Here is a 56699-nt window from a genome sequence, read left to right on the forward strand (position 1 = left end):
CCCGGCGGAAGTCTGCACGGTCGCCGAAACCCCTTGGATGACCGGCCCGCCACAACTCCCCCCACCGATGGCATGCGTGAGCCTGCGCTCAACCATCCGCTGCCCTCCCCGGTCGCTGCGCTGAGCAGCTTAGGAGACCGGTGCGCGGAACGGGCGGGGACTGATGACAAGAGCCCGACGGCGGGAACTGCTGACAAAAACTCCCCACGAACCGACCAGGCCCCGCGCCGATGTGTCGTACATCACCAGCCCCACGCAGCGCAAAAGAAATCCGCCGCGAAGGCCTCCCCAGCATTTCCCCCGAAAAGACTCCAGAAACGCGTCAGGGCCACCGACTCTTGCGAGTCGGTGGCCCTTGACCTGCTACTTCTCAGTCGGGGTGGCGGGATTTGAACCCACGACCTCTTCGTCCCGAACGAAGCGCGCTGCCAAGCTGCGCCACACCCCGAAGCAACGAGCTCTACTTTAGCGGACCGATCCCCATAGGTGAAATCCGGTTCTCCGGGCGTCGCGGCTGGGGCCTGACCTGGTCGATCGCGACGAGGATCAGGGCCAGGGCGTAGAAGGCCGAACCGAAGATGAGGGTGTTCAGGGCGATGCCGGCGTAGCCGTGGAGGTCGACGTCGAGGAAGCCGTACGGGTAGCGGCCCTCGGTGCCGGGGTCGAGGAGGGCGCCGCGGATGAGGGCGAAGGGGAGGTAGAGGAAGGGGTAGACCAGCCACTGGGCGGCGTGGCGCCAGCGGAAGCCGCGGGGGGCGGTGAGCAGGAGCCAGTCCAGGGCGGCGCCGATGGGGGAGACCGTGTGCAGGAGGTGGGTGGAGACGGTGCGGACGGCGCCGTGCTCCTCGCCGGTCATGGAGAAGCCGCTGGAGTCGTTGGTGAGGATGAAGTGGTAGACGAGGCCGGTGATGGCTATGTAGAGGAGGACGGCGCCGCTGATCCGTGGGGAGATCGGGGGGCGGGCGGCCCAGGCGCGGTAGGCGGCCCAGGCGAAGAAGACGGTGACGGCGATGTTCGTCTGGACCGTGAAGTAGCTGAAGAGGCGGCCCAGGTCCGGGGTGATCGCGATGTCCAGGACGAGGCCGGTCAGTGCGGCCAGGGCGATCAGCAGGCGGAAGACGGCGGCCACCGGGCGGCGGACCGGGGGGACGACCGCGGAGGCCGGGGTCTGGGCCGAGGCGGCGGCCGCTCCCCGGGCGTACCGGGTGGAGGCGTGCGAGGTGGCCTGGGGCGGACGGGAGCTGGGGACGCGTGCGCTGGTGGGGTCGATCATCCCCCCACGCTAGACGGGAGTGGGGGGCGATGCGGAGAGTGTGTGCGAATTCGGGGGAGAGGGAGGGGAGGGAGGGAAGGAGGGGGAAGGGGCCTCGGGGCCCGGAGTTCCGAGCCCTTCCCGTTCTCAGTCCCGTGGTGTCAGCGTCAGCAGGGTCGCTTCCGGGGGGCAGGCGAAGCGGACGGGGGTGTAGCGGTTGGTGCCGCAGCCTGCGGAGACGTGGAGGAAGGAGGTGTGGCCGTCCGCGGTGTGGGTGGACAGCCCCTTGACCCGGTCCGTGTCGATGTCGCAGTTGGTGACCAGGGCCCCGTAGAACGGGACGCAGAGCTGGCCGCCGTGGGTGTGCCCGGCCAGGACCAGCGGGTAGCCGTCGGCGGTGAAGGCGTCCAGGCAGCGCAGGTAGGGGGCGTGGACGACGGCCAGGGAGAGATCGGCGTCGGGCTCCGGGCCGCCGGCGACGTGGGCGTAGCGGTCCCGCTTGATGTGCGGGTCGTCCAGGCCGGTCAGCGCGATCTCGAAGCCGCCGGCCGAGCCGTCGAGCTTGAGGCGGCCGCGGGTGTTGGTGAGGTTGACCCAGCCGGCCGTGTCGAAGGCGTCGCGCAGGTCTTCCCAGGGGTTGTGGATGACGCCGACGGCGGGCGGGTTGCCGTTCAGGCCGTGTCGCTTCTGGACCTTTTCGATCAGGTAGCGGCCGGGGTTGCGCAGCTTCGGACCGTAGTAATCGTTCGAGCCGAAGACGTACGCGCCCGGGAACTCCATGAGCGGACCGAGCGCGTCCAGCGTCTCCGGGACGCCGTCGGGGTCGGAGAGGTTGTCGCCCGTGTTGACGACGAAGTCGGGACGCAGCCCGGCCAGCGACTGGAGCCACCGCTGTTTCTTGCGCTGCCCGCTGACCATGTGGATGTCGGAGACCTGCAGGACGCGCAACGGCCGCATCCCGGGCGGCAGTACGGGCACGGTGACCCGGCGCAGTCTGAAGGAACGGACTTCGATTCCGGCGGCATAGGCCAGGCCCGCCGCACCGACCGCGGCGATGGACAGGGGGACTCCGTAACGGGCGCGCATGGTTCCCATCGTGGCAGAGGGAGCGGGGGAGGTGCGCAGAGGGAGCGGCGGGGTGGCCGGCAGGGGCGTCGGGGGCGGCGGGAGGCGGGCGCCGGTACGTCGTGCCCGCTCAGCCGTACGTAATGGTGGAGCGCCCGGCGCCGCGTACGGGCATACTCGACGTCATGACCACGCTCAAGTCGAAGCTGCAGGACGACCTCACCACGGCCATCAGGGCCCGTGACGAGCTGCGCTCTTCCACCCTCCGTCTCACGCTGACCGCCGTCCAGAAGGAGGAGGTCGCGGGCACCGAGGCGCGCGAGCTCTCGGACGCCGAGGTCGAGAAGATTATCGCGCGGGAGGCGAAGAAGCGCCGCGAGGCCGCCGAGGCGTTCGACAAGGGCGGCCGCGCCGAGCAGGCGGAGCGGGAGCGCGCGGAGGGCGAGGTGCTCGCCGGGTACCTGCCCCAGCCGCTGACGGACGAGGAGCTGGAGAGCCTGGTCGCCGAGGCCGTCGCGGAGGCGAAGGCGGGCGGCGCCGAGGGGCCGAGGGCGATGGGCGCCGTCATGAAGATCGTGAACCCGAAGATCGCGGGCCGGGCCGAGGGCGGCCGGGTGGCCGCGACGGTCAAGAAGCTGCTCGCGGGCTGAGCGTCCGCTCGCCGGCTGAGCGGGCGGGGAGCTGTCCGGGCGGCTGCCCGGCTGCCCGGCTGCCCGGCTGCCCGGTTGTCCGGGTGGACAGCTGGGCAGCGGCCCACCGCCGCAGCCGCCCAGACACCATGAAGGGGCGCCCCCGGCCGGGAGCGCCCCTTCATGGTGTCTGCCGCGTCAGTCCGTGCCCCCGAAGAGGCCCGGGAAGCCGGGGATGTCCCAGCCGCCGCCCGGCTTGTTGTCGCCGTGGCCTCCGCCGTGGCCGCCGCCGGGCCGGTTGTGACCGCCGCCGGGCCGGTCATGGCGGCCGCCGCCCTTTCCGTCGTCCTTGCCGGAGTCGCCGAGCGGGACGGTGGGCAGGGACGGCGCGGGCCTGCCGGACAGTGCGCCCGACATCGCCTCGCGCCAGATCGGGCCCGGGGTGTCCGCGCCGTAGACGTTGTCGTGGAAGGTGCCGCCGATGGTGATGTCGAACATCCGGCGCTTGTGAGCCGGGTCACCCACCCACACCGCGCCGGCCATGTTCGGGGTGTAGCCGGTGAACCAGGCCGCGTACCGGCTGTCGGTGGTGCCGGTCTTGCCCGCGCTGTCCCGGCCCTGGAGGCCGGCCTGCCTGCCGGTGCCGTCCTCGACCACGCCCTTGAGCAGCGCGTTGATGGTCTTGGCGGTCTGCTGGGACATCGCGCGGTGGCAGCTGGTCTTCGGTACGGTCAGCGCCTTGCCGTTCGCGTCGGTGATCGACTCGATGGCCACCGGCGAGCACTGGACGCCCTCGTTGGCGAAGGTCGCGTACGCGTTGGCCATGGTCAGCGGGGACACCTCGGGCGAGCCCAGCGCGATGGCGGGGCTCTGTTCCACCGGCTTGCCGTTGGCCCGCTTGATGCCCATCTTGTCGGCCATCTTGGTCACCGGGCAGATCCCGATGTCGCTGATCAGCTGTACGAAGTAGGTGTTGACCGACTTCGCGGTCGCTTCCCTCATGTCGTACGGGCCGACCTCGGAGGTGTTCTCGTTGGAGACCGGGTCGTGGCCCGTCCACTGCCCCGTGCAGGTGGAGACCGGGCTCGGGTACTGCATCTTGTACGGCGACGAGTACGACTGGCCCGGGCTCTTGCCCGCCTCCAGGGCCGCCGCCGCGATCACCGGCTTGAACGTCGAGCCGGGCTGGTAGCCCGCGCCGCCGCCCATCTTCTGGTCGACGGACAGATTCATCTGGGTCTGGTTCTGACCGAAGCCGTACGGGCGTGACTGGCCCATGCCCAGGATCTTTCCGGTGCCGGGCTGGACGATCGTCGCCGCGGTGGCGACCGGGTCATTGGCGTAGACCCGGCCGGTGACGGCCGACTGGATCGACTTCTGGGTCTGCGGGTCGAGCGTCGTCCGGATCGTCAGGCCGCCCTGGTTCCAGCGCTTGCTGCGTTCCTTGCGGGTCTTGCCGAAGGCCTGGTCGTTGAGCAGCACCTCGCGTACGTAGTCGCAGAAGAACCCGGCGCCCGAACCGGCCGTGATGCAGCCGTTCTTGGGGCGGCTGACGTCCAGCTTGATCGGTTTCTTGGCGGCGGCGTCGGCCTCGGCCTGCGTGACGGCCTTCGTGTCGGCCATCCGCTGCAGCACGGTGTTGCGGCGGCGCTGCGCCTCCTTCGGGTCGTTGACCGGGTCGTACCGGCTCGGCGACTGCACGATGCCCGCCAGCAGCGCGGACTCGTCCAGGGTCAGGTCCTTGGCGTGCTTGCTGAAATACCGCTGGGAGGCGGCCTCGACGCCGTACGCCTGCTGCCCGAAGAAGGTGATGTTCAGGTAGTTCTGCAGGATCTTCTGCTTGCCCAGCTCCTCCTCGACCTGGATCGCGTACTTCAGCTCCTTGACCTTGCGGCCGATGGTCTGCTGGGTGGCCTGGGCGACCTTGTCCGGGTCGTCACCGGCCTCCTCGACGAAGACGTTCTTCACGTACTGCTGCGTCAGCGTGGAGGCGCCTTCGGAGACGCCGCCGGACCGCGCGTTCTTGTTGAGCGCGCGCAGGATGCCCTTCAGGTCGATCGCGCCGTGCTGGTAGAAACGCGCGTCCTCGATGGCGACGATCGCCTTCTGGACGTAGGGCGACATGTCCTTCAGGTCGACCACGGTGCGGTCGCGCGAGTAGACCTTGGCGATCTCGCCGCCTTCCGCGTCGAGAATGGTGGTCCGCTGGCTCAGCGGTGGAGTCTTGAGGTTGGCCGGGATCTCGTCGAAGCCCTCGACCGATCCCTTGGCCGCGAGGCCCAGCGCGCCGGCGGCGGGGAGGGCCAGGCCCGCCAGCACCGCTCCGGCCAGCACGCTGACGCCCAGGAATTTAGCGGCCTGCTGGGTCTTGGTCAGACCCCCGCCGTCGCGCTTCTTACCCATGAGGGCAGCCTAAGCCCTCGTGTGCGGCGTCCCGAGGGAGCGGGGCTGGGTCGGGACGCCCGCGTATCGGGGCGTGGGGTTTCGGCTGGCCTGAAGGGGGCGGGGATGGCTTGAAGTGGTGTGGGGTGGGTGCGGGGCGAGCGTGGCCGAAGTGGCCTTTCGGCCGTGCTGTGACGGCAGTGGCGCCGACGGCGGCGATGCCGGTGGTGACCGGCCGGTACGACTTCCCGATGTAGCTACGTTCTCAATCGCCGGACAGGGGTGCATCTGTTCGTTTAACCTGATCCCGTCCGGCCCGGCGGAGGGATCACGCCGGTTCGTCAACCCCGCATTCGCGTGCGCAGGCCGCCCCGTACGTCCGCTTCTGTCGCCGAAAACCCGTTGTGGCAGTGGCGAACTGCCCCACGCTGCCGGGAACGTGGCGTATGCCACCGGCTCACTCCGTTGGGTGATCTGCCGCGTACGCATAGTCCGTTCGGGCCATTCAAGATTGGGCCCGAAGGGGGTGTTGCGCCCTGCTCGCCTTCCGTAACGTCCTCAACTGGCAACGGTGAATATGCCGCTTGCCGCCGTGGGGGAGCCTCGATTCGGGAGAGGACGGCGCCAGCATGAGCTGGGTAACCGACTGGAGTACACAGGCAGCCTGCCGCACCACCGATCCGGACGAGCTGTTCGTTCAGGGCGCGGCCCAGAACCGGGCCAAGGCGGTCTGCACCGGATGCCCGGTGCGGACGGAGTGCCTGGCCGACGCCCTGGACAACCGCGTGGAGTTCGGAGTCTGGGGCGGCATGACCGAGCGCGAGCGGAGGGCGCTGCTGCGCCGCCGCCCGACCGTCACCTCGTGGCGCCGGCTGCTGGAGACGGCGCGTACGGAATACGAGCGCAGCACCGGCATCCTGCCCGTGGACTGCGAGGACGACGAGACGTACGAGACCACCTACGACAACACGTACGGCAACCGCTACGACGGTACGTACGACGATTACGCCGCGGTCGGTTAGGCAGCGGCAGCCGTGGGCCGTGCGGTCCACGGGCGTATTCGGCGTGGGCCGGAGCGATCGGTGAGCGGTCCGGCCGGCTCCTCGGGCCGGTACCGGGAGGAGGGCTCTGAGACTGGGGCGCTCTGACACTCCGGCGTTCTGGAGCTTTGGCGTTCTGGGCTTTGGCGTTCTGAATTCTGGCGCTCTGCACTCTGGCGTTCTGAAGCTCCGGCGCTCTGCCCTCTGGTGCTCCGGGCTCTGATGTTGACGCTCTGAGGTCGGAGTCTTGGGGCGTTGTTCTCCGGGTCGCTGCTCGGCCTCTTCCCTTACGGCCTCGGCCTCTCCCCTACGGCCTTTCGGGCCCCTGACGGGACCTTGAGCCCATGGTGCGGTCAGGCGTCGGCGCGTACGGTGTTCCGCCCGTCCTGCCCGTCCCGCCCGCTCCCCACCCTGGTCGGCGCGCTTCCGGTCAGCTCCCGGCGGCCCGCTCGTCGTCCGCCGCCCGCCCCTGGCCGGCCAGGCGGTCGCCGATGGCGCGCAGCCCCGCCAGGTCGTGCACGTCTCCGGGCAGCGCGGCGATCTCCGCGACCGGGACCTCGGGGTGCAGCGCGGTGAAGCGGTCGCGCGTACGCCGTTCGCGGGCGAGTACGTGCATCCGCTCGGCGTGCAACCGCAGCAGCCCGGCGGCAAGCCGTGCCGCCGACGGGGCATCGTCTGTTGTCCGTGGGTCCGCCGCGGCGGGGGAGTGGCCGTCGGCGGTACGAGAATCAGCCTTCCCGCCCGCTAGATCCACAATGCCGCCGTCAGCAAGATTTTCGGACCGGTCGCCGGACGGCTCCGAGGCGCCGTCGTCCTCGGAGGCGGCCCGGTCGCGGTCGGTGAGCGCCTCCGCGGCGGCCAGCGCCCGTTCCGCGCTGAGCTGGGCGGCGCCGCTGCCGTGCACCCGGTTCAGGACGAGCCCGGCCAGCGGCATCTGCTCGGCCGCCAGCCGCTCGACGAAGTACGCGGCCTCACGCAGCGCGTCCCGCTCCGGGGCCGCCACGACGAGGAACGCGGTACCGGGCGCCTGGAGGAGCCGGTACGTGGCGTCCGCGCGCGTACGGAAGCCGCCGAACATGGTGTCCATCGCGGCGGCGAACGTCTGCACGTCCCGCAGCAGTTGCCCGCCCATGATCTTGCTGAGGGTGCCGGTCATCATCGACATGCCGACATTGAGGAACTTCATGCCGGCCCGCCCGCCGGCCTTCGCGGGCGCCATCAGCACCCGGATGAACTTGCCGTCCAGGAAGGACCCCAGCCGCTTGGGCGCGTCCAGGAAGTCGAGCGCGGAGCGGCTGGGCGGGGTGTCGACGATGATCAGGTCCCAGGCGTCCCGGGTCCGCAGCTGGCCCAGCTTCTCCATGGCCATGTACTCCTGCGTGCCCGCGAAACCGGCCGACAGGGACTGGTAGAAGGGGTTCTCCAGGATGGCGCGGGCCCGCTCGGCGTCCGCGTGCGCCTCGACGATCTCGTCGAAGGTGCGCTTCATGTCCAGCATCATGGCGTGCAGCTCGCCGCCCGCGCTCTCGTCGACGCCCTTGACCCGGCGGGGCACGTTGTCCAGCTCCGAGATGCCCATCGACTGCGCCAGCCGGCGGGCCGGGTCGATGGTCAGCACGACGGCCTTGCGGCCACGCTCGGCGGCGCGTACGCCGAGGGCCGCGGCGGTCGTGGTCTTGCCGACGCCGCCGGAGCCGCAGCACACGATGATGCGGGTGCGCGGGTCGTCGAGCAGCGGATCCACTTCGAGGAGCGCGGCGGGGGAGTTCAGCGCGCCGCGTCCGGCGTCGGAGCTGTCGACGGGGGCACCGACGGGTGTGCCGGCGGGGATGCCGACGGGTGCGCCGGCGGGGGTGCTGTCGTCCGGGAGGCTTGCGTCCGCGGTCATATGGGCCCCTGTTTCCGCAGGTCTCGCGCGAGCCGGTACAGCCCGGCGAGGTCCACTCCCTCGGGGAGCAGCTCCAACTCGTAGGTGGGCAGGTCGAGTCCGGCCAGCTCGGCGTGTTCGGCCCGCTCCAGGTCGACGCGCTGCGCGTGCTCGCGGGCCTCTTCGAGGAGCGGGTCGATCAGCCCGTCGGCCCACTTCACCCCGGCCGCGCCCCGGCGGCCGCCGCGCAGGCCCGCCTCGGCCAGCGCCTCGGCGATGCCCCGGCGCGCCCCGTTGGCGGCGATGTCGACCTCGCCGGTGTCCAGCACCTCGGGCCGGGTCATGTTGATCACGACGCCGCCCACGGGCAGCCCGGCGGCGCGCAGCTCGGCGATACCGTCGACGGTCTCCTGTACGGGCATCTCCTCCAGCAGCGTCACCAGGTGGACCGCCGTCTCGGGAGACTTCAGGACCCGCATCACGGCCTGCGCCTGGTTGTGGATCGGCCCTATCTTGGCCAGACCCGCGACCTCGTCGTTGACGTTCAGGAAGCGGGTGATGCGGCCGGTGGGCGGGGCGTCCATCACGACGGCGTCGTAGACGAACCGGCCGCGCTTGTCCTTGCGGCGCACCGCCTCGCACGCCTTGCCGGTCAGCAGGACGTCCCGCAGTCCGGGCGCGATGGTGGTGGCGAAGTCGATCGCGCCGAGCTTCTTCAGGGCCCGGCCCGCGCCGCCGAGTTTGTAGAACATCTGGAGGTAGTCCAGCAGCGCCCGCTCGGCGTCGATGGCCAGGGCGTACACACCCCCTCCGTCGGGCCCCGGCGCCACCGCGATCTTGCGCTCCTCGTACGGGAGCGCCTCGGTCTCGAACACCTGGGCAATGCCCTGCCGGCCCTCGACCTCGACCAGGAGGGTTCGGCGTCCCTCGGTGGCCAGGGCGAGGGCGAGGGCAGCGGCGACCGTGGTCTTGCCGGTACCGCCCTTGCCGCTGACGACATGGAGCCTGCTCACGCCAAGGAGCCTAACCAGTCCGGCGGCGGGCTACGCACGGGACCGGCGTCGGGTTGTGCGCCGGGGGCGCGTGGAGCGCACGGCATGCGGGCGGACCGCCCGGTACCGGTGCCCGCCCGCCGCTGCCGCGAGCCGTCCGTACAGGCATTACGCTCGGCCCCATGACCAAGTGGGAATACGTGACCGTGCCGCTGCTCGTGCATGCGACCAAGCAGATTCTGGACACCTGGGGCGAGGACGGCTGGGAGCTGGTCCAGGTCGTGCCGGGACCGAACAACCCCGAGCAGCTGGTGGCCTACCTGAAGCGGGAGAAGCAGGCATGAGCGCGGTGGAGGACAGGCTCGCCGAGCTGGGCCTGAAGCTGCCCCAGGTGGTGCCGCCGCTGGCGTCGTACCAGCCCGCGGTGCGCTCGGGCGCGTACGTCCACACCTCCGGCCAGCTGCCGATGGTGGACGGCGCGCTGCCGGCCACCGGCAAGGTGGGCGCCGAGGTCAGCCCCGAGCAGGCCAAGGAACTGGCCGCCACCTGCGCGCTGAACGCGCTGGCCGCCGTGAAGTCCGTCATCGGTGACCTCGACAAGATCGTGCGGGTCGTGAAGGTCGTCGGCTTCGTCGCCTCGGCCCCCGACTTCACCGGCCAGCCCGGTGTCATCAACGGCGCCAGCGAGCTGCTGGGCGAGGTCCTGGGCGACAAGGGCGTGCACGCCCGCTCCGCGGTGGGCGTGGCCGTGCTGCCGATCGACGCGCCGGTCGAGGTCGAGATGCAGGTCGAGGTCGCGGACTGAGGCAGGGCGGGCGCGTGGGGCCGCGTACGGAGGCGTAGGCCGCTGTACGGCACGGCCCCGTAGTACGTCGCGCTGCGCCGCGTACGGCCGCGTACGGCCGTGTGGAGCGCGTACGACCGTGTACGGATGAGCGGGGCGGGCGCCGGGAAACCGGGCCCGCCCCGCCCCGCTTCCGTACGTCTGGCCTGCTTCCGTCCGTCCGGCCCGCTTCGTACGCCCGTCCCGATCATCCGTACGTCCGCCCCGCTTCCCGCACGTCCGGCCTCGTGCCCGCCTCCCGGGCGGTGCCCTCTCGAACATCCGCGCGCAAACGCATAGCATCCGGCCATGTCGTCGACCCCCAATGGCCAGTGGTATCCGCCGGAATGGCCGGCCCGCATCCGGGCCCTCGCGCACGGCGAGCTGACTCCGGCGGCGCCCCGCCGGGCCGCGACCGTCCTGCTGCTGCGGGACACCGACGCGGGCGGCCCCGCCGTCCACATGCTGCGCAGACGGACCTCCATGGCCTTCGCCGGAGGCGCGTACGCCTACCCGGGCGGCTCCGTCGACCCGCGCGACGAGCGGCCGGTGGCCTGGGCCGGGCCGTCGCGTGCCGCGTGGGCGGGCCGGCTCGGGTTCGGGACGGGCGCGGAGGCGGAGGCCGCGGCGCAGGCCGTGGTCTGCGCGGCCGTCCGGGAGACCTTCGAGGAGGCGGGCGTGCTGCTCGCCGGGACCTCCGCCGGAACGGTGGTCGCCGACACCACCGGTGACGACTGGGAGGCGGACCGCGCGGCGCTGGTCGCCCACGAGCTGTCCTTCGCGGACTTCCTGGACCGCCGCGGTCTGGTGCTGCGCAGTGACCTCCTGGGGGCGTGGGCCCGCTGGATCACCCCGGAGTTCGAGCCCCGCCGCTACGACACCTGGTTCTTCGTGGCCGCGCTGCCCGAGGGCCAGCGCACCAGAAACGTTTCCACGGAGGCCGACCGCACGGTGTGGATCCGCCCCGCCGAGGCCGCCGCCGGTTACGACCGCGGCGAGCTGCTGATGATGCCGCCGACGATCTCGACGCTGCGGGGCCTGGAGGCGTACGGGACGGCCGCCGAGACCCTCGCGGCGGCCGGCGGCCGGGACCTGGCGCCGGTCCTCGCACAGGCCGAGCTGAAGGACGGGGAGATCGTCCTGAGCTGGCCGGGGCACGAGGAGTTCACCAAGCACCTCACCCCCACCGAGGGGCCCGCGCCCCGGAGCGCCGCCCCCGCCCCGCCCTCCACCACGGCCTCGACCACGGGAGACTCGCCCGCATGACGTACGCAGCCGCCCTGCCCGGCCAGCCCCGTGGCGGGGACATCGCCGGACCCGCCACCGATCGCGCCCGGTGCGTGCTCGCCCCGAACCCGTCCCCGATGACCCTGGACGGCACCAACACCTGGATCGTCGCCGAGCCGGACTCCGACGTCGCGGTCGTCATCGACCCGGGGCCGCTGGACGAGACCCACCTCAAGGCCGTCGTGGACGCCGCGGAGCAGGCCGGGAAGCGGATCGGCCTCACGCTGCTGACACACGGTCACCCGGACCACTCCGAGGGCGCGGAGCGCTTCGCCGAGCTGACGGGCGCCCCGGTACGGGCCCTGGACCCGGCACTGCGCCTGGGCGACGAGGGCCTGGCGGCCGGGGACGTGATCACCACCGGCGGGCTGGAGCTGCGGGTCGTACCGACCCCCGGCCACACCGCCGACTCGCTCTCCTTCCACCTCCCGGCCGACGCCGCCGTCCTGACCGGCGACACGATCCTGGGCCGCGGGACCACCGTCGTCGCGCACCCGGACGGCCGCCTGGGCGACTACCTCGACTCGCTGCGGCGGCTGCGGTCCCTGGCCGTCGACGACGGCGTCACGACCGTCCTCCCGGGCCACGGGCCCGTACTGAACGACGCGCAGGGCGCGATCGAGTTCTACCTCGCGCACCGCGCCAACCGGCTGGCCCAGGTCGAGACGGCGGTCGAGGCCGGGTACCGCACGCCCTCGGAGGTCGTCGCGAACGTGTACGCGGACGTGGACCGCACCCTGTGGCCGGCGGCCGAGCTGTCCGTACGGGCGCAGCTGGACTACCTCGGGGAGCACGGGCTGATCTGAGGGGTGGGCGGCCGGCCGCCCGGGGTCATGACACAGACCCTGGGGCTTCCCGCGCCGGGCCCAGCTCGCGCTCGATGCCGCCGCGCAGCAGTTCGCGGGCGCGCTCCAGGGGGACCGAGCCGCTGAGCCAGCGGGTGCTGAGCCCTTCGACGAGCGCGGTCAGCCGTTCGGCGGCGTCGGCCACCGGGGCGTTCGGGTCGGCCGTACCGGCGGCCTGTGCCTCCCGTACGAGGTCGGCCACGTCGTCCGTCCACTGCCGGGTCGCCTCGCGCAGCTGCTCCCGCAGCCCGGCGTCGAAGATGGCGCTGGACTGGAACTCGCCCCAGGCGGTGCTGTTCTCCACCAGCTCCGGGGTGTCCTGGAGCTCGCGCAGCAGCATCTCCTCCAGCTGGGCGCGCGGGCCGGCCGTCCGTACGGTCTCCGGGTCGGGTTCCGTGCAGCGTTCGGCGCGTTCGCCGATGAAGTCCAGGGTGCGGCGGAGCAGTTCCGCGCGGCCGCCGAAGTGGTAGTAGATCAGGCCGGTGGAGACGCCGGCCGCGGCCGCGATCTCCTCGACCCGCAGGCCGCGTACGCCGCTCCGCGCGATGGTGCGGGTCGCGGCTTCCAGGATCTGCTGTCGGCGGTCGGACACAGTTGCCCACGGTACTCGGTGCTTGCTCGGCGGTGATCAGTGACCGGCGGCCGGCGGTCGATGACCGGTCGCCATCCGTTCTCTCCGGTGCTACGTTCGACGTCAGTCCTGACTGAAATTTCAGTCAGTCGGTAGGAATCGGAAGCGCGGGTGGCAGTCCGGCCCCGGTGGGCAGTCCGGCCCCGGTGGGCAGTCCGGCCCCGGTGGGCGGCCCGGAAAGGAGAACAGCCGACCATGTCCATGAACCGACCTCGACCTCTGCTGTCGCGCCGCAAGCTGCTCGGGCTGGGCGGCCTGGGAGCGCTGGCGGGTACGGGCCTCGCGTACGCCGCGTGGGCGCCCAGGCCCTCCGGACCCACCGCGCCGGCCGCCGCGTCCGTGCCCGCCCGGATGCCCGCCGAGTGGCGGCCGCACGCCGCCACGTACCTGGCCTGGCCACCGGCCGACTCCCTCTGGAAGGACCAGGCCCCCGCCGTACAGCGCGACATCGCGCGGCTGGCGCGCACCCTCGCCGAGTACGAGCCGGTCACGCTGCTGGCCGGCCCGGAGGAGGAGGTACGGGCCCGCCGGGCGTGCGGTTCCGCGGTTGAGATCATGCCGGTGCCGGTCGACGACCTGTGGATACGCGACACCGGCCCGGTCTTCGTCACCCGGGCGGGTACGTCATCGGGGCCCGGCCGCGCGGGCGTCGACCTGCACTTCAACGGGTGGGGCGGCAAGCAGCGCCACCCGCACGACGCCGAGGCGGCCCGCAGACTGCTGGACCACGAGGGGATCACCCGTATCGATGCCGGGATCGTCGCCGAGGGCGGTTCCCTGGAGGTCGACGGTGAGGGAACCCTGCTCGCCGCCGAGAGCTCGCTGGTCAACCCCAACCGCAACCCCGGCAGGACGCGGGCCGACATCGAACGCGAGCTGAAGCGCGTCCTGGGCGTGACCCGGGTGATCTGGGTCGCGGGCGTACGCGGCGAGGACATCACCGACTGCCACATCGACACCGTCGCACGCTTCGTGGAGCCGGGCGTCGTCGCCCTGAACCGCCCTTGGCAGGGGGACGGCCCGGACGTCTGGACGCGGGTGTACGAGCAGGCCCGCGGCGTCCTCGCGCAGGCCCGCGACGCCCGGGGCCGGCGCCTGGAGATCGTCGAGGTCGCGGAGCCCGACCCGTACGCGATCGGCGACCGGGGGCAGCAGTTCCTGTCCTCGTACCTGAACTACTACGTGGCGAACGGTGTGGTGGTGCTGCCGCGCTTCGGCGACCGCCGGGCCGACGACCGGGCCGCCGGGGTGCTGCGCGACCTGCACCCGGAGCGCGACATCCGGCAGATCCCGGTCGACGCGGTCGGCGAGGGCGGGGGCGGCATCCACTGCGCCACGCAGCAGCTGCCGCGGGTGCCGTAGGGCCGGTCGGCCGGCTTCACGCGAAAGGGTCCTGCTCCCGGGGGAGAAGGACCCTTTCGGTGCTGCCTGTGCTGTGCAGCCGCTGCGCGTCAGCGGGAACGCTTCGCCAGCCGCTCCACGTCCAGCAGGATCACCGCACGCGCCTCCAGGCGCAGCCAGCCGCGGCCCGCGAAGTCCGCGAGGGCCTTGTTGACCGTCTCGCGCGAGGCGCCGACCAGCTGGGCCAGCTCCTCCTGCGTGAGGTCGTGCACGACGTGGATGCCCTCCTCGGACTGCACGCCGAAGCGGCGCGACAGGTCCAGGAGCGCCCGGGCGACCCGGCCCGGCACGTCGGAGAAGACCAGATCGGACATCTGGTCGTTGGTCTTGCGCAGGCGGCGCGCGACGGCGCGCAGCAGCGCTGTCGCGACCTCCGGGCGGGCGTTCAGCCAGGGCTGGAGGTCGCCGTGGCCCAGGCCCAGCAGCTTGACCTCGGTCAGGGCGGTGGCGGTGGCGGTACGCGGGCCCGGGTCGAAGAGGGAGAGCTCACCGATCAGCTCGCCAGGGCCGAGGACGGCGAGCATGTTCTCCCGCCCGTCCGGGGAGGTGCGGTGCAGCTTCACCTTGCCCTCGGTGACCACGTACAGGCGGTCGCCCGGGTCTCCTTCGTGGAACAGGGCGTCGCCGCGGGCGAGCGTGACCTCTCCCATCGAGGCGCGCAGCTCGGCCGCCTGCTCGTCATCGAGCGCCGCGAAGAGCGGTGCGCGCCGCAGAACGTCGTCCACGAGATCTCTCCTTGTCGACATGCTCAAAGGGACCTTGGTCCCCATCATGCCGGAATGCAAAACAGTGCGATCAATCACAAGGATGCCGGACCCGTGGCGCAAGCCATACGGCAGGGGGCCGATTGGACCCACGGGCACCGGCGATCGGACGGGATGTCAGCGGGTGGCCTTAGTCTGGCCGAGTGTCCAATACGCCGGTGAGAGCACAGGACAAGGGGGCTGAGCGAGTGAGCGCGGGCCGTGATTCCGCTGTGGGCGAACAGGCGCCCGCCGAAGCCGCGAAGGCGGAGGAACCCGGAGAAAAGGTACACAAGGTTACGCCGCGGAAGAAGTCCGCCGCCACGGCCGCAACCGACACCCCGGCCGCGGAGCCGGCGACGGCGAAGAAAGCCACGGTGAAGAGGGCCACGGCGAAGAAGGCCACGCCGAACAAGGCCACGGCGAAGAAGACGGCCACCAAGACGGCGGCCGCGAAGAAGACGGCGGCGGAGAAGACTGCGGCCAAGAAGACCGCGGCCAAGAAGACGTCTGCCAAGGCCCCCACCACCAAGGCCACCACCAAGCCCCCCACCGCCAAAACCCCCACCACGAAACCCTCCACCCCCGAGTCCCGCACCGCCATGGTCCGCCGGGCCCGCCGGATGAACCGTGAGCTGGCCGAGGTGTATCCGTACGCCCACCCCGAGCTGGACTTCCGTAACTCCTTCGAGCTGCTGGTCGCCACGGTGCTGTCCGCGCAGACCACCGACCTGCGGGTCAACCAGACCACCCCCGCCCTCTTCGCCGCCTACCCCACCCCGGAGGACATGGCCGCCGCCGAGCCCGAGCGGCTGGAGGAGCTGATCCGCCCGACCGGCTTCTTCCGGGCCAAGGCCAAGTCCCTGCTCGGCCTCTCCACGGCGCTACGGGACCGTTTCGACGGTGAGGTGCCCGGTCGCCTGGAGGACCTGGTGACGCTGCCGGGCGTCGGCCGCAAGACCGCCAACGTGGTCCTGGGCAATGCCTTCGGCGTACCGGGCATCACGGTCGACACCCACTTCGGCCGGCTGGTGCGCCGCTTCCGCTGGACCGAGCAGCAGGACCCGGAGAAGGTCGAGGCGGAGATCGCCGAGATCTTCCCCAAGAGCGAGTGGACGATGCTCTCGCACCGCGTCGTCTTCCACGGCCGCCGGGTCTGCCACTCCCGCAAGCCGGCCTGCGGCGCCTGCCCCATCGCGCACGACTGTCCTTCGTACGGCGAGGGCGAGCTGGACCCGGAGAAGGCGAAGAAGCTGCTCAAGTACGAGATGGGCGGCCAGCCGGGCCAGCGGCTGCGGCCCCCGGCCGACTACCCGGGGCAGCCCGCGCCGCCGCTGGCGGGCCGTTGAGCGCCGCGCCGCCCGGGACGAAACCGTCACACCCCGGAGGGGAACCGAACCGGCCGTGAACGGACTCAGCCCGAGTAGGACCGGCCACGGCCGCACGACCATCGATCCCATCGATCCAAGGGCCTGAGGGGGCGCGTATGACGAGCGCACGGGAGCAGTACGGGAAGACAGCGGCGTACGAGGCGGCCGTCCGCACCGACGGCCTGCCGGAATGGCTGACGCCGGTCTCCCGTGCCGCCGCCACGATCGAGCCCCACCAGCTCAGCCGGTTCCTGCCGCCCGAGAGCGGTGGCCGGCAGTCCGCCGTCCTGGTCCTCTTCGGGCACGGCGACCGCGGCCCGGAGCTGCTGCTCATGGAGCGCGCGGGCACCCTGCGCTCGCACGCCGGCCAGCCCTCGTTCCCCGGCGGCGCCCTCGACCCCGAGGACGGCGACCCCGAGGGCGCGGGGCCGGTGCGCGCCGCGCTGCGCGAGGCGTGGGAGGAGACCGGGCTGGACCCGTCGGGTGTGCAGGTCTTCGGCGTGCTGCCGCGGCTGTACATCCCCGTGAGCGGCTTCGTCGTCACGCCCGTCCTGGGCTGGTGGCGGGAGCCGAGCCCGGTGGGGCCGGTGGACGCGGCGGAGACCGCCCGGGTCTTCACGGTTCCCGTGGCGGATCTCACGGACCCCGCGCACCGGGTGACCGCCCGCCACCCCAGTGGCCACGTGGGCCCCGCCTTCCTCGTCGAGGACGCGCTGGTCTGGGGGTTCACCGCCGGAGTGATTGACCGGATCCTGCACTACGCGGGGTGGGAGCTGCCGTGGGACCGTGCCAAGCAGGTCCCGCTCGACCGGCGCGCGTGAGACGGTGGCGGGCGTGAACGTGCTGGACATCGTGTTGCTGCTCGCGGCCGTGTGGTTCGCCGTGGTCGGCTACCGCCAAGGCTTCGTCGTCGGCATCCTGTCCGTGATCGGCTTCCTCGGGGGCGGCCTGGTCGCGGTCTACCTGCTGCCTGTGATCTGGAACGAGATCACCGACGACGCCACACCGGGCACCTTCGCGGTGATCGCCGCGGTCGCCATCGTGGTGGTGTGCGCCTCCGTAGGACAGGCGCTGACCACCCACCTGGGCAACAAACTGCGGCGCTACATCACCTGGTCACCGGCGCGCGCCCTGGACGCCACCGGCGGCGCGCTGGTCAACGTCCTGGCGATGCTGCTGGTCGCCTGGCTGATCGGCTCCGCGCTGGCCCGTACGTCCCTGCCGACGCTGGGCAAGGAGGTCCGCAACTCCAAGGTGCTGCTCGGCGTCTCCCAGGTGATGCCGGAGCAGGCCAACACCTGGTTCCAGGACTTCTCCTCGGTCCTCGCGCAGAACGGCTTCCCCCAGGTCTTCACCCCGTTCTCGAACGAGCCGATCCACTCGGTGCCCGCGCCGGACCCCAAGCTGGCGAACAGCCCGGTGGCGGCCCAGGCGCGCAAGAGCATCGTCAAGGTCGTCGGTACGGCCCCGAGCTGCGGCAAGGTCCTCGAAGGCAGCGGCTTCGTCTTCGCGCCGCACCGGGTCATGACCAACGCGCACGTGGTGGGCGGCGTCAAGGAGCCGACCGTCCAGATAGGCGGCGAGGGACGTACGTACGACGCGAAGGTCGTCCTGTACGACTGGGAGCGCGACATCGCGGTGCTCGACGTGCCGTCGCTGCCCGCGCCCGCGCTGCGCTTCGCGCAGGGCGACGCGAGCACCGGCAAGGGCGCCATCGTCGCCGGCTTCCCGGAGAACGGCGGCTACGACGTCCGCGCGGCCCGTATCCGCAGCCGTATCCACGCCAACGGCCCGGACATCTACCACCGCGGCACGGTCGGCCGTGATGTGTACTCCCTGTACGCCACGGTCCGGCAGGGCAACTCCGGCGGCCCGCTGCTCACCCCGGGCGGCGAGGTGTACGGAGTGGTGTTCGCCAAGTCGCTGGACGACGCCCACACCGGCTACGCGCTGACCGCCGACGAGATCCGCGAGGACATCACCAAGGGACGGACGGCCGAGCGGCCGGTCGACAGCCAGGGATGCGCGATGTGACGTGCGGCCGGGCCGGCCGGACCCGGGCGGGGAGGCGGACGCCGCCGCCCGGGCCCGGGGCTCCGGCAGGCGTCAGGTCCGTGGATGCTTCAGGCGCGCGGTCATCCAGCGCGCCCGTCGGCGCAGGATGCGCGGAATGCCCAGCGGGTGGGCGAGGTCGGGGGAGCCACCGGACACAAGGTCCGAGGAACCCCTCTCCTGAGTGCCCACTGCAGCGGCGTTGCTGCGGCGGTTGCGTGCCACGTCACGGTAGTCGTGCGTCCAGCCCATACCCACGACTCTGCCCGTGCCCCGGGCTCCGTAATCGCCCGGCAGGCCGTCAATTGGCCTATGCGGGCGGCAATTGGCTGTTCGTCATACGCGCGTTCGGATTCGGCCGGCGTGTCGCTCCTCGCGGGCTCCGTACGCCGGTGAAAACGACGCCGTACGGGGCACCGGCCGGACCAGGCCTGACCGGGCCGTACCAGGCCGTACGAGGCCGGACTACCGGTCCGGCTCCGGGTCCTGCAGCCAGTTGATCAGCTCTGTCGAGAACGCCGCCGGGTCCTCCTCGTGCGGGAAGTGCCCGAGGCCGTCGAAGAGCCGCCAGCGGTACGGGGCCTCGACGTACTCGCCGGAGCCGGCCGCGCTGCGGGTGCGCATCACGGGGTCGAGCGAACCGTGCAGGTGCAGCGTCGGCACCCGTACGGGCCACTTCATGCGCCGGTTGAACTGGATGCCGTCCGGCCGGGCCATCGACCGCACCATCCAGCGGTACGGCTCGATCGAGCAGTGCGCGGTCGAGGGGATGCACATCGCCCGCCGGTAGACCTCGACGTCCTCGTCCTCGGGCAGCCGTGGCCCGGACCAGTCCCGGATCAGGCGTCCCACCAGGGCGGCGTCGTCCGCCACCAGCTTGCGTTCGGGCAGCCACGGCCGCTGGAAGTTCCATACGTGGGAGCTCTGCCGGGTCTGCTTGACGTCGGCCAGCATGGCCGCGCGCCAGCGCCGCGGGTGCGGCATCGAGGACACCGCCAGCCGCCGTACGAGCTTCGGCCGCATCACCGCGGCGGTCCACGCCAGGTAACCGCCGAGGTCATGGCCGACGATCGCGGCGTCCGGCTCGCCCAGCGACCGTACGACCCCGGTGATGTCCAGGGCCAGGTTGGCCGGATCGTAGCCGCGGGGCGTGCGGTCGCTGCCGCCCACGCCCCGCAGGTCCATCGCCACCGCACGGAAACCCGCGCCGGCGAGCGCCGGGAGCTGGTGGCGCCAGGTCCACCAGAACTGCGGGAAGCCGTGCAGCAACAGCACCAGCGGGCCGTCACCCATCTCGGTGATGTGGAAACGCGCGCCGTTGGCCGCCACGTCCCGGTGGGTCCAGGGCCCTTCGGGACGGACGACCGAGTCGGAACTGTCGGGAGCCGTCATACGGAGGAGCGTGTCACAGACTCCAGGACCGGGTGGTCCTCGGGAACCGCCCGCGGATGCGGCTTGACGTTCTGCAGTACGGCGGCCGTCTCCTTGGCCGAACTGATGGTCTTCTCCGGCTTCTTGATCTTCTTGAGCTTGCTGACCGCCATCAGGACCAGCAGCAGCGCGACGACCAGGAAGGCGCCGCCGACGATCAGGAAGGACCAGGCGAGGCCGAGGCCGAGGTTGTGGATGCCGTAGGCGGCGGCGAAGCTCAGGACCGGCAGCGCGAACAGCGCCAGCGCACCGGCCACGAGGAACGCGGCGCTGCCGATGCCGGCCCGCTTGGCGTCCTGCCGCAGCTCGGCCTTGGCCAGTGCGATTTCGTCGTGCACCAGTGCGGACATCTCGGCGGTGGCCGCGGCCACCAGTTGCCCGAGGCTGCGGTCCGCGCCGTCGTCGGCTGTGCTCATCGACGTCTCCCTCTTGTCTTCTCCCGGATGCTAAAGCCTCTCAGATCATGCCGGACCATCGTCCCCGGCGTTCGCGCCGGAGGCCACTTCGGCAAGGCGGCGGTGTTCCGCGGCCTTTTCCTCCAGGAGTTTCGCCATCCGCAGGTGGTACGCCGGATTGCCCAGTTCGTACACGTCCGGGATGCCGTCCTGGTCCTCGTCGCGGTCCTCGTCCTCGCACAGCTTCCGGTATTTGGCGTTACGTATCTTCAGCAGGATCCCGGACAGCACCGCGGCGATCACCGAGCCCGTCAGGACGGCCGCCTTGATCTCGTCGGTCAGCAGCGGGTCGTCGGTGAACGCCAGCTCGCCGATGAGCAGGGAGACCGTGAAGCCGATGCCGGCGAGCGAGGCGACGGCGAAGACGTCCGGCCATTTCAGGTCGGGGTTCAGCTCCGCCTTGGTGAAGCGGGCCGCGCACCACGTACCGCCGAAGATGCCCACTGCCTTGCCGACGACCAGGCCGAGGACGACGCCGAGCGTCTCCGGCTTGGTGAACACGTCGTGCAGCGCGCCGCCGGAGACCGACACGCCCGCCGAGAAGAGCGCGAACAGCGGCACCGCGAGCCCGGCCGACACGGGCCGCACCAGGTGCTCGATGTGCTCACCGGGGGACTGCTCCTCGCCGTCGCGGCGGTGGCAGCGCAGCATCAGTCCCATGGCGACGCCCGCGATGGTGGCGTGGATGCCGCTGTTGTACATCAGGCCCCAGATGACCAGGGCGAGCGGTACGTAGATGTACCAGCCGCGGACGCCCTTGCGCAGCAGCAGGTGGAAGACGACGAGGCCGACGACGGCGAAGCCGAGCGCCAGGAAGTTGAGCTGCGAGGTGAAGAAGACCGCGATGATCAGGATCGCGAAGAGGTCGTCGACGACGGCGAGGGTGAGCAGGAAGGCGCGCAGCGCGGACGGCAGGGACGTGCCGATGACGGCGAGCACGGCCAGCGCGAAGGCGATGTCGGTGGCGGTCGGCACGGCCCAGCCGGCCGCCGAGCCGCCGCCCGCGGTGTTGACCAGGAAGTAGACCAGGGCGGGCATCGCCATGCCGCACAGCGCGGCGACCACGGGGAGGACGGCCTTCTTGGGTTCGCGCAGGTCGCCGGCGACCAGTTCGCGCTTGAGCTCGATGCCGGCGACGAAGAAGAAGACGGCGAGCAGGCCGTCGGCGGCCCAGTGCTGCACGGACAGGTCCAGGCCGAGGGAGCCGATGCCGAGGTGGAAGCCCCGTACCGACTCGTAGCTGGAGCCCAGGGTGTTGGCCCAGATCAGGGCCGCGACGGCGGCGGCCAGCAGCAGGACGCCGCCCACGGTCTCGGCGCGCAGCGCATCCGCGATGAAGTTCCGCTCGGGCAGGGACATCCGGCCGAGGAATATGGATCGACGGTTGTGGGGCGCGCTCACGCGAGGACCTCCGGTGTTTCGGCAGCTGGATACGGCTGTTGCAGTTGCCGACCAGACTTCCCGGCGCACCTTTGGTATTTGTCGCGTTCTTGACGCGATCCCTACTGTACCCGGGCCGCTCGGGGAACATTCCGGCGATCTTCACCTTACGGGCATTTGGTGCGATCGGCCGCTCGGCGGCGGGTGCGGGGCGCCCGGAACAGGCGAGGGGCACCCGGCCGGCCTGCGGACGGGTGCCCCTCGGGGAGGTGGTCAGTCATCAGCACATGTGTACGAGCGCGGGGCGCCGATGCCTGGTCACCGGGCGCGCTCCGCCGGAGCGCGCGGTGGGTCCTGTGGTTCTCCTGAGGGCCGGCAGGCGGCCCCTCTGCTGGTCAGTCCTCGCTCGCCGCCGAGGGCAGCTTCTGCTGGATCAGGTCCATCACGCCGGAGTCCGTCAGCGTCGAGACGTCACCCAGATCGCGGTTCTCGGCGACGTCGCGCAGCAGACGGCGCATGATCTTGCCGGAGCGGGTCTTCGGCAGCTCGGCCACCGGCAGCACGCGCTTGGGCTTGGCGATCGGGCCCAGCTGCTTGCCGACGTGCGCCCGCAACTCCTCCACCAGCCCCTCGTCCTCCGCCGCGGTGCCGCGCAGGATGACGAAGGCGCAGATCGACTGGGTGGTCTGCGGGTCGGTCGCGCCGACCACGGCGGCCTCGGCGACCTTCGGGTGCGAGACCAGCGCGGACTCGACCTCGGTGGTGGAGATGTTGTGGCCGGAGACCAGCATCACGTCGTCCACCCGGCCCAGCAGCCAGATGTCGCCGTCCTCGTCCTTCTTCGCGCCGTCACCCGCGAAGTACCTGCCCTCGAAGCGGGACCAGTAGGTGTCCAGGTAGCGCTGGTCGTCGCCCCAGATCGTGCGGAGCATGGACGGCCACGGCTCGGTCAGGACCAGGTAGCCGCCGCCCCCGTTCGGCACCTCGTGGGCCTCGTCGTCCACGACGGTGGCCGCGATGCCGGGCAGCGGGCGCTGCGCCGAACCGGGCTTGGTCTCCGTGACACCGGGCAGCGGGCTCAGCATCATGCCGCCGGTCTCCGTCTGCCACCACGTGTCGACGATCGGGGCCTGGTCGGCGCCGATGTGCTTGCGGTACCACATCCACGCCTCCGGGTTGATGGGCTCGCCCACCGAACCGAGGACCCGCAGCGAGGACAGGTCGTACTTCGCGGGGATGTCGTCGCCCCACTTCATGCAGGCGCGGATCGCGGTCGGCGCGGTGTAGAGGATCGTGACGCCGTACTTCTGCACGATCTCCCACCAGCGGCCCTGGTGCGGGGTGTCGGGCGTGCCCTCGTAGAGCACCTCGGTCGCGCCGTTGGCCAGCGGGCCGTACGTGATGTACGAGTGGCCGGTCACCCAGCCGACGTCGGCGGTGCACCAGTAGACATCGGTCTCCGGCTTGAGGTCGAAGACGGCGTGGTGGGTGTACGCCACCTGGGTGAGATAGCCGCCGGTGGTGTGCAGGATGCCCTTGGGCTTACCGGTGGTGCCGGAGGTGTAGAGGATGAACAGCGGGTGCTCGGCGTCGAACGCCTCCGGGGTGTGGGTCTCGCTCTGCCGCCCGACGATGTCGTGCCACCACACGTCGCGGCCCTCGGTCCAGGCCACGTCCTCCTGACCGGTGCGGCGTACGACCAGCACGCTGCGCACGTTCTCCGTACCGGGCCGGGTCAGCGCCTCGTCGACGGCGGGCTTGAGGGCGGAGGGCTTGCCGCGGCGGTAACCGCCGTCGGCGGTGATCACGACGCGGGCGTCCGCGTCGTTGATCCGGGTCGCCAGCGCGTCCGCGGAGAAGCCGCCGAAGACGACCGAGTGCGGCGCGCCCAGGCGGGCGCAGGCCAGCATGGCGATGACCGCCTCGGGGATCATCGGCAGGTAGATCGCGACCCGGTCGCCGGCCGTGACGCCCAGCTCGGCCAGCGCGTTGGCGGCCTGGGAGACCTCACGCTGCAACTGGGCGTAGGTGATCGAGCGGGTGTCGCCGGGCTCGCCCTCGAAGTGGAGGGCGACGCGGTCGCCGAGCCCGTTCTCCACATGGCGGTCCACGCAGTTGTACGCGACGTTGAGCTTGCCGTCGGCGAACCACTTGGCGAACGGCGGGTTGGACCAGTCGAGCGTCTCGGTGGGCTCGGTCTGCCAGGTCAGCCGCTTGGCCTGGGTGGCCCAGAAACCCAGCCGGTCCGCCGCGGCCTGGTCGTACGCCTCGGCGGTGACGTTGGCGTCGGCGGCCAGATCGGCGGGCGGCGCGAACCGCCGCTCCTCCTTCAGAAGGTTGGCCAGGCTTTCGTTGCTCACGTCATCTCCCATTCCCGGGGCGTGCGATGTCTCTCCCGGCCCTAGCTCATCAGCCCACTGCCCGGCCTGACAAGGCCTGTGGACAAAAATTGGTGTAGACCTTTATGTTCCGCAGGTCAAGAGCCGTTTACGGGTGGGGCGGCGGAGCACCGGAAGGGGTGAGCGGGCGCTGTGGGCTGACGTCCGGAAGGCGGCCGGGTCACGCCGTGACCGTCGCCGCCCGCGGCCGTACCGCGCTGAACGTGCCCGTGGTCCGGTCGAGGAGGTACGTCTGGGCCTCGGCCACGTGGAAGTACATCCCGTGCAGGGTGAGCGCGCCCTCGGCGACACGCCGGGCGACGCACGCGTACGACATCAGGTGGTCGAGCTGCTGGACGACGTTGACCAGCGCGAGCCGCTCCACGTCATCGGCCACCGGCCGCTCCGCGAGCGCGACTTCACCCCGCCCCAGTCGGCCGATCCGCTGCATCCGCGCCAGACTCGGACGGCCGTGCCGCAGCCAGCGCGCGAGCGGCGTCCGCGCGCCCGGCTCGTGGTCGGCACCGAGCAGCGCCTGCATCGCGCCGCACCCCGAATGGCCGCACACGGTCAGCGAACCGACCTCCAGAACCTCCACCGCGTACTCGATGGCCGCGCCCACCGAGTCGCACGCGGCGTCCGTGCCGGGCGGCGGCATCAGGTTGCCGACATTGCGGACGGTGAACAGGTCACCCGGGCCGCTCGCTGTGATCATGCTGGTGACCAGGCGGGAGTCGGCACACGTCAGGAAGAGCTGGGTGGGCCGCTGGCCTTCGTGGGCCAGCCGCGCCAGCTCGTCCCGTACCAGCGGGGCCGTATGGCGCTGGAACGCGCTGACCCCGTGCAGCAGTTGGCTCCCGCTGGTCTGCGGCGCAGCCTCTTGGGGCGGGCGGGTGCAGTGGTGGTTGCGCCACGGCGTCCACGGGCGGCACTGGTGGGCGCTGGCGGGCTCCGCGATCGGGCTCCCGGCGCGGCCGCCGAGGGTCACCCAGCCGCCGCCCGCGCGCTGCCGGTCGGACCAGGCCCGCAGGGCCTCGTACGCGGCGTGGTCCATGAAGGAGCCGCCCAGTTCGACGACGGTGTCCGCCCCCGAGGGCACCTGGGCGAGGGCCCGGGTCAGCCTCGGTACCGCGAGGAATGTCAACTGCCCATTGACGCACACCCGGTGGCGGCCCTCCTCGGCGCTGACCGTGACCCGGGTATGGGTCAGCCGGCGCAGCGACAGGAAGACCGTGACCCCGATACCCAGGGCCACACCCTGGAGGACGCCGAAGAGCACCACGCCGCCCAGGGTGACCGCGTACACCGGGAACTCCCGGTGCCGCTGCACGTGTTTGATGTGCGCGAAGCTCACCATCCGTACGCCCACGACCATCACCAGCGCGGCGAGCGCGGCCAGCGGGATCAGCTCCAGGGCCGTGGCCAGCAGGCCGGCGCAGAGGACCACCCAGACGCCGTGCAGCACGGTGGCGCGGCGGCTGACCGCGCCCGCCCGTACGTTTGCCGAGCCGCGCATCGCGCCGCCGGCCACCGGGAGGCCGCCGAGCAGCCCGGACAGCACGTTGGCGACGCCCTGACCCGCCAGTTCGCGGTTCAGGTCGGTACCGGACGTGGTCACCCCCCGGTCGGCGGCCAGGCGGTCGACGGCGACCGCCGACAGCAGCGACTCCATGCTGGCCACGAGGGTGACGGTCAGCACGGCCGCGACGATCCCGAGGACCGGCCCGTCCGGGAGGGCGGGCAGCGCCTGCAAGGACCAGTCGGGCAGCGCGACCCGCGGCACCGGCACCGTCGCGCTCACGGCCGTCGCGGCGGCCACGGCGGCCAGCGGCGCCGGGACCGTCCGCAGCGCCCGTCCGGCCCGCCCGGGCAGCCGCGGCCACCCGGCGAGCACGCCGACCGTGACGGCACCGATGAGCAGGGCGGCGACGTGCGGATGTGCCAGCTGGCCGGGCAGCGCGACGACGTTGTCGACCGCCGAGCTGTCAGGGCTGCCGCCGAGCACCACGTGCAGCTGGCCCACGGCGATCGTGACGCCGATGCCCGCGAGCATGGCGTGCACGATCGCCGGGCTGATGGCGAGCGCGCCCCGGGCGACCCGTGCGGCGCCGAGGGCCAGTTGGGCCAGCCCGGCGAGGACCGTGACGGCGCAGGTGGCCCGCCAGCCGTACCGCTGCACCAGTTCGGCCGTGACCACGAGCAGGCTCGTCGCCGCGCCGCTGACCTGGAGGGGCGCGCCGCCGAGCAGTCCGGCCACGATGCCGCCGGCGGCCGCGGCGACCAGGCCCGCCTGGAGGGGCGCGCCGGTGGCCAGGGCGAGGCCGAGCGAGAGCGGTACGGCGATCAGGAAGACGACGACCGAGGCGGACAGGTCGCCGCGCCGGGCCGCGGCCCGGTCGGCGGGCTGCGCGGATGGGGCGGGCCGTGGGTGCTGGGTACGGCGGGTGCCGGGGGCACCGGCCGGCCCTGGCGGCTTCTGTAGCTGCGACATTCCCGTCTCCTCCGGGGCGGCGCGCTCGCGCGAGGCGCGATCGTGGGCGGCGGTGTACTGCGGCGGGACGCGAGCCGGCCGGCTGGTGTCACGGTTCGTGACGGCCCGGTGACTCTCAAGCATCGGTAAACGAAGCGTAATGACACGTAAAGGCCCAGAGAAGTCTTTTCAGGCATTCGGGTCTACCGTTCCGTCTTTCGAGTGACTGCGGCGTCGCGTCGCTTGTCCCTTACGGCCCATCCCGTGGCTTATGCGAGCTTAAAAACGGTTAATCAGTTTTTTTGATGTTTCCGTGTCGCAGTTCGCAGCTCAGGGAGTGAGGTGGCTGATGGCAGCCGCAGCAAGGGTCACGGCCGGAATGGTCACGACGATGGCGCTGGCGGCGGTCGCCGGCTGTGCCGGGGGAGCCGGGGGCGGGGCGAACGGCGCCCAAGCGGGCCAGGCCGCGCCGCAGCGCCCCGCCCAGCAGGTCAAGCTCATCGGTGACGGCTCGACCGCGTACACCGGCGCACAGCCGATGCAGCCGAAGGCCGAGCGGCTGAGACCCGGTGAGCGGCCGCCGCAGTTCGTGGTCTTCTCCTGGGACGGCGCCGGCGAGGACAGCCAGAAGCTGTTCTCGCACTTCCGCGCCGTCGGCAAGAAGTACGACGCCCGTATGACGTACTTCCTCAGCGGCGTCTACCTGCTCCCCGGCAGCAAGAAGGAGGCCTACCACCCGCCCAAGCACAGCCCCGGCGCCTCCGACATCGGCTTCAACGACGTCAAGGGCGTACGGGCCACCGTGGAGCAGATCCGCGGTGCCTGGATGGACGGCAACGAGATCGGTACGCACTTCAACGGCCACTTCTGCGGCGCGAACGGCGGCGTCGGCACCTGGTCGCCGGAGGAGTGGAAGAGTGAGATCCAGCAGGCCGAGGCGTTCGTCAAGTCCTGGAAGACGCACACCGGGCTGAAGACCGAGAAGCCGCTGCCGTTCGACTACAGCAAGGAGCTGGTCGGCGGCCGCGCCCCCTGCCTCGAAGGGCAGCGCAACCTGATCCCGGCCGCCAAGGAGATGGGTTTCCGCTACGACTCCAGCTCCGTCGGCGGCCGCCAGCTGTGGCCCCGGCAGATCGACGGGATCTGGGACTTCCCCCTCCAGCAGATCCCCGTGCCGGGCCGCGCCTTCGAGACGCTCTCGATGGACTACAACTTCCTGGCCAACCAGTCCGGTACGACCCGGGGCGACCCGGCGATGCACGCCGCCTGGGGCAAGCAGATGCGGGACGGCCTGGTCGCCGCGTTCGAGCGGGCCGAGAAGGGCAACCGGGCGCCGCTCATCGTCGGCAACCACTTCGAGTCCTGGAACGGCGGTACGTACATGCGCGCCGTCGAGGACACGATCAAGACCGTCTGCCCCCGCGAGGGCGTGCGCTGCGTGACCTTCAAGCAACTGGCCGACTGGCTCGACGCGCAGGACCCGAAGGTGCTGGCGAAGCTGCGCGCGCTGCCCGTGGGCGGCGCCCCGAAGGGCGGCTGGAAGAGCTATCTGGCGTCCCCGTCCGCGAAGCCGGGCGCGCCGGAGAAGCCCGCCGGTTCGGCGGGACCGGCCGAACCGGTAGGGCGGGGCGGGGCGTAGGGGCCGTACGGCCTCGTCCGGGCGGCTCCTGAGGAGGTGTCAGGCCGGCAGCGGCGCCCCTTCCGGCTCGGCGAGCACGAAGGCGGGATCGACCTGGGCCGCCAGGTCGGCGCCCGTCTTCGCGTTCGCCCAGCTTTCCGCGTTCTTCAGGTGGAAGTGCACCATCTGCCGGGTGTAGCGCTCCCAGTCGCGCTGCTCGTACGTTTCGTCAGCGGCGGCGTGCAGCTCCTTCAGGGCCTGCCGGTGGGCGGCCTCCAGCAGGTCGAAGCGGCGCGGCCGGCCCTTCTCCATGGCCCGTACCCACGCCGAGTCCCCCACCGTCAGCAGCAGGTCCTCACCCACCTCGTCGGCCAGGAAGGCGACGTCGTCCGGGCCCTGGACCTTGTTGCCGACGACCTTGAGGGCGATGCCGTAGTCCCGTGCGTAGTCCTTGTACTGGCGGTAGACCGCGACGCCCTTACGGGTGGGCTCGGTGACCAGGAAGGTCAGGTCGAAGCGGGTGAACATCCCGGAGGCGAAGGAGTCCGAGCCGGCCGTCATGTCGACGACGACGTACTCCTCGCGGCCGTCCACGAGGTGGTTCAGGCACAGCTCGACCGCGCCGACCTTGGAGTGGTAGCAGGCCACCCCCAGGTCGGACGCGGCGAAGGGGCCGGTCGCCATCAGGCGTACCGGCTCGCCCTCCAGGAGGACGGGCCGGGCGCACGCCGCGTACACCGGGTTGTCCTCGACGACCCGCAGCAGCCGGGAGCCCTCGCCGGGCGGTGTCGTCTTGATCATCGTCTCGGCGGAGGCGATCCGCGGGTTGGTGCCGCGCAGATAGTCCTTGACCAGCGGCAGCCGGGCGCCGAGCGCGGGCAGGGCGGCGGCCTCCGTCTCGTCCATGCCGAGGGCGCCGGCCAGGTGCTGGTTGATGTCGGCGTCCACCGCGACCACGGGGACGCGGGCGGCGGCGAGGTGGCGGATGAACAGGGAGGACAGCGTGGTCTTCCCACTGCCGCCCTTGCCCACGAACGCGATCTTCATGGTCACGAAGCGTAATCGTCGAGTTGCCCGTGGTGAGAGGTCCGGGTGAAGAAGACCACTCCTTCGAGCGGTTCCGCCTTGCGGCTTACGGGGTGCGTAGGGTCGTACCCATGAGTACGACAGCCGATCCGCTCGCGACCCTGGCCTCCCTCCCGGGAGTCGCCGACTCCGTGGACTCCGTGCGCAAGAGCGTGGACCGGGTCTACGGGCACCGGATCATGCGGCGGCGCAGCAACGAGGTCACCTCCGAGGCGGCGCTGCGCGGAGCGCGTGCCTCCGCCGCGCTGGCGGGGGCCGACTGGGCGCTGGAGGAGGTGCGGCGGCGTTCCGACTTCGGCGTCGAGGGCGAGCCGCGTACGGTCGGCGCGGCGCTGCGGCTGACCGCCGAGGCCGGGCAGCTGCTCAGCGTGTGGCGGCAGTCGCCGCTGCGGGTGCTGGCGCGGCTGCACCTGGTGGCGGCGGGCGGCGGCGCGCAGCAGGAGTCGGTGGGGCGGCCGCGGCTGGTGGGCGAACCGGTCGACGAGCCCCTGGTGGAGCTGCCGCTGCCGGACGCCGACGAGGTGGCCGGGCGGCTGGACGGGCTGGCGCGGCTGCTGCTGGCGGGCAGCGAGGCGCCGGCTCTGGTGGTGGCGGCCGTGGTGCACGGCGAACTGCTGGCGCTGCGGCCCTTCGGCTCGTACAACGGGCTGGTCGCGCGGGCCGCCGAGCGCATCGTGCTGGTCGGCAGCGGGCTGGACCCGAAGTCGGTCTGTCCGTCGGAGGTCGGCCACGCGGAACAGGACCGGGCCGCTTACGTGGCGGCACTGGAGGGCTACGCGTCCGGCACCCCGGAGGGCATGGCGGCGTGGATCGCACACTGCGGCCGGGCGGCGGAGCTGGGCGCGCGGGAGAGCACGGCGGTGTGCGAGGCGATGCAGCGGGGAGCGGCTTGACGGGGGTTCTTCCGGGGGGCTAGCGCCCCCGGACAAAGGGTTGCGGCGGTACCCAGTCGTTCCGGTACCGCCGCTGGCACGTCCACCGGGTTACCAAGCGCGCTCCGTATGTGCCGATCAGGTCGGAGACTTGGTCCTCACCTGGTACGGCTGGCCCGTAATCGACGGGTCGGCGTCGCGTGGGTGCCCGGTTTCCGTGCTTCGGTCCGTGGGGCCTTGCTGCGTAGAAGGTCTTCCTCTCGGATGTCCCTGGTCTCGCGGGCCGTTACGTCCTTTGTACTCCTGCCGCGGGTGAAGCGGAACCCCTCGCCACAGTTCTTTACTTTTCCCTTCAAACTCGGGTGATACGGGCAGCAATCGGGCGCCGCCGGTTTGCGTACCAGACCAGGCCCGCGGTGGCGGCGGCCGCGCCCACGGCAGCCACCGTGGCGAGCACCGGACGCGACGGCATGCCCAGCGACGGCAGCCGCTGCTTGAGCTGGACCGGTCGGGTGAAGGACAGGACCGGCCAGCCTCGGCTCGCGGCTTCCCGCCGCAGCGCGCGGTCCGGATTGACGGCATACGGGTGGCCGACCGCCTCCAGCATGGGTACGTCGGTCGCCGAATCGCTGTACGCGTAGCAGCGCGCCAGGTCGTAGCCCTCGGAGGCGGCGAGGTCCCGTACCGCCTGCGCCTTGGTCGGACCGTAGGCGTAGTACTCCACCTCGCCCGTGAAGCGGCCGTCCTCGCCGACGACCATACGGGTGGCCACCACGCGGTCGGCGCCGAGCAGCTTGCCGATCGGCTCGACCACCTCGGCGCCCGAGGTGGAGACGATCACGACGTCGCGGCCGGCGGTGTGGTGCTCCTCGATGAGCGAGGCGGCCTCGTCGTAGATGAGCGGGTCGATCAGCTCGTGGAGGGTTTCCGCGATGATCTCCCGGACCTGGGCCACGTCCCAGCCCCGGCAGAGCGCCGACAGGTAGGCGCGCATCCGCTCCATCTGGTCGTGGTCGGCGCCGCCGGCGAGGAAGACGAACTGGGCGTAGGCGGTGCGCAGAACGGCCCGGCGATTGATCAGGCCGCCTTGGTAGAACGACTTGCTGAAGGTCAGCGTGCTCGACTTAGCAATGACTGTCTTGTCCAGGTCGAAGAACGCGGCTGTGCGAGGTGTCGAGTGAGTCGCCGAGTGGGGCACGGAGTGGTTTTCCACGGGGCGAGCATAGGCGCCCACCATTCGGCGTAAGGTGTGGCGCGTGGGTTTGCCTGAGAAGGCTCTCGGGTACACCATGGAAGTCACGGATCGTTCGCGACCGTGCTAACCCGGCCCGACTCCTCCCCCCCCGAGTCGGCCGTGGGGACGACCCCCGCTCTCCCCCCCGGCGGGGGTCGTCGCATGTCCGGACGCGTTTTTGCCCGTCCGAGGCGGATCGGCCGCTTCCTCTTCATCGCCCGCGCGGCGCTTGCTGACACCCGTTACAGCTCACTCAGGGTAGTCGTAGCGCTGCTCTAAGGGAGCCTTCAAGGTCGCCGGTATAGGTGACTGGGATATTCACAGCCTTTGAGTTGTCCACAGTTTTGGACCAAGATCCACGGGATTTTCCGGATCGCTGCACGGTGAAACTCCGCGAGTTCGCGGATGTGTGAGTTCTGTAGCGATAGGGGAACGGAACGTGGCCGGACGTATGACTCCCGATCAACCGCCCGGGCCCGCCGAACGGCGCGGCGGACCGCTGATCGTCACCGAGGACGAGGACCTCCTCGACGACCTCCTGAGACTGTGCGCCGCGGCCGGCGCGACGCCCGAGGTGGCGCACGGCGTGGCACGGGGCCGCAGCCCCGGCTGGGCCTCGGCGCCCCTGGTGATCGTCGGCGCCGACTGCGCGCCCCGGCTGTGCGGGGCGGGCCGTCGGGACGGGGTGGTGCTCGTCGCCCGGTGCGCGGACGACCGGCAGCTGTGGCGGCTGGCCGTCACCGTCGGGGCGGAACGGGTGCTGGTGCTCCCCGGAGGCGAGAGCTGGCTCGTGGACCGGATCGCCGACGCGGTGGAGGGCGCCGGGCCGGCGGCCGTGACGGTGGGGGTGATCGGCGGCAGCGGCGGCGCCGGCGCGAGCACGCTCGCCTGTGCCCTGGCCCTGACGGCGGCCCGCGCCGGCCGCCGTACCGTCCTGGTCGACGCGGACCCGCTGGGCGGCGGCCTCGACGTACTGCTGGGCGGCGAGAAGGAGGAAGGGCTGCGCTGGCCCGCCTTCGCCGAGTCGCGCGGCCGGATGGGTGGTGACGCCCTGGAGGAAGCGCTGCCGCGGCTGCACTCCTTACGCGTACTGAGCTGGGACCGGGGCGACGCGGTGGCGATCCCGCCGCAGGCGATGCGCGCGGTCATGGCGGCGGCGCGCAGGCGGGGTGGCGCCGTGGTGGTGGACCTGCCGCGCCGGCTGGACGAAGCGGTGGTGGAAGCCCTCGCGCAGATCGACCTCGGGCTGCTGGTCGTCCCCACCGAGCTGCGGGCGGTCGCGGCGGCCCGGCGCGTGGCGGCACTGGTCCGTACGGTCCTGCCGGACGTCCGCGTGGTGACGCGCGGCAGCCCCGGCCCGCACACCGGCCGCGCGGCGGAGCTGTCGCCCCAGGAAACCGCCCGGCTGCTCGGCCTTCCACTGGCCGGAGAGCTGGACTGGGAGCCCGGCCTGTCGGGCGAACTGGCCCGCGGCGCACCCCCGGGAGCCAACACCCGAGGCCCGCTACGGCACTTCGGCACGGCCTTCTGGGAGCGGGTCCTGCCGGAAACGGCGGGACCGGAGGCCGACAGCGCGCGGGCAGGGCTCGGTAGGGGCACTGGGGGTGGTTCCCATGAGGGCTGAAGAGCCACCCGCGCGGGCCGAAGAGCTGGGAGCGGACGGCCTGCTGCTGCCCGGCGACCGGTCGGCCCGTGACGCGACCGGTACGGGCACCGGCGCCGGGCTGCTGGAAGCGGTGCGCGGCCGGCTGGCCCGGACGGGCGCGGAACCTACGCCCGCGCGGGTCGCGATGGCGCTGCGCGCCGAGGGCCGGCTGCTCGGTGACGCGGAGGTGCTGGGCGTCGTGTCCGCCCTGCGGTCGGAGCTGGTCGGCTGCGGCCCCCTCGAACCACTCGTCGCCGAACCGGAGGTGACCGACGTCCTGGTCACCTCACCGGACGAGGTGTGGGTGGACCGCGGCGGCGGGCTGGAGCGCACGCCGGTGCGCTTCGCCGACGAGACCGCGGTGCGCCGGCTCGCCCAGCGGCTGGCCTCGGTGGCCGGTCGGCGGCTGGACGACGCCCACCCCTGGGTGGACGCGCGGTTGCCCGACGGAACCCGCCTGCACGCCGTACTGCCTCCGGTGGCGGTCGCGGGCACCTGTCTGTCCCTGCGCGTCCCGCGCCCCCGCGCCTTCACCCTGGCCGAGCTGGTCGCGGCCGGCACGGTGCCGCCGGACGGCGACCGGCTGCTACGGGACGTGCTGGACGCCCGGCTCTCCTTCCTGATCAGCGGCGGGACGGGCTCGGGGAAGACCACGCTGCTCAGCTCGCTGCTGGGCCTGGCTGGACCGGCCGAACGGCTCGTACTGGCCGAGGACTCCGCGGAGCTGAGACCGGACCACCCGCACGTCGTCCGGCTGGAGACCCGGCCCGCGAACCAGGAGGGCATCGGCCGCGTCACCCTGCGGGACCTGGTGCGGCAGGCGCTGCGGATGCGGCCGGACCGGCTGGTGGTCGGCGAGGTCCGCGGCGCAGAGGTCACGGACCTGCTGGCGGCGCTGAACACGGGCCACGAGGGCGGCTCGGGAACGGTCCACGCGAACACCCCCGGCGACGTCCCGGCGCGCCTGGAGGCCCTCGGTTCGACGGCCGGGCTGGACCGGGCGGCGCTGCACAGCCAGGTGGCGGCCGCCCTGTCCGTGGTGCTGCATCTCGTACGGGACAGGGACGGCCGGCGGCGACTCGCTCGGGTGGACGTGCTGGAGCGGGACCGGGACGGCTTCGTGGTGACCGTACCGGCGGCGGTGTGGGCCCCGGAGGGCTTCCAAGAGGCGCCGGGCTGGCAGCGGTTGACGGGTTTGTGCGAGCGGGGGAGGGGTGCGGGATGAGTGACATGAGCGAGCTGAGTGACGTCGGTGGAGTGACGGTGGCCGTGGGCCCCACGTGTGCAGCCGTGGTGTGTGCGGGATTGGCGGTCTGGATGTCCCGCGGACGGAGCGGAGAGGTACGACGGGCGCGCGTGCTGTTCGTGGACGGGCCGGAGGTAGGGGAGTCCGGGTTCCGGCGGATGGTGCGGTGGGTGGCGCACCGGGTGACGTGGGCGGTGTGGGGTGCGTACCGGGGCTTCCGGACAGGTAGAGGTGGGAAGGCCGGCCCCGCCCGGCCCCCGAAGGGTGCGGCTCCACGGGAACTGTGGTGTCTGCCGGCCGGAGTCGCCCTCGGTGTGATGGGCGGATCGGTGGTGCCCGTGATCGCGGCAGTGGTGGCGACGGTCCTGGTCCGGCGGTGGCTACGGGCCCGCGAGCGGATGCGGGAACGGGAGCGCCGGGGCGCGGCGGTGATCGAGCTGTGCGAGGCGGTGGCGGGGGAGCTACGGGCCGGACGCCAGCCCGGACAGGCCCTGACGGCGGTCGGTGCCGCGGGTTTCGGGGACGAGGGCGCGGCGGTCGTGGCGGCGGCCCGGTTCGGCGGGGACGTACCGGCGGCCCTTCGGGAGGCGGCGCGGCTGCCCGGCGCGGAGGGGCTGGCCGGAGTGGCGGCGTGCTGGCAGGTCGCCGTCGACGGCGGTGCGGGGCTGGCCGCCGGGCTGGAACGGATCGCAACGGCCTTGAGGGCGCTACGTGACCAACACGACGACCTGCGCGCCCAGTTGGCCGGCCCGAGAGCAACGGCCTTGATGCTCGCCCTCCTTCCGGCCGGCGGGCTCGCGATGGGCAGCGCCCTCGGCGCCGATCCGCTCCGGGTGCTGCTGCACTCCCCCGCCGGGTGGGCGTGCCTGCTCGTCGGAGGCCTTCTGGAGTGGTGCGGCATGGCCTGGACGGCGCGCATCATCGCGGCTGCCGAGGGAGGCGATCATGTCCGCTGATGTCGCACCGGGCGTCGCCCGAGAAGTTGTCCACACCCTGGGGATGGTTCTTCTCGCCCTGACCGCCGCGGTGTGTGCCCTGTCCGCGCTCAGGAACGCGAGCGGCGTACGGGCCGTCCGGCGACGGGCGCGAGTGATCCTGGCCGCGGACCACACTCAGCGCGTCGACGACGTGGGCCGGTGCCCGGCGCCGGGGCGCAAACGGGGGAGGGAACGGGAACGGAGACGGACCGTTGCGGTCCGGGAGCGGGCCGGGGCCGCTGTGGTCGCGGGCGTCGTGGCCATTCTCGTCGGCGGGGTGACCGGTGGCGTACTGGGACTCGCCGTGGCGTACGGAGTCGCGAGGTGGCAGCGCCGTACGAAGGCACGGGCCGCGCGGCAGGCGGCCGAGGCCGGGCTGCGTGCGGCCCTGGCGCCGGCCGCGGACCTGCTCGCGGCCTGCCTGGCAGCGGGAGCCGGCCCGCGGGCGTCGACCGAGGCGGTCGGGCGGTCGCTCGGCGGAACCGTCGGCGAGCACCTGTGGCGTGTGGCCGCGGAACTGCGGCTGGGCGGCGACCCCGGGACGACCTGGCAGCGTTTCGGCGCGCTCCCCGGTGCCCAGGGGCTGGCCCGGTGCATGGAGCGGGCGGGCATATCGGGGATCCCGGCCGTGGAGGGCGTCTCCCGGATCGCGGCGGAGCTGCGAGCGCAGCAGTCCCGCTCGTCGGCCGAACGGGCCCGCCGCGCGGGGGTGCTGGTCACGATGCCGCTGGCGGCGTGCTTCCTGCCCGCCTTTCTGGCGCTCGGGGTCGTACCGGTCCTGATCGGCCTGGCCGCACAACTCCTGCGGCCCTCGTGACGACTCGGACCTCGGACCTGGCACCACTACCTCTGACCCACACCCGATCTCACCTGGCCTCTGGCCCGGCCTGTGGCCTGGCCGCAGGCCTGCCTCAGGGCCCGGCCTCACCTGGCCTTGCACCTGGCCGGACAGTCCGGCCCACGGAAAACCGAAACGATCACAAGGGGGACGACATGCTCGTACGAAGGTGGCTTGAGCAACGCGTTGCGGCCGTGCGGAGGACCGTGCGGCGGAGGGACTTCGCCGACCGGGGCATGACCACGGCGGAGTACGCACTCGGGACGCTCGCGGCGTGTGCGGCAGCGGCCGTGCTCTACAAAGTGCTGTCGAGCGGCGCGGTGGAGGCTGCGCTGCGCGCGGTGATCGGGAAGGCCCTCGGCGTCCATGTCTGACCACGACCGCGACAGGGGGTACGTGACGGCGGAGACGGCCCTGGTGATCCCGGCGCTGGTCCTGTTCACCGGGCTGCTCCTGTGGGGGCTGATGGCCGCCTGCGCGCAGATCCAGTGCGTGGACGCGGCCCGCGCCGGAGCCCGTGCGGCGGCTCGGTCGGAACCGGACGCGGCCGTCGGCGCGGTGGCCCGCGGTGCCGCCCCGCACGGTGCGCGGGTGGTGCTGGAAAGACGGGGCGAGCTGGTACGCGTACGGGTCGAGGCGGCGTCGCCCGGCATCGGCCCGCTGGCGCTGACGCTCCGAGGGGAGGCGACGGCTCTTGCGGAGGAAACGGTGGGGTGATGAGGGTTCGGCCATGGTGTGGGCGGTGTTCGCGGCGATGGCGCTGTGCACGGTGTTCGCGGTGCTGCTCACCATGGCCCAGGTGGTCGTGACACGTCACCGCGCGGGCGCGGCAGCGGACTTGGCAGCCCTGGCCGCGGCGGACACCGCGCTCCAGGGCGCGTCGGCCGCCTGCCGCGCCGCCCGCGGGGTGGCAGCCGCGCAGGAGGCCCATCTGGTGCGCTGCACGGTACGGGGGGAGATCGCGGACGTCACGGCTCGGTCCCGTACCGGCCCGTTCGCCTCGGACATCCGGGCTCGCGCGGGACCGCCGGCGACCGGACGGGGCGCCGAGCCGATACCCGAACGGCGCGGTCAGGAGGGGCAGTCACCATCGTCACCGTCCCGGCGGCAGGTTTTACCGAACGGTCGACCGCCCGCTGCCCCGGCTCGGACAGCGTCCGGATCACCCATTGATCTTGATGTGCGGGCGCCTCGGGCATGACCGGGGCGGTCCGCCGGGAGGCGTGCCATGAGTGCGATCGACATCCGTGAAGCGGCGGCCGTCCTGCCGGCAGCGTGGAGTTCGCGGCCCCTGGGAAAGGTGGGCGCGGCCTGCGTGAAGGTGCTGCGGATGGACGAGGCGCCGGGAGAGGAGGAGGTCCACGGAACGGCCGAGGCGCTGTTCGTGGTCGAGGGAAGGCTGGAGCTGTCGGTGGGCGGCGCGGACGTCTCGGTGGGCCCGGGCGAGCTGTACCTGGTCCCGGCAGGGGCGCTCCACGCCGTCCGAGCGGGAAGCCGGGGCACCCTGGTCATCTTCGAGGCCGTCCCGCCCGTGACAACCGCGACAGGTGTCAGGGCATCAGGAGGTCGGCTTGGGAGCGTGCTTGAGGAGTTCGGTCAGTAGCCGTACGGCGCCTCGTTTGTGGAGGGGGTCGTTGCCGTTGCCGCACTTGGGGGACTGGATGCAGGACGGGCAGCCGGCCTCGCACTCGCAGGAGGCGATGGCCTTGCGGGTGGCGGCCAGCCACTCGGGGGCGGTGTGGAAGGCGCGTTCGGCGAAGCCCGCGCCGCCCGGGTGGCCGTCGTACACGAAGACGGTGGGAAGGAGGGTGTCGGGGTGCAGGGGCAGGGACACGCCGCCGATGTCCCAGCGGTCGCAGGTGGCGAACAGCGGCAGCAGGCCGATCGAGGCGTGCTCCGCGGCGTGCAGGGCGCCGCCGAGTTGCTCGGGGTTGACCCGGGCCGCGTCCAGCTGGTCCTCGGTGACGGTCCACCACACGGCCCGGGTGCGCAGCGTACGGGGCGGCAGGTCCAGCTTGGTCTCGCCCAGCACTTCACCGGTGATCAGCCGGCGGCGCAGGTAGGAGACGACCTGGTTGGTGACCTCGACCGACCCGAAGCACAGCCGGGCGTCGCCCCAGGCGACCTCCGTCTCGGTCTCCAGGATGGCGATGGCGGTGGTGTCGCGGGCGGTCGTCGAATACGGCGGGTCGGCCTGTTCGACCAGGGCCACGTCGTCCTCCAGGTCGAGGTGTTCGACGACGTACGTACGGCCTTGGTGGAGGTGGACGGCGCCGTCGTGGACGGTGGTGTGCGCGGCGGCCGCGTCCACCGTGCCCAGCAGACGGCCGGTGCCCGCCTCCACGACCTGTACGGGCGAGCCGCCCTGCCCGCGGATGTCGGCGAGGTCGGCGGCCCGCTCACGACGGGTCCAGTGCCATGCCTTGGCGCGGCGGCGCAGCAGCTTGCGCGCCTCCAGGGAGGGCAGCAGCCCCGGCGCTGCCGGGCCGAACAACGGGAAGTCCTCTTCGGTGAGCGGGAGTTCCGCGGCGGCCGCGCACAGGTGGGGGGCGAGCACGTACGGGTTGTCCGGGTCCAGGACGGTGGACTCGACGGGCTGGTCGAAGAGCGCCTCGGGGTGGTGGACGAGGTAGGTGTCCAGCGGGTCGTCGCGGGCGACGAGGACGGCGAGCGCGCCCTGCCCGGCGCGACCCGCGCGGCCGGCCTGCTGCCACAGGGAGGCACGGGTGCCCGGATACCCGGCGATCAGTACGGCGTCGAGCCCGGAGACGTCCACGCCCAGCTCCAGGGCTGTGGTCGCGGCCAGGCCGAGCAGGTCACCGGTGTGCAGGGCGCGCTCCAGGGCGCGCCGTTCCTCGGGCAGGTAGCCGCCCCGGTAGGCGGCCACCCGGTGCGCCAGGGACCGTTCGACCGCCCCCAGCCGCTCCTGCGCGATCAGGGCGATCAGTTCGGCGCCGCGCCGCGACCGTACGAAGGCGAGGGTGCGTACGTCCTGGAGGGCGAGGTCGGTCAGCAGGTCGGCGGTCTCGGCGGTGGCGGTACGGCGGACGGGGGCGCCCTGCTCGCCGTGCAGCTCCGTCAGCGGCGGCTCCCACAGGGCGAAGACCACCTCGCCGCGCGGTGAGGTGTCCTCCGTCACTTCGGCCACCGGCAGCCCGGTCAGCCGTTCGGCCGCCTGCGCCGGTTCGGCGGCGGTGGCCGAGGCCAGCAGGAAGACCGGCTCGGAGCCGTACCGGGCACAGACACGCCGGAGGCGGCGTACGACCTGGGCCACGTGCGAGCCGAACACGCCGCGGTAGCTGTGGCACTCGTCGATGACGACATAGCGCAGGGCGCGCAGGAAGGACGACCAGCGGGGGTGGGCCGGGAGGATGCCCAGGTGGAGCATGTCGGGGTTGGTCAGGACGTAGTTGCCGTACTGGCGTACCCACTCGCGTTCCTCGACCGGCGTGTCGCCGTCATACACGGCCGGCCGCACCGCGGTACCGAGCGGCGCGGCGAGTTCGCCGACGGCGCGCCGCTGATCGGCGGCGAGCGCCTTGGTGGGCGCGAGGTACAGGGCGGTGGCGCCGCGCCCGTTCGGCGCCGCCGAGCCGTCCAGGAGCCCGGACAGCACCGGGACCAGGTAAGCGAGTGATTTTCCCGACGCCGTACCGGTGGCGATGACGACCGATTCGCTCCGCAGAGCGTGTTCCGCCGTACGGGCCTGGTGGGCCCAGGGACGCTCGATCCCGGCGGCGCGCACGGCTTCCACCACCTCCGGACGGATCCGTGCGGGCCATTCCGCATGGCTGCCGATGCGCGGGGGCAAGTGCTCCGTATGAGTGATGCGCGTAGCGCGGGACGCCCCCTGAGTGAGACGGTCCAGGACCGTGCGCGGGGAGGGGCTGGTGCCCCCGTCCGGGGGCAGCTGATTGGAGGCCATCGGCACCGAGTGTGTCACCGGTGTGACGGACAATGCGCACAAGGCGTCGTGCACGCCTGCTGGTAAGTGATTGAATGCCATCGCGGCTGCCGATCCATGGGGGGCGACCGCTCGATAGCAAGGTGCTGGAGGATCCGTGGACCTGTCCCTGTCGACCCGGACCGTTGGCGACCGTACGGTCGTCGAGGTCGGTGGCGAGATTGATGTATACACCGCGCCCAAGCTGCGGGAGCAGCTGGTCGAGCTCGTGAACGACGGAAGCTACCACCTCGTGGTGGACATGGAGCGTGTCGACTTCCTGGACTCCACGGGGCTCGGCGTTCTGGTCGGCGGGCTCAAGCGGGTGCGTGCCCACGAGGGCTCGCTGCGCCTGGTCTGCAACCAGGAGCGCATTTTGAAGATCTTCCGTATCACCGGACTGACCAAGGTGTTCCCGATTCACACCTCGGTCGACGAAGCCGTCGCAGCCACCGACTGACGGCTTGCCGGTCCCCGCGCCGCGGCGCGGGGGTTGGAAGCAGTGGGGGGAACCGGGCTTGGCGGTCCGGCCCCCTGCGTTGCACGCCCGCATACCGAGGGGGATGGCATGGCCACCGTCGAACTCCGCTTCAGCGCCCTTCCCGAGCACGTCCGCACCGCGCGACTGGTCGCGGCTGCCGTGGCGAGGCGGGCCGGCGTGGACGAGGCCGTGCTGGACGAGGTTCGGCTCGCCGTCGGTGAGGCGTGCACCCGTGCGGTGGGGCTGCACCGCACCAACAACATCTCGGCCCCGGTGCGGGTCGCCCTGGTCGAGGACGAGAAGAAGTTCTCGATCGAGGTGGGCGACGAGGTGCCGGGAAGCCCGGCCGGTGCCGGGGCGGTGCCCGGCGTCCGTGGCCTCGACGGAGAGCCGCTGCCCGGCGGCCCCGCCTCGGACAACGGCGACGCGGCGGAGGGCGACGACGAGATGGGGCTCGCGGTCATCAGCGGGCTGGTCGACGACGTCGAGGTGACCTCCGGCGAGACCGGCGGCATCATCCGCATGAGCTGGCCGACGACGCCGGCGCCGGTACTGCCGTGACGGCGGGCTGAGCCCGTACTGCTGTGACGTTCATTCACGCCTGACCGTGCTGTGACGTTCATTCACGCCCGGTAGGGCTGTGACGTTCAGCTGAGCCGGTGGCGCCCGCTGTGGCGGCTGCCTGAGCCTGTACGGCCTGTGCCGCGCGTACTGCCTGTACGGCCTGTGCCGCGCGTACTGCCCGTACTGCCCGTACTGCCTGGATGTCCCCGTTCCTGCGCTGCCGGGCCGTCGTCCCCGCTCCCGCACCGCCGCAGGCTGCTCCAAGCTGCTCCCAGAGCCCCGTCCCCGCCTTTGCCGCCCTCACGTCACGCCCCCCGCCACCCCCTCCGTCACCGCTCTGTCCCCGGGCGCCCCCATTCGGCCGTACGCCCCGCACTTCTTTCGTGCGCCTTCGAAGGCCCCTCCTCGGCCACGACCCGCCCCGGCTGCCCAAGCACTCGTACCCGCCTCTTCAGGCCACATCGGCACGCCCCGCCTCACCACGCTCCCCGAAGCCCACCTGCGCCCCCGAACCCATCCGAGTGCCCACAGCCCACACACCCACACCTCCCCGAACCTCCCGCTTTCCCAGACCCCCACCTTCCCCGACCCCCTGCCTTCCCCGAAGCTCCCGCCTTCCCCCGCCTTCCCTGGCCCCCCACCTCCCCCAGCCCTCCCGCCTCCCCACCTGGCCGTACAGGGCGTACGGCGCGTCGTCGTCCCGGAGCCGTACGGCCCGTACCGGACTGTGTACTTCCGCGGTGGTACGGGTGTCCGCGCCACCCAGCGCCTACGGCACCCCGCCGCTGCCCATCGCGCCCCGCCGCCGCCCGCGCCCTGCCCAGGGCGCCGTCGGGGCCCCGCCGGGCGCCCGAGCGGGTGCTCGCGCCGGTCCGCGCCCGCGCGCCGGCCCGGGCCGGCGGTTTCGCCCGCGCCCGGTCCGCGCGCCGCCCGGCGGGGCTCCGCACCTTCGTGAGCAGGGCCGTCAGTAGGACCCTTAGATCATCATTCAGTTGTCAGCTCAATATTCGCATTCATTCGTCCAGGCGAAATTGCGGCAGCCCGGCAACGGCCCCGCTATTTTCGATCTTCGCTGCTCGTTCGCCTGATCTCTGTCCGATCTCCGTCCGTTCTTCGAACGATCTCGGCCGCTACCGGCGAATTCCCTTTGAGGCGCCCTGTTTTGATCTGGTGCCGCTACCTACAATCCGTCCACAACTTTGCTCAGGACGCCTGAGCGTGCATCCGCGCGCCCATGTGCCAAACGTCAAGGAGGACGAATGGCGGGGCCTTACACCCCTCAGTTGCTGGAACACCCCTCTTACCTGGCCGAGCCATCGCTGACGTCGGGCAACCGCGGCATGGTGCTGGTGATCGCCGTCGTGGCGCTCGCGGCACTGGCCGTCGCGGCGGTGCTGGTGCGGCAAGTGCTGGCCGCCGGTGAGGGAACCGACAGCATGAAGAAGATCGCCGCCGCCGTGCAGGAAGGCGCGAATGCCTATCTCGCCCGGCAGTTGCGCACCCTCGGCGTTTTCGCCGTGGTGGTGTTCTTCCTGCTCATGCTGCTGCCCGCGGACAACTGGACGCAGCGCGCCGGGCGCAGCGTCTTCTTCTTGATCGGCGCCGGATTCTCGGCCGCCACCGGCTATATCGGGATGTGGCTGGCGGTGCGCAGCAATGTGCGCGTCGCGGCCGCGGCCCGGGAAGCCACGCCGGCCGAGGGCGAAGCGAAAAAGGATCTCACGGCCGTATCGCACAAGGCCATGAAGATCGCTTTCCGTACGGGTGGCGTCGTCGGCATGTTCACCGTGGGGCTCGGCCTGCTGGGCGCGTCCTGTGTGGTGCTCGTCTACGCGGTCGACGCCCCGAAGGTCCTGGAGGGCTTCGGCCTCGGCGCCGCGCTGATCGCGATGTTCATGCGGGTCGGCGGCGGCATCTTCACCAAGGCCGCCGACGTCGGCGCCGACCTCGTCGGCAAGGTCGAGCAGGGCATCCCCGAGGACGACCCGCGCAACGCCGCGACCATCGCGGACAACGTGGGTGACAACGTCGGCGACTGCGCGGGCATGGCCGCCGACCTCTTCGAGTCGTACGCCGTGACGCTGGTCGCCGCGCTCATCCTGGGCATGGCCGCCTTCGGCGACTCGGGCCTGGCCTTCCCGCTGCTGGTCCCGGCCATCGGTGTGATCACCGCCATGATCGGCATCTTCGTCGTGGCGCCCCGGCGCTCCGACCGCAGCGGCATGACCGCCATCAACCGTGGCTTCTTCATCTCCGCGGCCATCTCGCTGGTCCTGGTGGCGGTCGCGGTCTTCACGTACCTGCCGTCCTCCTACGCCGACCTGTCCGGCGTCACGGACCCCGCGATCCTGGCCCGCAGCGGCGATCCGCGGCTGCTGGCGCTGGTGGCGGTCGCCATCGGCATCGTGCTGGCCGCGCTCATCCAGCAGCTCACCGGCTACTTCACGGAGACCAGCCGGCGGCCCGTACGGGACATCGGCAAGACCTCCCTGACCGGCCCGGCGACGGTGGTGCTCTCCGGGATCTCCATCGGTCTGGAGTCCGCGGTCTACTCCGCGGTGCTGATCGGCCTGGCCGTGTACGGCGCGTTCCTGCTGGGCGGCGCGTCCATCATGCTGGCGCTGTTCGCGGTGGCGCTGGCCGGCACCGGCCTGCTGACCACCGTCGGCGTCATCGTCGCGATGGACACCTTCGGCCCGGTCTCCGACAACGCCCAGGGCATCGCCGAGATGTCGGGTGACGTCACCGGCGACGGCGCGCAGGTCCTCACCGACCTCGACGCCGTCGGCAACACCACCAAGGCCATCACCAAGGGCATCGCCATCGCCACGGCGGTACTGGCCGCGGCCGCGCTGTTCGGCTCGTACCGCGACGCGATCGCCACGGCCGTACGGGACGTCGGCGACGCCGCCCGCGGCATGGGCCTGAGCCTGGACATCTCGCAGCCGAACAACCTGGTCGGCCTGGTGCTGGGCGCCTCCGTCGTCTTCCTGTTCTCGGGGCTGGCGATCAACGCGGTGTCCCGGTCGGCCGGCTCGGTCGTCTACGAGGTGCGGCGGCAGTTCCGCGAGAAGCCCGGGATCATGGATTACACGGAGCAGCCCGAGTACGGGCGTGTCGTGGACATCTGCACCAAGGACGCGCTGCGCGAGCTGGCCACCCCCGGCCTGCTGGCGGTGCTCACGCCGATCGCCGTCGGTTTCTCGCTCGGCGTCGGCGCGCTCGGCTCGTTCCTCGCCGGCGCGATCGGCACCGGCACCCTGATGGCGGTCTTCCTCGCCAACTCCGGCGGCGCCTGGGACAACGCGAAGAAGCTGGTCGAGGACGGCCACCACGGCGGCAAGGGCAGCGAGGCGCACGCCGCGACCGTCATCGGCGACACGGTCGGCGACCCGTTCAAGGACACCGCGGGCCCCGCGATCAACCCGCTGCTGAAGGTCATGAACCTGGTGGCGCTGCTGATCGCGCCCGCCGTCGTGAAGTTCAGCTACGGCGCGGACAAGAACATCGGCGTACGGATCGTGGCCGCCGGTGTGGCCATCGCGGTCATCGTCGGCGCGGTGTACATCTCCAAGCGCCGCGGCATCGCGGTGGGTGACGAAGACAACAACTCGGGGACGGTGGCGCAGACCGCCGACCCGGCGGTGGTGTCCTAGCGGTCCTTCGGCCGACGGGGCGTCCGCGCCGCTCAACGGGCGGGCGGACGGCGTGCATTGAGCGCGCCGTCCGCCCGCCCTGCTGTGCGTCCGGCCGCGGCACGGGGCTTGGTGCAAATGGCTGCAATGCGTGCCGTACGGACCGACCGGCTCATGGCCAGGGGCCTTCGGACGTGTATGTTCCGGGGCCGAGAGCCATGGAAGGGACCGATCCGGTGAAGAAGACGCTTGTGGCCGCGCTGTCCGGCGGTGCGGCACTGATGCTCGCGCTGACCGGCTGCAGCGACGACGGCAACAAAAAGCTCGACGACTGGGCCAAGAAGTTCTGCGACCCCGCCCAGGCCCAGTTCAAGAAGATCCAGGACGCCAACACGTCCATGCAGACGGCCGACAGCGGCGGCACCGACTCCAAGAAGGTCCAGGAGGCCGACTCCAAGGCGTTCCAGCAGATCTCCGACGCCTACGCGTCGCTGGCGAAGTCCCTCGACCAGGCGGGCGCGCCGCCCGCCGACGGCGGCGAGGAGTCCCAGAAGAACGCGGTCAAGGAGCTGAACGACCTGTCCAAGGGCTACGCCGACCTCAAGAAGCAGGTCGACGGCCTGGACACCGGCGACAAGGGCAAGTTCGCCGACGGCCTGCGGACGCTGTCCGACGGCATCAACAAGCTCAACAAGAAGAGCGAACAGGCGTTCAAGAAGCTGGAGTCCGGCGACGTCGGCAAGGCGATGGCCGGGCAGTCCGGCTGCCAGAACCAGAAGGCGACCGAGGGCGGCGGGTCCGCCTCGCCGAAGAAGTAGCCGGGCGGGCGGCGGAGCAGCGGCGGCGAGGCGTCGCCCTCGGAGCGCCGGGCGTGGCCGGGCACGGGCACGACCGGGCGCTTCCGGTACGCCGTCAGGTGCGGCGGGCGACGCGCCCGACGCCCAGTCAGGTCCGACGGCGGCCTGTCCGACACGTAGCCAGATACGGCGGACGCCGCGCCCGACACGCAGCCAGGTACGGCGAGCGACGCGCCCGACGCCCAGTCAGGTACGGCGGCATCCTGTCCGACACGCCGCCGGGTACGGCGGCGCCGCGTCCGACACGCCGTCGGGCGCACCCCGGTGACCGCGGTGCGACCGGGCCGTGGCCGTTTGTCAGTGGTTGGCCTGACAATGGGAGCGTGAGTACGCACCTCCCCACCGCTGACCTTCGAGACCCCGACTCCGCCGCCCGCACCGCCCGGCTGCGCGCGGCGCTGCTGACCGCCGGCTTCACCGCCGACGGGCTGCTGGAGCTGCTCGGCGCGCCCGCCTACGCCGCGCTGGCCCGCAGCGAGACCGTCCCGGCGCTGCGCGCGACCCGGGGCGGCGGACCGCTGCCCACCCTGGTGCGGCTGTTCCTGCTCCAGCGCCCAGTGCCGTACGACCGGGCCGCCGCCGCGCTGCCGGTGGCCGACTGCCTCGCCGACGGCTGGCTGGTGCGCGACGGCGACGAGATCCGGGCGAGCGTGGACGTGCGCCCGTACGGCGGACCGGACGGGCAGGACTGGTGGATCGTCTCCGACCTGGGCTGCGCGGTCGGCGGCGCGGGCGGCATCCGGGCCGCCGAGGAGGCCGCGGGCGTGGACCGCGCGCAGCTGGTGCTGGGCGTCGGCGGCGCGTCCACGACGCTCGCCGGGATCACCGTCCGCACCCCCGTCGCCAAGGTCCTCGACCTCGGCACCGGCTCCGGCATCCAGGCGCTGCACGCGTCCGTGTACGCCACCGAGGTCACGGCCACCGATCTGAACCCGCGGGCGCTGCGCATCGCCGCGCTGACGCTGGCCCTGTCCGGCGTGCCCGCCGCCGACCTCCGCGAGGGCTCGCTGTTCGAACCGGTGGGCGGGGGAGGCCCGGCGGAGCGCGGCACCGAGACGTACGACCTGATCGTGTCCAACCCGCCCTTCGTGATCTCCCCGGGCGCCCGGCTGACCTACCGGGACGGCGGCATGGGCGGCGACGACCTGTGCCGCACCATCGTCCAGCAGGCGGCGGACCACCTGAACGACGGCGGGTACTGCCAGCTCCTCGCCAACTGGCAGCACGTCGAGGGCGAGGACTGGCGCGACCGGCTGCGCTCCTGGGTGCCGCGCGGCTGTGACGCGTGGATCGTGCAGCGCGAGGTCCAGGACGTGACGCAGTACGCCGAGCTGTGGCTGCGCGACGCCGGCGACCACCGGACCGGCCCCGAGGAGTACGCGGCGCGCTACGACGCCTGGCTGGAGGAGTTCGAGGCCCGTAAGACCAAGGCCGTCGGCTTCGGCTGGATCACGCTGCGCAAGTCGGGCGCGGAGGACCCGTCGATCACGATCGAGGAATGGCCGCACCCGGTCGAACAGCCGCTGGGCACCGCGGTCGTCGCCCATTTCGAACGCCAGGACTATCTGCGCGCGACGGACGACGCGGCGCTGCTCGCCGGGCATTTCCGGCTCGCCGACGAGGTCGTGCAGGAGCAGGTCGGGCTGCCCGGCGCCGAGGACCCGGAGCACGTCGTACTGCGGCAGAACCGCGGCATGCGGCGCGCCACGAAGGTGGACACGGTCGGCGCGGGCTTCGCCGGGGTCTGCGACGGTTCGCTGCCCGCCGGCCGCATCCTCGACGCGATCGCGCAACTGGTCGGCGAGGACCCGGTGTCGCTGCGCGACCGCACGCCGGACGCGATCCGGACGCTGGTCGAACAGGGCTTCCTGGAGCCGGTGCCGGCCGGGAAGGGCTGAGGAGGGGAGGAGGGTAGGAGGGTAGGGATACGACGCACACACCGGGCGGGTGGCATTCACCCGTAGTTCGCCGCCGCGCCGCCCGGGGGTGCCACGCTGCCCGCATGGAGAGTGGACCCGAGGCGTTCGCCGGTGTGGCCTTCGCGCTGTTCGGCGCCGGCCTGCTGGTGTGGACGGGCGTGTGCGTACGGTCCGGGGAACCGGTCGCCGACGGGGTGAGCCGGTCGTCCGGCACGGCGCTGGCGCTGCTCTTCGGAGTGGTGTTCCTGGCGACGGGGTGCTGGCTGCTGCCGCTGTAGCGTCGAGGACGGCCGGTCGCCGCACCGGCACCGCCGTCCGGGTGGCGGTCTTTTCGCTGACCTCGTCGTCGATCTCTTCGTCGACTTCTTCGTCGACTTCTTCGCTGATCTTTTCGTTGCGTGATCAACTGCATTGCTGATCACGGGCGTTCACTTCCGGCGCTTAAAAAATCTTATGCCGATGTGAGGCAACCGACACGGCCAGACGCCCGTGTTCCTGTGTGAAGGCCATCAACCGGCCCAATAGGGAGGAACACGTAATGAACCGTGCATACCGCCTTGCCGCCGCAGGTGTTCTCAGCGCCGCACTCGTAGCCGGGACCGCGGCCGCCGCCTCCGCCGCTCCCGCGTCCCCGGCCGCCCACTCCGTCGCCGCCAAGGCGCCGCAGAAGGCCACGCTCACCGCCAAGGCGAGCACCGGCTCGGTCAAGGCGTGGCAGGAGTTCCGTATCTCCGGCACCTCCACGGGCCTGAAGGCCGGCACGAAGGTCGCCGTCCAGCAGAAGCAGGGCGCCAAGTGGGTCTCGCTGCCCGCGAGCGTGGGCGTCAACAAGACCGGTGGCTACTCGCTCCGCGTGAAGCTGGGCCTCAAGGGCGTCAACCAGCTGCGGATGGCCGGCGGCGGCGTGCTCTCGCCGGTGATCACCGTCACGGTCCGCTGAGCCGGTCCCCGGAACACCACCCATACGCACCGGTACGCCGGGCGCGCCGCTCCCCCCCCCCGCGGCGCGCCCGGCGGCCGGTTTCAGCCCGTGAGATTGCGCACCAGCATCCAGACCGCGGCGATGCCGAGGACGACGGCGTTGCCGCGCGCTCCGAGGCGGGCCCGGAACCGGCGTCCGCGCAGGCCGGCGTAGAGCCACCGCCCGGTCATGTACGCGGCGGCCGGCACGCCCAGGGCCAGCAGGACGGCGTTGTCGTGGAAGGCCGCCACGAGGTCGCCGTGCAGCAGGTCATACGCCATCCGTGTCCCGCCGCACGCCGGGCACAGCAGCCCGGTCGCCCAGCGGAACGGGCACGGCAGCAGCACATGCCCCGGTTCGTGCGGGTTGGTGTGCCAGAGGTAGGCCGCACCGAGGGCTCCGACGCCGACGGCGAGCGCCGCGCGGCGCACCGTCGCCTTCCGTACGGCGGTGGGGGAGGGCGGGGCGTTCACGAGGTACTCACCATGCGCTCACCGGTCCGGCCCCCGGCCTGACGACCTGGCGTAGTCGCCCCGATTCAGGGCAAAACATGGCTGCCTGAGCGTCGCTCCCGTGCCCGGCCGGTCCATTTTCCCGCCCCTTCCCGGACCATCGCCCCGCCCCGTGACGCCCCGCACCGACACCTCCAGCCACTTCCTCAGCCATTACCTCAGTCACCTCAGCCACCTCAGCCACAAAATCTGCCACCACCTCAGCCACTTCCCGCCCCGCCCCGCCCCGGACCAGCCCCCGGCCCGCACCCGCCCCGGATCAGCCCCCGGCCCGGCCCCGGACCCGCCCCTACCCCCACCCCCACCGCGGATCCACACCCCCTGGTGAGAGGGCGCAGTCGAAAGGGGACAGTACGGGGTGAGAACGGATACGGCCACCGTCCATCCGGCCGGCGCGGCCCGCGGGCCGGCCGCCCCGCCGCACCGTCCCGGCCCCGCCGCGGACCGGGAACACGCCGGGTCCGGTCGGCGGCCGGTGTCCGGTCCGGGCGGCATGAAGGCATGTAGTCGGGTTACCGTTCGAGTGGCGTTGCGGGGTTTTTCCGTTTGACACGAGGGCGGGATGTACCGTCACACTCCGCAGCGTCAAGCGTCACCGCAGTGTCCCCCAGAGCTCCGGCCCGGGGGGTTACCCCCAGCGTCGACCGGAGAGAAGAGCGAAGTTGTCCCCGACCAGCGAGACCGCACAGGGCGGCGGCCGCCGACTCGTCATCGTCGAGTCGCCTGCCAAGGCGAAGACGATCAAGGGCTATCTCGGCCCTGGCTACGTGGTCGAGGCCAGCGTCGGGCACATCCGGGACCTCCCGAACGGCGCGGCGGAGGTCCCGGCGAAGTACAAGGGCGAGCCCTGGGCCCGCCTCGGTGTGAACGTCGACGCCGACTTCCAGCCGATCTACGTCGTCAACAGCGACAAGAAGGACCAGGTCAAGAAGCTCAAGGAGCTGCTGGCCGAGTCCGACGAACTCTTCCTCGCCACCGATGAGGACCGCGAGGGCGAGGCCATCGCCTGGCACCTCCAGGAGATCCTCAAGCCCAAGGTCCCGGTCCACCGGATGGTCTTCCACGAGATCACCAAGGACGCGATCCGGGCCGCCGTCGCCAACCCGCGCGAGCTGAACCAGAAGCTGGTCGACGCCCAGGAGACCCGCCGCATCCTCGACCGCCTGTACGGCTACGAGGTCTCGCCGGTCCTGTGGAAGAAGGTCATGCCGCGCCTGTCCGCCGGCCGTGTGCAGTCGGTGGCCACCCGCCTCGTCGTCGAGCGGGAGCGCGAGCGCATCGCCTTCCGCTCCGCCGAGTACTGGGACCTGACCGGCACGTTCTCCACCGGCCGGGTGGGCGATGCCAGCGACCCGTCCACCCTGGCCGCCCGCCTGTCCACGGTCGACGGCCGCCGCGTCGCCCAGGGCCGCGACTTCGGCCCCAACGGTCAGCTGAAGAACAGCGACGTCCTCCACCTGGACGAGGCCAACGCCCGCGCGCTGGCCGCCGCCCTGGAGCACACCGACTTCGCGGTCCGCTCGGTCGAGTCGAAGCCGTACCGCCGCTCCCCGTACGCCCCGTTCCGTACGACCACGCTCCAGCAGGAGGCCAGCCGCAAGCTGGGCTTCGGCGCGAAGTCCACCATGCAGGTGGCGCAGAAGCTGTACGAGAACGGCTTCATCACCTATATGCGTACGGACTCCACGACGCTCTCGGACACCGCGATCTCCGCGGCCCGTGCCCAGGTGACGCAGCTCTACGGCGCCGCGTACCTGCCGGACAAGCCGCGCTCGTACGCCGGCAAGGTCAAGAACGCGCAGGAGGCGCACGAGGCGATCCGGCCCTCGGGTGATCGTTTCCGCACCCCGGCGGAGACCGGTCTGACCGGCGACCAGTTCAAGCTGTACGAGCTGATCTGGAAGCGGACCGTCGCCTCCCAGATGAAGGACGCGACCGGCAACTCGGTCACCGTCAAGATCGGCGGCCGGGCGGCCGACGGCCGGGACGCCGAGTTCAGCGCCTCCGGCAAGACCATCACCTTCCACGGCTTCCTCAAGGCGTACGTGGAAGGCGCCGACGACCCGAACGCCGAGCTGGACGACCGTGAGCGGCGCCTGCCGCAGGTCGCCGAGGGCGACCCGCTGACCGCGCGGGAGATCACCGCGGACGGCCACGCCACCAAGCCCCCGGCCCGCTACACCGAGGCCACGCTGGTCAAGGAGCTGGAAGAGCGCGAGATCGGCCGCCCGTCGACGTACGCGTCGATCATCGGCACGATCCTGGACCGCGGCTACGTCTTCAAGAAGGGCACCGCCCTGGTGCCGTCCTTCCTGAGCTTCGCCGTGGTCAACCTCCTGGAGAAGCACTTCGGGCGCCTGGTCGACTACGACTTCACCGCCAAGATGGAGGACGACCTCGACCGCATCGCTCGCGGCGAGGCCCAGTCCGTGCCGTGGCTGCGCCGCTTCTACTTCGGCGAGGGTGAGGCGGCCGGCGCCGCCTCCGACGCCGGCAACGGTGACGGCGACCACCTCGGCGGCCTGAAGGAACTGGTCACCGACCTCGGCGCGATCGACGCCCGGGAGATCTCCTCCTTCCCGGTCGGCGACGGCATCATGCTCCGGGTCGGCCGCTACGGCCCGTACGTGGAGCGCGGTGAGAAGGACGCCGAGGGCCACCAGCGCGCCGACGTGCCGGAGGACCTGGCGCCCGACGAGCTGACCGTCGAGTACGCGGAGGAGCTGCTCGCCAAGCCGAGCGGCGACTTCGAGCTGGGCATGGACCCGGACAGCGGCAACCAGATCGTCGCCAAGGACGGCCGCTACGGCCCGTACGTCACCGAGATCCTGCCCGAGGGCACCCCGAAGACCGGTAAGAACGCGGTCAAGCCGCGCACCGCCTCGCTCTTCAAGTCGATGTCCCTGGACACCGTCACCCTCGCGGACGCCCTCAAGCTGATGTCGCTGCCGCGCGTCGTCGGCAAGGACCCCGAGGGCGTCGAGATCACCGCGCAGAACGGCCGCTACGGCCCGTACCTGAAGAAGGGCACCGACTCGCGCTCCCTGGAGAGCGAGGACCAGATCTTCAACATCACGCTGGAGCAGGCCCTCGCCATCTACGCGCAGCCCAAGCAGCGCGGCCGGGCCGCCGCCAAGCCGCCGCTGAAGGAGCTGGGCACCGACCCGGTCAGCGAGCGCCCGGTGGTCGTCAAGGACGGCCGCTTCGGTCCGTACGTCACCGACGGCGAGACCAACGCGACGCTGCGGCGGGACGACGACGTCGAGACGATCACGCCGGAACGCGGGTACGAGCTGCTCGCCGAGAAGCGCGCCAAGGGCCCGGCCAAGAAGAAGACCGCCAAGAAGGCCCCGGCCAAGAAGGCGACGGCGAAGAAGACCACCGCCAAGAAGGCCCCCGCGAAGAAGACGGCGGCCAAGAAGACGACGGCCGCGAAGAAGACCACGACGGCGAAGAAGACGACCGCCGCGAAGAAGACGACCGCGGCGGCGAAGAAGACGGCCGAGAGCGTGGAGAGCTGAGGGGGAGCACGTTGTCGTACCGCGTCACCTACACCGTCGAGGCGAAGGCGACCGCCGATGCCATGGCGCCGGAGCGGCGGGACATGTTCGAACGCGGGCTGGCCAAGCTCGCCCTCGACCCGTACCACAAGGCCACGGCGCACATCGGCACGCACGAGGACGACCGCAAGGCCCAGGTGGCGCCGGGACTCCTCGTCGAGTACGTCGTCGCGCACGGTCTGCTCGTCATCGTGGTGATCGAGATCTTCGACGACATACTGCTGGAGGACTGACCCGCCCGCCCAGGTGTTCGGGTGGAAGCTGGACCTGTCATATCCGGCCGATAGGCTGGCGGAATGACGCGTGCCGAGCTCCCTACGGTCGTGACCCCCACATCCGGCGCCCTCGTCGCGGACTCCCGCGAGCGCGCCGTGCGAGCCCTGCTCCGCTTCCCCCCACTGAAGCGGCTCTGGAGCGCACAGTTCGTCGGGGCGATCGGCGATGCCCTAGCCCTGCTGGTGCTCGTACTGCTGACGCTGCAAGCGGCGGTGTACGTACCCTTCGGCGGCCAGGCGGCCTTCGGCGGCGGCTACCGGGGCGCGGCTCTCGCCGTCGCCGCGGTCTTCGCGATCCGGATGCTGGCCACCCTGCTCTCCGGGGCGGTGCTGCTGGGCCCGCTGTCCGCGCTGACCGCGCCGTCGGGTCCGCTGGACCGCCGCTGGACCATGATCGGCGCGGACGGCGTGCGGCTGGCGCTGCTGGTCGTGGCCCCGCTGTGGATCGACTGGACCCCTGACAGCGCACTGATCTGGCTGCTGGTGACGGTCTTCGTCGTCGGCGTGGCCGAGCGCTTCTGGACCGTCGCGCGGGAGAGCGCGGCGCCCGGACTGTTGCCCGCGCCGCCGCCGGCCCCGGCCGCTCCCCCCGCCGCGCCCGACCGGGCGGACTCCGGCAGCGAAGGCCCGGCCGTGCGCCCCTTGCCGGACAACCTGGACGCGCTGCGCCGCCTGTCGCTGCGTACCGCCTTCGTCTCGTTGCCGCTGGCCGCCGCCGGTCTGATCGTCGTCGCGCTCATCGGCAAGCTGCTGGCCAACGGCATCGCCTGGTTCGACGATCACCAGGCCGCGCTGGCCTCGTACGTGGCCTCCGGCCTCTTCGCCGCCTCCATCTCGATCCTGTACTTCCTCGAACTTCCCGGTACGCAGACACCGCGCCCGCGCTCCCCCCTGGAGGGCCTGCGCCGCCCCAAGAGCGACGCCGGCGTCGACCGCGGCCGTACGAACGCCGTACCGCTGCTCGTCCTGGCCTGCGCGGCGGTGGCCGGCGCGATCGCCGCTGCCGTCTCCGTCGCCGTCCTGCACGCCGGCGACCTGGGCGGCGGCCCGGTCGCCTTCGGGCTGCTGGTCCTCGGCCTGAGCGCCGGCCCGGTCGCCGGCATCCGCGGCGCCCGCAAGGTGCTGCCCGCACTGTCCCGGCGCCGCCTGCTGGCCCTCGCCGTGGCCGTCACGGGCCTGGCCCTGCTGGCGGCCGGGCTGGTCCCGGACACCACGACGGTCGTCCTGCTGATGCTGCTCGCCGGGGTGGCCGCGGGCATCGCGGCCAACACCGGCCACACGCTCCTGGACCAGGAGACCGAGGAGCCCCGCGCCGCCCGTATGACCGAGCACCTGCACGCGGTCGTCCGGCTGGTCGTCGCGCTGGCCGTCATCGTCGCGCCGCTGCTCGCCGCGGCCATCGGCCCGCACCACCTGGCAGGCGACAAGAACGTCTTCTCGCACGGCGGCGCGTCCTTCACCCTGATGCTGGTCGGCGCGCTGCTGCTGCCGGTCGCCGCATGGGTGCTCGGCAAGGTCGACGACCGGCAGGGCGTCTCCCTCGGCCGCGACCTGCGCGAGGCCCTGCGCGGCGGCGACCCGGACCAGGCACCGGCCCCCACCGGCTTCTTCATCGCCCTGGAGGGCGGCGACGGGGCCGGCAAGTCGACGCAGGTCGAGGCGCTCGCCGCGTGGATCCGCGGCAAGGGCCACGAGGTCGTGGTGACCCGCGAGCCGGGCGCCACCGCCATCGGCAAGCGGCTGCGCTCGATCATCCTGGACGTGTCCACCTCGGGCCTGTCCGACCGCGCCGAGGCGCTGATGTTCGCCGCCGACCGCGCCGAACACGTCAACAGCGTGATCCGACCCGCCCTCGAACGAGGCGCGGTCGTCATCACCGACCGGTACATCGACTCCTCCGTCGCGTACCAGGGCGCGGGCCGCAACCTCGCCCCCACCGAGATCGCCCGCATCTCCCGCTGGGCCACCGACGGCCTCGTACCGCACCTGACCGTCCTGCTGGACGTCTCCCCGGAGACCGCCCGCGAGCGCTTCACCGAGGCCCCGGACCGGATGGAGTCCGAGCCCGCCGAGTTCCACCAGCGCGTCCGCTCCGGCTTCCTGACCCTGGCCGCCGCCGATCCGGCGCGCTACCTGGTCGTGGACGCCGGCCAGGAGCCGGAGGCCGTCACCACCGTCGTACGCCACCGCCTCGACCAGGTGCTGCCGCTGTCCGAGGCCGAGATCAAGGCCCAGGAGGAGGCCCGCAAGGCCGCCGAGGAGGAAGCCCGGCGCAAGGCCGAGGAAGAGGCCGCGCGCAAGGCCGAGGAGGAGCGCAAGGAGCGCGAACGGCAGGAACAGCTCGCCAAGCTGCGCGCCGAGGAGGAAGAGCGCAAGCGCCGCGAGATCGAGGAGGCCAAGGCCCGCGAGGCCGCCCGCCAGGCCGAGGAGGCCCGGAAGCGCGCGGAGGAGGCCCGCCAGGCCGCCGAGGAGGAGCGTCAGCGACGCGAGGCCGAGGAGCGCGCCCGGCAGGCCGAGCAGGAACGGCTCCGCAAGCAGGCCGAGGAAGAGGCACGGCTGCGCAAGGAGGCCGAGGAACGCCGCCTGGAGAAGCAGCGCAAGGCCGAAGAGGCACTGCTGCGCGCCGAACAGGCCCGGCTGGCGGCCGCGGCCGCGGCGGAGGCCAAGGCCAAGGCCGACGCGGAAGCCCGGGCCAAGGAGGAGGCCGAGGCCGCGCGCAGGGCCGAGGAAGAGGCGGCCCGGGCGGCGGAGGCCGCGGAGGCACCCACGACGGAGACGCCGATGGCGGGGCTGGGCCGGCGCGACCGTACCGCACCAGCGCCTTCCCCCGACGCGGAGGAGACCACCGTCCTGCCGCAGCACCGGGACGCCCCGGGGGCCTCCGACGAGACCGCGGTACTGCCGCCCGTACGCCCCGAGGCGGGCCACGGCTGGCAGGAGCGCGAGGAGGCGCGGCGCGGGGACGACCCGGCGGACCGCGTACCGGCGTGGGTGTTCCGTAAGGAGAACGACGGCCGTACGGAGCGGCGGGCCGGGGCGTCAGGCGCGTCCGGCGTCCCGAGTGTGGAACGTACGCGGGAACTCCCGCAGATCGACCCGGCCACCGGCGAACCGGTCGAGCCCGCACCGCGCCGCCGCCCCGAGTGGGCCGAGGAGACCCCGCTGGACGACCTCCCGACCCTGGCCGACGAACTGCTCGGCCCGCGCGAGGACGAGGACGAGCAGCGGGGGCGCGGCCGGCGGGGGCGCCGGGGGTGAGACCGGCGGACCGATGATGTGTCCGTGAAAGGGAGAGCCCCTGGCCGTGGTCTTCGGACTACGGCCAGGGGCTCAGCCCTTCCCGAGCGACCACCCTCCACCCACTCCACCCCCTTCTCCCTCTTACGTACTTATCTCCCCCTGGCCTCTCCTCTCCTCCCGCTCCGGCTGTCAGTGGGAGGCCCCACAATGGAACGAGCGCGGGCGCGGAGCGACGGCACGGGCGAGCCGGCGTCGCGCGGGTGGCGCGAGGCACGGGCAGGACGGACAGGAACGGCGGGCAGCGAGATGGCTGTGTGGGACGACGTGGTCGGGCAGGAACGCCTGACGGAGCAGCTGGCCGCTGCCGCGCGCGACGCGGACGCGCTGGTCACCGCCGAGAGCACGGCGGCGGGCGGGGCGGCCGCGGGCGGTGCCGCCGGGGGCGCGACGGCCGTGGACGGGGCGGCAGCGGACGGCGCGGACCCGGCAGCGCGAACCGGCGCGTCCAAGATGACGCACGCCTGGCTGTTCACCGGCCCGCCCGGCTCCGGCCGCGCCACCGCCGCGCGCGCCTTCGCCGCCGCCCTCCAGTGCGTCAGCCCGGACCGCGCGCTCGGCGGCGCCCCCGGCTGCGGCTTCTGCGACGGCTGCCACACGAGCCTGGTGGGCACCCACGCCGACGTCGAGGTCGTCCGTACGGATCTGCTCTCGATCGGCGTGAAGGAGACCCGCGACCTGGTCCG

The 56699-nt window shown here is 72.2% G+C and carries 48 protein-coding genes and 1 tRNA gene (1 of these 49 only partly in view); 31 read left to right on the forward strand and 18 right to left on the reverse strand.

Annotation, left to right across the window (positions count from 1 at the left end; all coding sequences use genetic code 11):
* Positions 1 to 374: 374 nt before the first annotated feature.
* The 3 genes from AB0L45_RS09275 to AB0L45_RS09285 form a co-directional block, all read right to left on the reverse strand.
* Positions 375 to 448, reverse strand: a tRNA-Pro gene (locus AB0L45_RS09275).
* 12 nt (positions 449 to 460) lie between these two features.
* Positions 461 to 1273, reverse strand: a complete 813-nt coding sequence (locus tag AB0L45_RS09280; protein ID WP_365837688.1) for a Pr6Pr family membrane protein — start codon at positions 1271 to 1273, stop codon at positions 461 to 463.
* Positions 1274 to 1399: 126 nt separating this feature from the next.
* Positions 1400 to 2338, reverse strand: a complete 939-nt coding sequence (locus AB0L45_RS09285; protein ID WP_365837690.1) for a metallophosphoesterase — start codon at positions 2336 to 2338, stop codon at positions 1400 to 1402.
* A 164-nt stretch (positions 2339 to 2502) separates the two neighbouring features.
* Between AB0L45_RS09285 and AB0L45_RS09290 the strand changes: the two genes are divergently transcribed.
* Positions 2503 to 2967: a GatB/YqeY domain-containing protein gene (locus AB0L45_RS09290; protein ID WP_365837692.1), complete on the forward strand. Its 465-nt coding sequence runs from the start codon at positions 2503 to 2505 to the stop codon at positions 2965 to 2967.
* A gap of 177 nt (positions 2968 to 3144) precedes the next feature.
* Here the strand turns inward: AB0L45_RS09290 and AB0L45_RS09295 are convergent, their stop codons facing one another.
* Complete coding sequence (locus AB0L45_RS09295; protein ID WP_365837694.1) at positions 3145 to 5349, reverse strand: transglycosylase domain-containing protein; 2205 nt, start codon at positions 5347 to 5349, stop codon at positions 3145 to 3147.
* Between the two features lie 608 nt (positions 5350 to 5957).
* On the opposite strand from AB0L45_RS09295, the gene AB0L45_RS09300 reads away from it, so the two are divergent.
* Positions 5958 to 6350, forward strand: coding sequence for a WhiB family transcriptional regulator (locus tag AB0L45_RS09300; protein WP_365837696.1), 393 nt, complete (start codon positions 5958 to 5960; stop codon positions 6348 to 6350).
* Positions 6351 to 6798: 448 nt separating this feature from the next.
* Here the strand turns inward: AB0L45_RS09300 and AB0L45_RS09305 are convergent, their stop codons facing one another.
* Together AB0L45_RS09305 and AB0L45_RS09310 are read right to left on the reverse strand one after the other, a co-directional pair.
* A complete protein-coding gene (locus AB0L45_RS09305; protein WP_365837698.1) occupies positions 6799 to 8256 on the reverse strand; it encodes an ArsA family ATPase in 1458 nt (485 codons plus the stop codon).
* Positions 8253 to 9248, reverse strand: coding sequence for an ArsA-related P-loop ATPase (locus tag AB0L45_RS09310; protein WP_030022569.1), 996 nt, complete (start codon positions 9246 to 9248; stop codon positions 8253 to 8255). The genes AB0L45_RS09305 and AB0L45_RS09310 overlap by 4 nt, the downstream gene beginning before the upstream one ends.
* 161 nt (positions 9249 to 9409) lie before the next feature.
* On the opposite strand from AB0L45_RS09310, the gene AB0L45_RS09315 reads away from it, so the two are divergent.
* The 4 genes from AB0L45_RS09315 (at position 9410) to AB0L45_RS09330 (ending at position 12143) form a co-directional block, all read left to right on the forward strand.
* The gene (locus AB0L45_RS09315; RefSeq protein ID WP_003981536.1) at positions 9410 to 9571 is read left to right on the forward strand and encodes a DUF4177 domain-containing protein; all 162 of its coding nucleotides are present in this window, start codon (positions 9410 to 9412) and stop codon (positions 9569 to 9571) included.
* A complete protein-coding gene (locus AB0L45_RS09320) occupies positions 9568 to 10032 on the forward strand; it encodes a RidA family protein (protein WP_365837700.1) in 465 nt (154 codons plus the stop codon). Before AB0L45_RS09315 ends, AB0L45_RS09320 begins: the two co-directional genes overlap by 4 nt.
* 327 nt (positions 10033 to 10359) lie before the next feature.
* Positions 10360 to 11316, forward strand: a complete 957-nt coding sequence (locus AB0L45_RS09325; protein WP_365837702.1) for an NUDIX hydrolase — start codon at positions 10360 to 10362, stop codon at positions 11314 to 11316.
* Entirely contained in the window at positions 11313 to 12143 is an 831-nt protein-coding gene (locus AB0L45_RS09330; RefSeq protein WP_365837704.1) for an MBL fold metallo-hydrolase, read from the forward strand. The genes AB0L45_RS09325 and AB0L45_RS09330 overlap by 4 nt, the downstream gene beginning before the upstream one ends.
* Positions 12144 to 12168: 25 nt before the next feature.
* Here AB0L45_RS09330 and AB0L45_RS09335 read toward each other — a convergent pair whose 3' ends face one another.
* Positions 12169 to 12774 carry a TetR/AcrR family transcriptional regulator gene (locus AB0L45_RS09335; RefSeq protein ID WP_365837706.1) on the reverse strand — a complete coding sequence of 202 codons (606 nt, stop codon included), beginning with the start codon at positions 12772 to 12774 and terminating at the stop codon, positions 12169 to 12171.
* A gap of 234 nt (positions 12775 to 13008) precedes the next feature.
* Here AB0L45_RS09335 and AB0L45_RS09340 point away from each other — a divergent pair, with 234 nt between their 5' ends.
* Positions 13009 to 14175: an agmatine deiminase family protein gene (locus tag AB0L45_RS09340; RefSeq protein WP_365837708.1), complete on the forward strand. Its 1167-nt coding sequence runs from the start codon at positions 13009 to 13011 to the stop codon at positions 14173 to 14175.
* Positions 14176 to 14264: 89 nt separating this feature from the next.
* On the opposite strand, the gene AB0L45_RS09345 is transcribed toward AB0L45_RS09340, so the two are convergent.
* Positions 14265 to 14939, reverse strand: coding sequence for a Crp/Fnr family transcriptional regulator (locus AB0L45_RS09345; RefSeq protein ID WP_003981529.1), 675 nt, complete (start codon positions 14937 to 14939; stop codon positions 14265 to 14267).
* 395 nt (positions 14940 to 15334) lie between these two features.
* Between AB0L45_RS09345 and nth the strand changes: the two genes are divergently transcribed.
* The 3 genes from nth (at position 15335) to AB0L45_RS09360 (ending at position 18361) form a co-directional block, all read left to right on the forward strand.
* Positions 15335 to 16306, forward strand: coding sequence for an endonuclease III (nth, locus tag AB0L45_RS09350; RefSeq protein WP_365837710.1), 972 nt, complete (start codon positions 15335 to 15337; stop codon positions 16304 to 16306).
* A 137-nt stretch (positions 16307 to 16443) separates the two neighbouring features.
* Positions 16444 to 17148, forward strand: a complete 705-nt coding sequence (locus AB0L45_RS09355; RefSeq protein ID WP_365837712.1) for a CoA pyrophosphatase — start codon at positions 16444 to 16446, stop codon at positions 17146 to 17148.
* Positions 17149 to 17161: 13 nt separating this feature from the next.
* The gene (locus AB0L45_RS09360; protein ID WP_365838059.1) at positions 17162 to 18361 is read left to right on the forward strand and encodes a MarP family serine protease; all 1200 of its coding nucleotides are present in this window, start codon (positions 17162 to 17164) and stop codon (positions 18359 to 18361) included.
* Positions 18362 to 18433: 72 nt separating this feature from the next.
* Here AB0L45_RS09360 and AB0L45_RS09365 read toward each other — a convergent pair whose 3' ends face one another.
* The 6 genes from AB0L45_RS09365 to AB0L45_RS09390 all read right to left on the reverse strand — a co-directional run bounded on the left by AB0L45_RS09365 (position 18434) and on the right by AB0L45_RS09390 (position 26514).
* Positions 18434 to 18631 (reverse strand): hypothetical protein, encoded by a 198-nt coding sequence (locus tag AB0L45_RS09365; protein WP_365837714.1) that lies wholly within the window; start codon positions 18629 to 18631, stop codon positions 18434 to 18436.
* Positions 18632 to 18844: 213 nt separating this feature from the next.
* Positions 18845 to 19771 carry an alpha/beta hydrolase gene (locus tag AB0L45_RS09370; protein WP_365837716.1) on the reverse strand — a complete coding sequence of 309 codons (927 nt, stop codon included), beginning with the start codon at positions 19769 to 19771 and terminating at the stop codon, positions 18845 to 18847.
* Positions 19768 to 20226: a phage holin family protein gene (locus tag AB0L45_RS09375; protein WP_365837718.1), complete on the reverse strand. Its 459-nt coding sequence runs from the start codon at positions 20224 to 20226 to the stop codon at positions 19768 to 19770. Before AB0L45_RS09375 ends, AB0L45_RS09370 begins: the two co-directional genes overlap by 4 nt.
* A 45-nt stretch (positions 20227 to 20271) precedes the next feature.
* Positions 20272 to 21666 carry a Na+/H+ antiporter NhaA gene (gene nhaA, locus AB0L45_RS09380; protein WP_365837720.1) on the reverse strand — a complete coding sequence of 465 codons (1395 nt, stop codon included), beginning with the start codon at positions 21664 to 21666 and terminating at the stop codon, positions 20272 to 20274.
* A gap of 374 nt (positions 21667 to 22040) precedes the next feature.
* Positions 22041 to 24005, reverse strand: a complete 1965-nt coding sequence (acs, locus tag AB0L45_RS09385) for an acetate--CoA ligase (protein ID WP_365837722.1) — start codon at positions 24003 to 24005, stop codon at positions 22041 to 22043.
* 199 nt (positions 24006 to 24204) lie between these two features.
* Entirely contained in the window at positions 24205 to 26514 is a 2310-nt protein-coding gene (locus tag AB0L45_RS09390) for a SulP family inorganic anion transporter (RefSeq protein WP_365837725.1), read from the reverse strand.
* A gap of 328 nt (positions 26515 to 26842) precedes the next feature.
* Here AB0L45_RS09390 and AB0L45_RS09395 point away from each other — a divergent pair, with 328 nt between their 5' ends.
* The gene (locus tag AB0L45_RS09395; RefSeq protein WP_365837727.1) at positions 26843 to 28132 is read left to right on the forward strand and encodes a hypothetical protein; all 1290 of its coding nucleotides are present in this window, start codon (positions 26843 to 26845) and stop codon (positions 28130 to 28132) included.
* Positions 28133 to 28171: 39 nt separating this feature from the next.
* Here the strand turns inward: AB0L45_RS09395 and AB0L45_RS09400 are convergent, their stop codons facing one another.
* On the reverse strand, positions 28172 to 29158 hold the full coding sequence (locus AB0L45_RS09400; RefSeq protein WP_365837729.1) for an ATP-binding protein: 987 nt from the start codon (positions 29156 to 29158) through the stop codon (positions 28172 to 28174).
* Positions 29159 to 29268: 110 nt separating this feature from the next.
* Between AB0L45_RS09400 and AB0L45_RS09405 the strand changes: the two genes are divergently transcribed.
* Positions 29269 to 30090 (forward strand): oxidoreductase, encoded by an 822-nt coding sequence (locus tag AB0L45_RS09405; RefSeq protein WP_365837731.1) that lies wholly within the window; start codon positions 29269 to 29271, stop codon positions 30088 to 30090.
* Positions 30091 to 30421: 331 nt separating this feature from the next.
* Here the strand turns inward: AB0L45_RS09405 and AB0L45_RS09410 are convergent, their stop codons facing one another.
* Positions 30422 to 31306 (reverse strand): HAD-IB family hydrolase, encoded by an 885-nt coding sequence (locus AB0L45_RS09410; RefSeq protein ID WP_365837733.1) that lies wholly within the window; start codon positions 31304 to 31306, stop codon positions 30422 to 30424.
* A 448-nt stretch (positions 31307 to 31754) separates the two neighbouring features.
* On the opposite strand from AB0L45_RS09410, the gene ssd reads away from it, so the two are divergent.
* From ssd to AB0L45_RS09450, 8 genes are all read left to right on the forward strand, one after another.
* Positions 31755 to 32927, forward strand: a complete 1173-nt coding sequence (gene ssd, locus AB0L45_RS09415) for a septum site-determining protein Ssd (protein WP_365837735.1) — start codon at positions 31755 to 31757, stop codon at positions 32925 to 32927.
* Positions 32917 to 34173: a TadA family conjugal transfer-associated ATPase gene (locus AB0L45_RS09420; RefSeq protein ID WP_365837737.1), complete on the forward strand. Its 1257-nt coding sequence runs from the start codon at positions 32917 to 32919 to the stop codon at positions 34171 to 34173. Before ssd ends, AB0L45_RS09420 begins: the two co-directional genes overlap by 11 nt.
* Positions 34174 to 34511: 338 nt before the next feature.
* Entirely contained in the window at positions 34512 to 35150 is a 639-nt protein-coding gene (locus AB0L45_RS09425; RefSeq protein WP_365837739.1) for a type II secretion system F family protein, read from the forward strand.
* A complete protein-coding gene (locus AB0L45_RS09430) occupies positions 35140 to 35988 on the forward strand; it encodes a type II secretion system F family protein (protein ID WP_365837741.1) in 849 nt (282 codons plus the stop codon). Before AB0L45_RS09425 ends, AB0L45_RS09430 begins: the two co-directional genes overlap by 11 nt.
* Before the next feature lie 176 nt (positions 35989 to 36164).
* On the forward strand, positions 36165 to 36383 hold the full coding sequence (locus tag AB0L45_RS09435) for a DUF4244 domain-containing protein (RefSeq protein WP_365837743.1): 219 nt from the start codon (positions 36165 to 36167) through the stop codon (positions 36381 to 36383).
* Entirely contained in the window at positions 36376 to 36726 is a 351-nt protein-coding gene (locus AB0L45_RS09440) for a TadE family type IV pilus minor pilin (protein ID WP_365837745.1), read from the forward strand. Before AB0L45_RS09435 ends, AB0L45_RS09440 begins: the two co-directional genes overlap by 8 nt.
* Positions 36727 to 36763: 37 nt before the next feature.
* Positions 36764 to 37210: an Rv3654c family TadE-like protein gene (locus tag AB0L45_RS09445; RefSeq protein ID WP_365838061.1), complete on the forward strand. Its 447-nt coding sequence runs from the start codon at positions 36764 to 36766 to the stop codon at positions 37208 to 37210.
* A 27-nt stretch (positions 37211 to 37237) separates the two neighbouring features.
* Entirely contained in the window at positions 37238 to 37612 is a 375-nt protein-coding gene (locus AB0L45_RS09450) for a cupin domain-containing protein (protein ID WP_365837747.1), read from the forward strand.
* Here AB0L45_RS09450 and AB0L45_RS09455 read toward each other — a convergent pair.
* Positions 37568 to 40015, reverse strand: coding sequence for a DEAD/DEAH box helicase (locus tag AB0L45_RS09455; protein ID WP_365837749.1), 2448 nt, complete (start codon positions 40013 to 40015; stop codon positions 37568 to 37570). The two genes, AB0L45_RS09450 and AB0L45_RS09455, sit on opposite strands and share 45 nt — an antisense overlap.
* A 55-nt stretch (positions 40016 to 40070) precedes the next feature.
* Between AB0L45_RS09455 and bldG the strand changes: the two genes are divergently transcribed.
* From bldG to AB0L45_RS09490, 7 genes are all read left to right on the forward strand, one after another.
* Positions 40071 to 40412, forward strand: coding sequence for an anti-sigma factor antagonist BldG (bldG, locus tag AB0L45_RS09460; protein WP_004571875.1), 342 nt, complete (start codon positions 40071 to 40073; stop codon positions 40410 to 40412).
* Positions 40413 to 40520: 108 nt separating this feature from the next.
* Positions 40521 to 40994: an ATP-binding protein gene (locus tag AB0L45_RS09465; RefSeq protein ID WP_365837751.1), complete on the forward strand. Its 474-nt coding sequence runs from the start codon at positions 40521 to 40523 to the stop codon at positions 40992 to 40994.
* Positions 40995 to 42256: 1262 nt separating this feature from the next.
* Complete coding sequence (locus AB0L45_RS09470) at positions 42257 to 44653, forward strand: sodium-translocating pyrophosphatase (RefSeq protein ID WP_365837753.1); 2397 nt, start codon at positions 42257 to 42259, stop codon at positions 44651 to 44653.
* A 215-nt stretch (positions 44654 to 44868) separates the two neighbouring features.
* Positions 44869 to 45450, forward strand: a complete 582-nt coding sequence (locus AB0L45_RS09475; RefSeq protein ID WP_365837755.1) for a small secreted protein — start codon at positions 44869 to 44871, stop codon at positions 45448 to 45450.
* Between the two features lie 362 nt (positions 45451 to 45812).
* Positions 45813 to 47387 carry a class I SAM-dependent methyltransferase gene (locus AB0L45_RS09480; protein WP_365837757.1) on the forward strand — a complete coding sequence of 525 codons (1575 nt, stop codon included), beginning with the start codon at positions 45813 to 45815 and terminating at the stop codon, positions 47385 to 47387.
* Positions 47388 to 47491: 104 nt separating this feature from the next.
* Positions 47492 to 47686, forward strand: coding sequence for a hypothetical protein (locus AB0L45_RS09485; RefSeq protein WP_365837759.1), 195 nt, complete (start codon positions 47492 to 47494; stop codon positions 47684 to 47686).
* 260 nt (positions 47687 to 47946) lie between these two features.
* The gene (locus AB0L45_RS09490; RefSeq protein ID WP_365837760.1) at positions 47947 to 48348 is read left to right on the forward strand and encodes a hypothetical protein; all 402 of its coding nucleotides are present in this window, start codon (positions 47947 to 47949) and stop codon (positions 48346 to 48348) included.
* 83 nt (positions 48349 to 48431) lie between these two features.
* Here the strand turns inward: AB0L45_RS09490 and AB0L45_RS09495 are convergent, their stop codons facing one another.
* Positions 48432 to 48800, reverse strand: a complete 369-nt coding sequence (locus AB0L45_RS09495; RefSeq protein ID WP_365838063.1) for a DUF2752 domain-containing protein — start codon at positions 48798 to 48800, stop codon at positions 48432 to 48434.
* Between the two features lie 743 nt (positions 48801 to 49543).
* Here AB0L45_RS09495 and topA point away from each other — a divergent pair.
* The 4 genes from topA to AB0L45_RS09515 all read left to right on the forward strand — a co-directional run.
* The gene (gene topA / locus AB0L45_RS09500; RefSeq protein ID WP_365837762.1) at positions 49544 to 52402 is read left to right on the forward strand and encodes a type I DNA topoisomerase; all 2859 of its coding nucleotides are present in this window, start codon (positions 49544 to 49546) and stop codon (positions 52400 to 52402) included.
* Positions 52403 to 52413: 11 nt separating this feature from the next.
* Positions 52414 to 52674 carry a hypothetical protein gene (locus AB0L45_RS09505; RefSeq protein WP_365837764.1) on the forward strand — a complete coding sequence of 87 codons (261 nt, stop codon included), beginning with the start codon at positions 52414 to 52416 and terminating at the stop codon, positions 52672 to 52674.
* 63 nt (positions 52675 to 52737) lie between these two features.
* Entirely contained in the window at positions 52738 to 55974 is a 3237-nt protein-coding gene (tmk, locus tag AB0L45_RS09510; protein ID WP_365837766.1) for a dTMP kinase, read from the forward strand.
* A gap of 288 nt (positions 55975 to 56262) precedes the next feature.
* Positions 56263 to 56699: the start of a DNA polymerase III subunit delta' gene (locus tag AB0L45_RS09515; protein ID WP_365837768.1), read on the forward strand. The gene runs 853 nt beyond the window's last position; 437 of the gene's 1290 nt are visible here — the first part of the coding sequence; the start codon lies at positions 56263 to 56265; its stop codon lies beyond the right edge, outside the window.

It is taken from the genome of Streptomyces sp. NPDC052496 (assembly GCF_040679095.1).
In the GTDB taxonomy this organism is placed as follows: Bacteria; Actinomycetota; Actinomycetes; order Streptomycetales; family Streptomycetaceae; genus Streptomyces.

Bases quoted from the DNA above. Each gene is read 5' to 3' on its own strand.
- AB0L45_RS09280 (WP_365837688.1), bottom strand. From the start codon at position 1,273: ATGATCGACCCCACCAGCGCACGCGTCCCCAGCTCCCGTCCGCCCCAG.
- AB0L45_RS09285 (WP_365837690.1), bottom strand. From the start codon at position 2,338: ATGCGCGCCCGTTACGGAGTCCCCCTGTCCATCGCCGCGGTCGGTGCG.
- AB0L45_RS09290 (WP_365837692.1), top strand. From the start codon at position 2,503: ATGACCACGCTCAAGTCGAAGCTGCAGGACGACCTCACCACGGCCATC.
- AB0L45_RS09295 (WP_365837694.1), bottom strand. From the start codon at position 5,349: ATGGGTAAGAAGCGCGACGGCGGGGGTCTGACCAAGACCCAGCAGGCC.
- AB0L45_RS09300 (WP_365837696.1), top strand. From the start codon at position 5,958: ATGAGCTGGGTAACCGACTGGAGTACACAGGCAGCCTGCCGCACCACC.
- AB0L45_RS09305 (WP_365837698.1), bottom strand. From the start codon at position 8,256: ATGACCGCGGACGCAAGCCTCCCGGACGACAGCACCCCCGCCGGCGCA.
- AB0L45_RS09315 (WP_003981536.1), top strand. From the start codon at position 9,410: ATGACCAAGTGGGAATACGTGACCGTGCCGCTGCTCGTGCATGCGACC.
- AB0L45_RS09320 (WP_365837700.1), top strand. From the start codon at position 9,568: ATGAGCGCGGTGGAGGACAGGCTCGCCGAGCTGGGCCTGAAGCTGCCC.
- AB0L45_RS09325 (WP_365837702.1), top strand. From the start codon at position 10,360: ATGTCGTCGACCCCCAATGGCCAGTGGTATCCGCCGGAATGGCCGGCC.
- AB0L45_RS09330 (WP_365837704.1), top strand. From the start codon at position 11,313: ATGACGTACGCAGCCGCCCTGCCCGGCCAGCCCCGTGGCGGGGACATC.
- AB0L45_RS09340 (WP_365837708.1), top strand. From the start codon at position 13,009: ATGTCCATGAACCGACCTCGACCTCTGCTGTCGCGCCGCAAGCTGCTC.
- AB0L45_RS09355 (WP_365837712.1), top strand. From the start codon at position 16,444: ATGACGAGCGCACGGGAGCAGTACGGGAAGACAGCGGCGTACGAGGCG.
- AB0L45_RS09365 (WP_365837714.1), bottom strand. From the start codon at position 18,631: ATGGGCTGGACGCACGACTACCGTGACGTGGCACGCAACCGCCGCAGC.
- AB0L45_RS09370 (WP_365837716.1), bottom strand. From the start codon at position 19,771: ATGACGGCTCCCGACAGTTCCGACTCGGTCGTCCGTCCCGAAGGGCCC.
- AB0L45_RS09375 (WP_365837718.1), bottom strand. From the start codon at position 20,226: ATGAGCACAGCCGACGACGGCGCGGACCGCAGCCTCGGGCAACTGGTG.
- AB0L45_RS09390 (WP_365837725.1), bottom strand. From the start codon at position 26,514: ATGTCGCAGCTACAGAAGCCGCCAGGGCCGGCCGGTGCCCCCGGCACC.
- AB0L45_RS09395 (WP_365837727.1), top strand. From the start codon at position 26,843: ATGGCAGCCGCAGCAAGGGTCACGGCCGGAATGGTCACGACGATGGCG.
- AB0L45_RS09400 (WP_365837729.1), bottom strand. From the start codon at position 29,158: ATGAAGATCGCGTTCGTGGGCAAGGGCGGCAGTGGGAAGACCACGCTG.
- AB0L45_RS09405 (WP_365837731.1), top strand. From the start codon at position 29,269: ATGAGTACGACAGCCGATCCGCTCGCGACCCTGGCCTCCCTCCCGGGA.
- AB0L45_RS09410 (WP_365837733.1), bottom strand. From the start codon at position 31,306: ATGGTGGGCGCCTATGCTCGCCCCGTGGAAAACCACTCCGTGCCCCAC.
- ssd (WP_365837735.1), top strand. From the start codon at position 31,755: ATGACTCCCGATCAACCGCCCGGGCCCGCCGAACGGCGCGGCGGACCG.
- AB0L45_RS09420 (WP_365837737.1), top strand. From the start codon at position 32,917: ATGAGGGCTGAAGAGCCACCCGCGCGGGCCGAAGAGCTGGGAGCGGAC.
- AB0L45_RS09425 (WP_365837739.1), top strand. From the start codon at position 34,512: ATGGGCGGATCGGTGGTGCCCGTGATCGCGGCAGTGGTGGCGACGGTC.
- AB0L45_RS09430 (WP_365837741.1), top strand. From the start codon at position 35,140: ATGTCCGCTGATGTCGCACCGGGCGTCGCCCGAGAAGTTGTCCACACC.
- AB0L45_RS09435 (WP_365837743.1), top strand. From the start codon at position 36,165: ATGCTCGTACGAAGGTGGCTTGAGCAACGCGTTGCGGCCGTGCGGAGG.
- AB0L45_RS09440 (WP_365837745.1), top strand. From the start codon at position 36,376: ATGTCTGACCACGACCGCGACAGGGGGTACGTGACGGCGGAGACGGCC.
- AB0L45_RS09445 (WP_365838061.1), top strand. From the start codon at position 36,764: ATGGCGCTGTGCACGGTGTTCGCGGTGCTGCTCACCATGGCCCAGGTG.
- AB0L45_RS09450 (WP_365837747.1), top strand. From the start codon at position 37,238: ATGAGTGCGATCGACATCCGTGAAGCGGCGGCCGTCCTGCCGGCAGCG.
- AB0L45_RS09455 (WP_365837749.1), bottom strand. From the start codon at position 40,015: ATGGCATTCAATCACTTACCAGCAGGCGTGCACGACGCCTTGTGCGCA.
- AB0L45_RS09465 (WP_365837751.1), top strand. From the start codon at position 40,521: ATGGCCACCGTCGAACTCCGCTTCAGCGCCCTTCCCGAGCACGTCCGC.
- AB0L45_RS09470 (WP_365837753.1), top strand. From the start codon at position 42,257: ATGGCGGGGCCTTACACCCCTCAGTTGCTGGAACACCCCTCTTACCTG.
- AB0L45_RS09485 (WP_365837759.1), top strand. From the start codon at position 47,492: ATGGAGAGTGGACCCGAGGCGTTCGCCGGTGTGGCCTTCGCGCTGTTC.
- AB0L45_RS09490 (WP_365837760.1), top strand. From the start codon at position 47,947: ATGAACCGTGCATACCGCCTTGCCGCCGCAGGTGTTCTCAGCGCCGCA.
- tmk (WP_365837766.1), top strand. From the start codon at position 52,738: ATGACGCGTGCCGAGCTCCCTACGGTCGTGACCCCCACATCCGGCGCC.